The 46,004-nt window shown below is 37.3% G+C and carries 47 protein-coding genes, 1 tRNA gene, 1 pseudogene and 1 other annotated feature; of the genes and pseudogenes, 9 read left to right on the top strand and 40 right to left on the bottom strand.

What is annotated here, in order from left to right:
• The 5 genes from HMPREF2810_RS10165 to sfsA form a co-directional block, all read right to left on the bottom strand.
• On the bottom strand, nt 1-235 hold a 235-nt coding region (locus HMPREF2810_RS10165), incomplete at its 3' end, for a PTS sugar transporter subunit IIB (RefSeq protein ID WP_002417303.1).
• Between the two features lie 228 nt (nt 236-463).
• Nucleotides 464-3,169 carry a sigma-54-dependent transcriptional regulator gene (locus tag HMPREF2810_RS10160; protein WP_002355912.1) on the bottom strand — a complete coding sequence of 902 codons (2,706 nt, stop codon included), beginning with the start codon at nt 3,167-3,169 and terminating at the stop codon, nt 464-466.
• A gap of 44 nt (nt 3,170-3,213) precedes the next feature.
• Entirely contained in the window at nt 3,214-4,515 is a 1,302-nt protein-coding gene (locus HMPREF2810_RS10155) for a DEAD/DEAH box helicase (protein ID WP_002383417.1), read from the bottom strand.
• A 26-nt stretch (nt 4,516-4,541) separates the two neighbouring features.
• Nucleotides 4,542-5,540, bottom strand: coding sequence for a Gfo/Idh/MocA family protein (locus tag HMPREF2810_RS10150; RefSeq protein ID WP_002383416.1), 999 nt, complete (start codon nt 5,538-5,540; stop codon nt 4,542-4,544).
• Between the two features lie 105 nt (nt 5,541-5,645).
• Complete coding sequence (gene sfsA, locus HMPREF2810_RS10145) at nt 5,646-6,377, bottom strand: DNA/RNA nuclease SfsA (protein WP_002383415.1); 732 nt, start codon at nt 6,375-6,377, stop codon at nt 5,646-5,648.
• Between the two features lie 198 nt (nt 6,378-6,575).
• On the opposite strand from sfsA, the gene HMPREF2810_RS10140 reads away from it, so the two are divergent.
• From HMPREF2810_RS10140 to zwf, 3 genes are all read left to right on the top strand, one after another.
• Complete coding sequence (locus HMPREF2810_RS10140) at nt 6,576-6,944, top strand: DUF4828 domain-containing protein (RefSeq protein ID WP_002355908.1); 369 nt, start codon at nt 6,576-6,578, stop codon at nt 6,942-6,944.
• A gap of 171 nt (nt 6,945-7,115) precedes the next feature.
• A complete protein-coding gene (locus HMPREF2810_RS10135) occupies nt 7,116-7,784 on the top strand; it encodes a transcriptional regulator EfaR (RefSeq protein WP_002358896.1) in 669 nt (222 codons plus the stop codon).
• On the top strand, nt 7,784-9,307 hold the full coding sequence (gene zwf, locus HMPREF2810_RS10130; RefSeq protein WP_002383412.1) for a glucose-6-phosphate dehydrogenase: 1,524 nt from the start codon (nt 7,784-7,786) through the stop codon (nt 9,305-9,307). The genes HMPREF2810_RS10135 and zwf overlap by 1 nt, the downstream gene beginning before the upstream one ends.
• Before the next feature lie 51 nt (nt 9,308-9,358).
• On the opposite strand, the gene ileS is transcribed toward zwf, so the two are convergent.
• The 17 genes from ileS to HMPREF2810_RS10045 form a co-directional block, all read right to left on the bottom strand.
• Nucleotides 9,359-12,139 carry an isoleucine--tRNA ligase gene (gene ileS / locus HMPREF2810_RS10125; RefSeq protein WP_010715079.1) on the bottom strand — a complete coding sequence of 927 codons (2,781 nt, stop codon included), beginning with the start codon at nt 12,137-12,139 and terminating at the stop codon, nt 9,359-9,361.
• Nucleotides 12,140-12,449: 310 nt separating this feature from the next.
• Nucleotides 12,450-13,151, bottom strand: coding sequence for a cell division protein DivIVA (gene divIVA / locus HMPREF2810_RS10120; protein WP_002355904.1), 702 nt, complete (start codon nt 13,149-13,151; stop codon nt 12,450-12,452).
• Nucleotides 13,152-13,302: 151 nt separating this feature from the next.
• Complete coding sequence (locus tag HMPREF2810_RS10115) at nt 13,303-14,085, bottom strand: YlmH family RNA-binding protein (protein ID WP_002355903.1); 783 nt, start codon at nt 14,083-14,085, stop codon at nt 13,303-13,305.
• Nucleotides 14,086-14,111: 26 nt separating this feature from the next.
• Complete coding sequence (locus tag HMPREF2810_RS10110; protein WP_002355902.1) at nt 14,112-14,369, bottom strand: YggT family protein; 258 nt, start codon at nt 14,367-14,369, stop codon at nt 14,112-14,114.
• Between the two features lie 28 nt (nt 14,370-14,397).
• The gene (locus HMPREF2810_RS10105; protein ID WP_002355901.1) at nt 14,398-15,042 is read right to left on the bottom strand and encodes a cell division protein SepF; all 645 of its coding nucleotides are present in this window, start codon (nt 15,040-15,042) and stop codon (nt 14,398-14,400) included.
• 13 nt (nt 15,043-15,055) lie between these two features.
• Entirely contained in the window at nt 15,056-15,733 is a 678-nt protein-coding gene (locus tag HMPREF2810_RS10100) for a YggS family pyridoxal phosphate-dependent enzyme (protein ID WP_002358890.1), read from the bottom strand.
• A 16-nt stretch (nt 15,734-15,749) separates the two neighbouring features.
• Nucleotides 15,750-16,982, bottom strand: a complete 1,233-nt coding sequence (gene ftsZ, locus HMPREF2810_RS10095) for a cell division protein FtsZ (protein ID WP_002355899.1) — start codon at nt 16,980-16,982, stop codon at nt 15,750-15,752.
• A gap of 26 nt (nt 16,983-17,008) precedes the next feature.
• Complete coding sequence (gene ftsA, locus HMPREF2810_RS10090) at nt 17,009-18,331, bottom strand: cell division protein FtsA (protein WP_048942164.1); 1,323 nt, start codon at nt 18,329-18,331, stop codon at nt 17,009-17,011.
• 173 nt (nt 18,332-18,504) lie between these two features.
• Entirely contained in the window at nt 18,505-19,629 is a 1,125-nt protein-coding gene (locus HMPREF2810_RS10085) for a cell division protein FtsQ/DivIB (RefSeq protein WP_002383407.1), read from the bottom strand.
• 8 nt (nt 19,630-19,637) lie between these two features.
• Complete coding sequence (gene murG, locus HMPREF2810_RS10080) at nt 19,638-20,729, bottom strand: undecaprenyldiphospho-muramoylpentapeptide beta-N-acetylglucosaminyltransferase (RefSeq protein ID WP_002355896.1); 1,092 nt, start codon at nt 20,727-20,729, stop codon at nt 19,638-19,640.
• A gap of 4 nt (nt 20,730-20,733) precedes the next feature.
• Complete coding sequence (murD, locus tag HMPREF2810_RS10075; protein WP_010715078.1) at nt 20,734-22,104, bottom strand: UDP-N-acetylmuramoyl-L-alanine--D-glutamate ligase; 1,371 nt, start codon at nt 22,102-22,104, stop codon at nt 20,734-20,736.
• Nucleotides 22,105-22,126: 22 nt separating this feature from the next.
• A complete protein-coding gene (gene mraY, locus HMPREF2810_RS10070; RefSeq protein WP_002368238.1) occupies nt 22,127-23,092 on the bottom strand; it encodes a phospho-N-acetylmuramoyl-pentapeptide-transferase in 966 nt (321 codons plus the stop codon).
• A gap of 26 nt (nt 23,093-23,118) precedes the next feature.
• A complete protein-coding gene (locus tag HMPREF2810_RS10065; protein ID WP_002383404.1) occupies nt 23,119-25,347 on the bottom strand; it encodes a penicillin-binding protein in 2,229 nt (742 codons plus the stop codon).
• The gene (gene ftsL, locus HMPREF2810_RS10060) at nt 25,347-25,754 is read right to left on the bottom strand and encodes a cell division protein FtsL (protein WP_002358883.1); all 408 of its coding nucleotides are present in this window, start codon (nt 25,752-25,754) and stop codon (nt 25,347-25,349) included. Before ftsL ends, HMPREF2810_RS10065 begins: the two co-directional genes overlap by 1 nt.
• A gap of 16 nt (nt 25,755-25,770) precedes the next feature.
• Nucleotides 25,771-26,727, bottom strand: a complete 957-nt coding sequence (gene rsmH, locus HMPREF2810_RS10055; RefSeq protein ID WP_010710705.1) for a 16S rRNA (cytosine(1402)-N(4))-methyltransferase RsmH — start codon at nt 26,725-26,727, stop codon at nt 25,771-25,773.
• A gap of 14 nt (nt 26,728-26,741) precedes the next feature.
• On the bottom strand, nt 26,742-27,227 hold the full coding sequence (gene mraZ / locus HMPREF2810_RS10050) for a division/cell wall cluster transcriptional repressor MraZ (RefSeq protein WP_002383402.1): 486 nt from the start codon (nt 27,225-27,227) through the stop codon (nt 26,742-26,744).
• A gap of 233 nt (nt 27,228-27,460) precedes the next feature.
• Entirely contained in the window at nt 27,461-27,853 is a 393-nt protein-coding gene (locus HMPREF2810_RS10045) for a DUF3397 domain-containing protein (protein ID WP_002383401.1), read from the bottom strand.
• A gap of 244 nt (nt 27,854-28,097) precedes the next feature.
• Here HMPREF2810_RS10045 and HMPREF2810_RS10040 point away from each other — a divergent pair, with 244 nt between their 5' ends.
• Both HMPREF2810_RS10040 and HMPREF2810_RS15905 read left to right on the top strand, forming a co-directional pair.
• Nucleotides 28,098-29,063 (top strand): magnesium transporter CorA family protein, encoded by a 966-nt coding sequence (locus HMPREF2810_RS10040; protein ID WP_083307135.1) that lies wholly within the window; start codon nt 28,098-28,100, stop codon nt 29,061-29,063.
• Nucleotides 29,064-29,130: 67 nt separating this feature from the next.
• Nucleotides 29,131-29,241 carry a DUF4044 domain-containing protein gene (locus HMPREF2810_RS15905; protein WP_002383399.1) on the top strand — a complete coding sequence of 37 codons (111 nt, stop codon included), beginning with the start codon at nt 29,131-29,133 and terminating at the stop codon, nt 29,239-29,241.
• 90 nt (nt 29,242-29,331) lie between these two features.
• On the opposite strand, the gene recN is transcribed toward HMPREF2810_RS15905, so the two are convergent.
• From recN to HMPREF2810_RS09985, 11 genes are all read right to left on the bottom strand, one after another.
• Nucleotides 29,332-31,005: a DNA repair protein RecN gene (gene recN / locus HMPREF2810_RS10035; protein WP_002383398.1), complete on the bottom strand. Its 1,674-nt coding sequence runs from the start codon at nt 31,003-31,005 to the stop codon at nt 29,332-29,334.
• A 17-nt stretch (nt 31,006-31,022) separates the two neighbouring features.
• The gene (locus HMPREF2810_RS10030) at nt 31,023-31,472 is read right to left on the bottom strand and encodes an arginine repressor (protein WP_002358881.1); all 450 of its coding nucleotides are present in this window, start codon (nt 31,470-31,472) and stop codon (nt 31,023-31,025) included.
• A gap of 138 nt (nt 31,473-31,610) precedes the next feature.
• Nucleotides 31,611-32,426, bottom strand: coding sequence for a TlyA family RNA methyltransferase (locus HMPREF2810_RS10025; protein WP_002383397.1), 816 nt, complete (start codon nt 32,424-32,426; stop codon nt 31,611-31,613).
• 13 nt (nt 32,427-32,439) lie between these two features.
• Nucleotides 32,440-33,321 carry a polyprenyl synthetase family protein gene (locus HMPREF2810_RS10020; protein ID WP_002355879.1) on the bottom strand — a complete coding sequence of 294 codons (882 nt, stop codon included), beginning with the start codon at nt 33,319-33,321 and terminating at the stop codon, nt 32,440-32,442.
• On the bottom strand, nt 33,321-33,551 hold the full coding sequence (locus HMPREF2810_RS10015) for an exodeoxyribonuclease VII small subunit (RefSeq protein WP_002383396.1): 231 nt from the start codon (nt 33,549-33,551) through the stop codon (nt 33,321-33,323). Before HMPREF2810_RS10015 ends, HMPREF2810_RS10020 begins: the two co-directional genes overlap by 1 nt.
• A 1-nt stretch (nt 33,552) precedes the next feature.
• Complete coding sequence (gene xseA, locus HMPREF2810_RS10010; protein WP_002355877.1) at nt 33,553-34,899, bottom strand: exodeoxyribonuclease VII large subunit; 1,347 nt, start codon at nt 34,897-34,899, stop codon at nt 33,553-33,555.
• Nucleotides 34,900-34,908: 9 nt separating this feature from the next.
• Nucleotides 34,909-35,754, bottom strand: coding sequence for a bifunctional methylenetetrahydrofolate dehydrogenase/methenyltetrahydrofolate cyclohydrolase (locus tag HMPREF2810_RS10005; RefSeq protein ID WP_002355876.1), 846 nt, complete (start codon nt 35,752-35,754; stop codon nt 34,909-34,911).
• A 103-nt stretch (nt 35,755-35,857) separates the two neighbouring features.
• Nucleotides 35,858-36,310, bottom strand: coding sequence for a transcription antitermination factor NusB (gene nusB / locus HMPREF2810_RS10000; RefSeq protein ID WP_002355875.1), 453 nt, complete (start codon nt 36,308-36,310; stop codon nt 35,858-35,860).
• Nucleotides 36,303-36,734 (bottom strand): Asp23/Gls24 family envelope stress response protein, encoded by a 432-nt coding sequence (locus HMPREF2810_RS09995; RefSeq protein WP_002355874.1) that lies wholly within the window; start codon nt 36,732-36,734, stop codon nt 36,303-36,305. The genes nusB and HMPREF2810_RS09995 overlap by 8 nt, the downstream gene beginning before the upstream one ends.
• A 332-nt stretch (nt 36,735-37,066) precedes the next feature.
• Complete coding sequence (locus HMPREF2810_RS09990; RefSeq protein WP_002383393.1) at nt 37,067-37,387, bottom strand: MazG nucleotide pyrophosphohydrolase domain-containing protein; 321 nt, start codon at nt 37,385-37,387, stop codon at nt 37,067-37,069.
• Nucleotides 37,388-37,400: 13 nt separating this feature from the next.
• Nucleotides 37,401-38,465, bottom strand: a complete 1,065-nt coding sequence (locus HMPREF2810_RS09985) for a M24 family metallopeptidase (protein WP_002391500.1) — start codon at nt 38,463-38,465, stop codon at nt 37,401-37,403.
• 171 nt (nt 38,466-38,636) lie between these two features.
• Here HMPREF2810_RS09985 and HMPREF2810_RS09980 point away from each other — a divergent pair, with 171 nt between their 5' ends.
• Nucleotides 38,637-39,452 (top strand): metallophosphoesterase, encoded by an 816-nt coding sequence (locus tag HMPREF2810_RS09980; RefSeq protein WP_002355870.1) that lies wholly within the window; start codon nt 38,637-38,639, stop codon nt 39,450-39,452.
• A 70-nt stretch (nt 39,453-39,522) separates the two neighbouring features.
• On the opposite strand, the gene psiE is transcribed toward HMPREF2810_RS09980, so the two are convergent.
• The 4 genes from psiE to rplU all read right to left on the bottom strand — a co-directional run bounded on the left by psiE (nt 39,523) and on the right by rplU (nt 41,158).
• Nucleotides 39,523-39,975 carry a phosphate-starvation-inducible protein PsiE gene (psiE, locus tag HMPREF2810_RS09975; protein WP_002355869.1) on the bottom strand — a complete coding sequence of 151 codons (453 nt, stop codon included), beginning with the start codon at nt 39,973-39,975 and terminating at the stop codon, nt 39,523-39,525.
• Between the two features lie 197 nt (nt 39,976-40,172).
• Nucleotides 40,173-40,460, bottom strand: coding sequence for a 50S ribosomal protein L27 (gene rpmA, locus HMPREF2810_RS09970; RefSeq protein ID WP_002355868.1), 288 nt, complete (start codon nt 40,458-40,460; stop codon nt 40,173-40,175).
• 12 nt (nt 40,461-40,472) lie between these two features.
• Entirely contained in the window at nt 40,473-40,817 is a 345-nt protein-coding gene (locus tag HMPREF2810_RS09965) for a ribosomal-processing cysteine protease Prp (protein WP_002355867.1), read from the bottom strand.
• Nucleotides 40,818-40,849: 32 nt separating this feature from the next.
• Nucleotides 40,850-41,158, bottom strand: a complete 309-nt coding sequence (gene rplU, locus HMPREF2810_RS09960) for a 50S ribosomal protein L21 (RefSeq protein ID WP_002355866.1) — start codon at nt 41,156-41,158, stop codon at nt 40,850-40,852.
• Between the two features lie 19 nt (nt 41,159-41,177).
• Nucleotides 41,178-41,253, bottom strand: a sequence feature (ribosomal protein L21 leader region).
• Nucleotides 41,254-41,425: 172 nt separating this feature from the next.
• Here rplU and HMPREF2810_RS09955 point away from each other — a divergent pair.
• Nucleotides 41,426-41,499 (top strand) — tRNA-Arg (locus HMPREF2810_RS09955).
• Nucleotides 41,500-41,586: 87 nt separating this feature from the next.
• Here the strand turns inward: HMPREF2810_RS09955 and HMPREF2810_RS09950 are convergent.
• The 3 genes and pseudogenes from HMPREF2810_RS09950 to HMPREF2810_RS16085 all read right to left on the bottom strand — a co-directional run.
• Nucleotides 41,587-43,479 (bottom strand): TPM domain-containing protein, encoded by a 1,893-nt coding sequence (locus tag HMPREF2810_RS09950; protein ID WP_002383391.1) that lies wholly within the window; start codon nt 43,477-43,479, stop codon nt 41,587-41,589.
• A 241-nt stretch (nt 43,480-43,720) separates the two neighbouring features.
• Nucleotides 43,721-44,152 (bottom strand): VOC family protein, encoded by a 432-nt coding sequence (locus HMPREF2810_RS16090; RefSeq protein ID WP_025187508.1) that lies wholly within the window; start codon nt 44,150-44,152, stop codon nt 43,721-43,723.
• Between the two features lie 144 nt (nt 44,153-44,296).
• Nucleotides 44,297-44,497: pseudogene (locus HMPREF2810_RS16085) on the bottom strand (MerR family transcriptional regulator); the annotation flags it as partial.
• Between the two features lie 362 nt (nt 44,498-44,859).
• On the opposite strand from HMPREF2810_RS16085, the gene HMPREF2810_RS09940 reads away from it, so the two are divergent.
• Nucleotides 44,860-45,009: an epipeptide YydF family RiPP gene (locus tag HMPREF2810_RS09940; protein ID WP_048942166.1), complete on the top strand. Its 150-nt coding sequence runs from the start codon at nt 44,860-44,862 to the stop codon at nt 45,007-45,009.
• 86 nt (nt 45,010-45,095) lie between these two features.
• On the top strand, nt 45,096-45,995 hold the full coding sequence (locus tag HMPREF2810_RS09935; RefSeq protein ID WP_256279362.1) for a YydG family radical SAM peptide epimerase: 900 nt from the start codon (nt 45,096-45,098) through the stop codon (nt 45,993-45,995).
• The last annotated feature ends 9 nt before the right edge of the window (nt 45,996-46,004 follow it).

Below are 46,004 nucleotides of genomic sequence, written 5' to 3'. Positions count from 1 at the left end.
GAATCCCTTTTGGTTGTAATTTTTGTTCAAATTGCCCTTTCATGAAACGAACTTGTGGACCTAAAAGTAAAACATTCACCTCTTTATTTTCCAAATTTGTATCAGCTTCAGAAGCCGATACTGCAAAGATGTCTGCTTCCATGCCACGATCTTCTGCTGCTTTTTGCATTTTTGTTACTAATAAACTCGTGCTCATTCCTGCGGAACAAACTAACATAATTGTTTTTTTTGCCATTTTTTCTTCATCTCCTTAAAAGTTATGACGTTATACACTTTATTTATAGCAATAATTGTGCCAAGTTTTTTCCTCATTAAAATACTGATATAACAGCTTTCGCTATCAAAAAAAGCGTGCACACACTAAAAGAAAACGCTTACACACATAAAATTGTGTGTAACTTACAAAAAGAAAACATCAAGAAAAAAGAGAGCGTTTTCTCATTTCTTGATGTTTTTTTATTTATTATTGTTTACTTTTAATTTCATTTTCTAAAAACATTTGGGTAACATGCGCAACTTCCGCTTCTGGAATCGTCACACGATACGCCCGTTCAATTAACATAAAATTCGTGCGTACGACATCGATTTCTAAACGATGTGTTTTAACATATTCCGCTAAGTTTGGAAAAGTTCTTGCTTCTTCTCCTTTAATTAAAGCATCTACCAGAAAAGCCAAATGAATCATAATTCCGGCATCCACCCCTGGTTCAACAATAATATGCATGTCTGTTTGTATTTGATGAACTGTTTTTTGTAACATGAGAATTAATTTTTGTAAGGAGTCCACAGAAGTAATGACGCCACTTAGTGAATGAACAATTGTATCAATCGCCACTTCATCACTAGCAATCCGTTTCAGTACATTTAATTTTTCATCATCAAAAATATCATAGACGGAAAAGAAGGGAATATTTTGATATTCAACATCCACAGTTCCCGCAATGGCCTTAATTTCATATTCTTCCATCAAGTTGTCGATATGCTTTTTAAACGTTTCTCGTTCAATAAATTGCATTTGAATCAGTTCCACTTTTGTTTCATCAATAACTGGTAAGATTCGTTGGTATAGTTTTGCGGCAACCCCTTCTCCAGTAAAGCACGTCACGATTACTGCTTTTTTAACGTTTTGACGTTTTTGCAGACTAGAGCGAAATTGTTCTCTCACAACGCTTTCAAAAGAAAGTTGAATATTTTGGTAAATGTCCTCTAAGCTTCGTCCCACGCTTGCCATTCGAATAGCTTCTAAGACAATCATTGTGCTCGTCATTGTAATCGCCTTCGTTCGGATACCTGTTTCTTCAAACAACATATTTCCAAACGAATTTAATGAACCCATATCGGTCAGTAATAAAATCCCATTATTTAACGATTCTTTTTGCGTAATTACTTGGTTTCGTAATTGTTCATACATTGTTTGAACTTCCATCGTTAACGGCATATTCATCGCTGTTCCGATTGACGTTCCTAAAAGTTCTTGGGCGGTTTTCAACATACTTGAGGCAGTAGAATCCCCATGCATTAAGACGAACACACCAACATTATTTTCTGGAGTTCTTTCTTCTTTACCGACATTAATAGATAAAAACATACTAATAAAGCCAATTTCATCGAAAGGAATCTCTATGTTGTTCTCTTCTTCAATAATAGAAGATAAATCTAAGGCTACTTGAAATTCTTTTTTCATGTTTTTACGGACATTATTTAAATCAGGATGGACAATCACATGACCTTCTTTGACACGTTCAATCGTACTTTGTAAATGAAGCGCAAAGGCAAAGCGCGCTGTTTCATTGTACGTGTGTTCCAAACGCTCTTCTGCGATATCATAAAGACGATTCGTTAAGTCCCAAATAGCTTCTGGTAGTAACTCCTTATGTAAAGAATGTTGGGTTAATTCTTCGACATAATTTTTAAAATACGCATTCATATCTTTAGAAATCAATTCTTCTAAATCAACATTTTCTAAGTCAGCTTCGGACAAGTCAGCGACTTTTTCTTCGATTTCATTGTAAACTTGCATGTCTCTAGCTGGATCTTGCGACCAAACAATTTTGTTAGTACCTGGCTGGAAAGATAAATAATTACTTTTACTGTCGACAAATTGATCCAAGCGCTCAGGTACTTCTTTAATTTTTAATAATCCTTTTTGGACAGGTAACGACAAATCCCGTTTACGGATAACCAAGTGTTCTAAATTGTGCGTCCGGTAATAAAGAAATGACTTAGCACAAACTAATTTTAAGTCCCGCTTCACCTGACCAATATTTCCTTCTGCATCGTATAACATGAACGCCAAAACTGCTTCGCGTTCGATATCAATTTGTTGGCCCAAACGTGTTGCCTCTTGCTGAATAAATAACGAAATGATGGCATAACGCTCATCTAGCGTCCGTGCATCTAAAGATGGCAATGTAATCGACATCGGAATCCGCCGATTAAAAGTGGTTAAAAAGTTTTCTGAGGATTCCGTTGTCGCACCAATAATTTGAACAGAGGCTTCATAGGTTTGACCACTTTCTCCTAATGGACGGTACACGCCTTTATCAATAAACGTAAAGAGCATTTCTTGACCTTCTGGCGGTAAACGATGAATTTCATCTAAAAAGAGAATCCCGCCATCTGCTTTTGCCATTAAGCCTGGACTATCTTCATTCGCACCAGTATAGGCGCCTTTTTTTACGCCAAAGATATGACCAAATAATAATTGTGGGTTTTGTGCATAATCAGCACAATTAAAAGAGACAAAAGGGGCATCTTCATCTAAGGTTTTTGAATCAATTGCAAAACGGTACATACATTCAGCAAAAAGAGATTTACCTGTTCCTGTTTTCCCAAAAATAATCGTATGCAAACCTCTTGGTGGATATAAAATAGCCGCCTTGGCCTGCTGAATACTCACTTTTAAAGAATCATTGGCACCTACTAATGTGTCAAAACTAACAGAGGTGGACTCATCTACATGGACTTGTTCTCCTTCATTGATTGTTGGCACTGAATAGATAACAGGACGTCCAGTACTTCTAGTAATTTTCTTTTCTTTGAATAATTCATTTAAATAACGGCTGGCATTACTGCGATCAATCATTAACTGTTCTGCTACCGCTCCTGCCGTTAAGCCAGTTTCATTTTTTTGAAGTAACGCTAAGATTTCTTCCTTCCGAGATTTCATGGAATCCTCCTCGATACAACGTTCTGCTTGAAGCTCGTAAAGCGTTATTTCTTCGCTTTACGAGCTCCTTTATTTTTCGTGTTTTTCTTTTTGTTTTTCTTCTTTTTGCGTGTTTCTTGTGGTTCTTTGACAACAGAATTTACTGTTTCTGGTTTTCTTTCTTTCGTACTCTTTTTTTCTGAAGACGTATCTTTGACTACGTTCTTTTTTTCTAGTTCATCTTTGGCTTTTGGCTGCTCATGAAGTGCACCATCATATAAAAAGATTTCCTGATAAGGAATGGCCAATTGTTTCATCAAACGTTGATAATCCCTTTTGGTGCCATCGTTGATAAACGTAATCACTGCCCCTTGTGCACCCATCCGGCCAACGCGACCAGAACGATGAATATAGCTCTCTTCGGTTAAAGGAACATCTACGTTTACGACGTAAGGGACCCCAGTGAAATCTAAGCCCCGTGCCGCAATATCCGTGGTTAATAACAACTTCACTCGTTCTGCTTTAAATTGATCGATCGCCAATTTACGCAACTGTTTACTTTGATCTGAAGCCAGACCAATAGCCGGCACATTCTCATAAACTAATTTTTCTTCTGCTGCACCTAAATCAGCAACTTGATTGAAAAAGACCATGCTTCTGAATGCTTCTGTATGGGCCAAACGACGTAAGTAATCAGCTTTTTTTCTTGGTGCTAACCGAATAAAGTAGTGGGCGACTTGACCTGCTGAAGTATCTTCTTCCGTCACATCAATCACCTGTAATTTTTGACTTAAAGATTGCGCTTGATTCACGACACGATCAGCAGTCGCTGAATAAAAGACAAGTTGGTATTCGGTTGGTGTGTGTGTCAAAATTTGCTTGGTTAAACTTAGCTCTTCCTCTTGGAAAAGTTGATCAACTTCATCCATTACAATTGTTTTTAACAACTGAGCTTTGACTTTTTTGTTCTTCATTAACTCTAAAATCCGACCTGGCGTTCCGATTAACACTTCGGGACGTTTTTTTAACTTGTCAATCTGGCGTGAAACATTTGCCCCGCCGATTAACGTTTGAACCGTTAATTGAAGTGGCTTAGCCCAAGTCCGAGCAACTTCAGCAATTTGCATAGCTAATTCTTGAGACGGAGCAATAATCAACAATTGATTTCCCTGTCCTTTTTCAACAGTTAAGAGTAAAGGCAGCATATAAGCAAGTGTTTTTCCAGTTCCTGTCGGCGAAATTCCTAAAACATTTTCTCCTTCGCGAAGGGGCGTAAAACTTTTTTCTTGAATTGTTGATGGTTCGTTAAAGCCAGAAGCTTGCCACTGTTCTTGCCAAGCCTCTGGAAGTTGTTCTAAAAATCTCATATTGTTCCTTTCCTATCGCTTAATTCTTATTTATCAGCATCAAAAATAATGCCGGCACTATGACGTAAATCAGTGACTACTTTATTGACATTTCGAGCAAGCTCAACCCATTCTTCATACTTGGTGCCCCAATACTTATCTGTTGGGTTATTTAAAACTGCTGCAAAATCACGAGCTTCTTCAATCATTGGATTATCGGCTACTTGAATATCTAAGACATCACGTTCTTCATGTGCGCGATCATGGTACTCAGCCGAAGAAATAGCATTGACACTGTCTAAAATCAAGGTCCCGTTTTCAAAGTAAATTTCGGATGGCGCAAAAGAATCACTAATTTTCCCAGTATTTAACGTCACGTCAAACTGATCATAACGTAAAATAATTGTTCCTAAGCCATCGACACCTGTCGCAATTTTACTAGCAAAATAATGGCTTTCCTTTGGTACGCCAAACCAACCTAAGGCTGCATAAACTAAATAAACGCCTAAATCCGCTAAGGCTCCCCCAGAAAAATGAGGAGAAAAAATATTTGGCTCTTTGCCTTCTAATACTTGATCATAGCGAGAAGAATATTTCATATACGTAAAATTCGCACCTAAAATTTGGTTTTTTAATGGCAATAATTCAGCAATTTTTTGGAAACTTTGCTCATGAATATTACGGGCCGCTTCAAAGAAATACACACGATTTTTATTCGCTAATTCAATAATTTCTGCCATCTCATCAGGCGTTGAAAAAGCTGGTTTTTCAACAATTACATTTTTTTTCGCTAAAATTGCTTGTTTCGCTTGTTCAAAATGTAATGAATTTGGTGAGGCAATATAAACCGTATCCATATGTGCAATACCAAAAAACGTCTCTAAATCAATTGCATATTCCACATCCCCATAGCGAGAACCAAATTCTTGTGCCGTTGCTAGTTTCCGAGAATAAACAGCCGTTAAATCATACGCACCCGTTTCTAAAGCTGCTGCAACAAATTGATGACTAATCCAATTGGTACCAATTACGCCTAAATGTATCATAATCAAAAACCTCCATTTTTTGTTTATTTACTCTCTTTATAATAGTAATCTCTCGTACAAAAGTCACGTAATTACCCTGCCTTAAAGCGCTAGGAGTTCTTCAAGTTATTTATTAGGATCATCAAATGCCTGTAATAAATCAAAGGTTACCTGTGACTTAAGTTCAATCGTTGCTGGTGTTACGTGGCAATTGTAAGCAAGGACTTGCACACCTTGATCAATTGCAGCACCCACATTTTCAGCAAAGGCAGGTTGCATCTCTTGGTGAATCGTTGCTTGCTTAATTTCTTCAAATTGGACCACAAACAAAATGTAACAGCGGTAACCCGCTTTAGTTGCAGCCATTAGTTCAGTGACATGCTTCAAGCCACGAAGTGTTGGCGCGTCAGGAAAAGCACCGATGCCTTTATTTTCTAAAGTCATGCCTTTCACTTCGACAAAAGCTTGTTCGTCCGCATCCGTTTCCACTAGAAAATCAAATTTTGAATGTGCAAATAGTTGCTCACGTTTAACAGTTTGGATCGTACCAACTAAACCAGGAAGCACAATTTGACCATTTTTTAACGCTTCATTGACTAATGTATTCGGTACTTGGCTATCAATATTAATCCAAAAAGAACCTTTTTTTACTGCAATCAAATCGTAATCTGTTTTTCTTTTAGGCGATGGTTGATAACTAAGCGCCACAACAGCACCTGGTAAAAAAACTTCTTTCCCTCTGCCAGTATTTTTGACATGTGTGATTACTTCTTCATTCGTTTCCATTAAACGACAGTGTGCAATAAACCGATTGGGTCGTTCGATAAAATAAGCAAGTTGGACATTCGGGTACTTCATACACAGACTTCCTTTCTTACACACTATACCATAAAAAAACAAGGAAAAGTATAGACCAAAACCAACAATTTTACTATCTTGTGTCAATCATTAAATATTTGTCAATTCTCAGCGATTTAGTCGAATATTTTAGACAAGTTCTATATAATAAAGGTAACGAAGACGAATAAATGAAAATGAAGGTTAGGAGGAATTTCTTTGAAAAAACATTGGACTTTCTTGGTTGGTGCATCTTTACTTACTGGATTAGCAGGCTCTATCCTCTGGAAAAAAAATAAACAGCTCCCTTCCCCACAGGAGCTTCAACACAACTATACTGGGCATTGGTGGTTTGTGGACGTGAAGAAAGCCACGCAACACACCTTAGAAATCACCTCATCTTTCAATGTTTTCATTGATGGCAAACAAACGCATGCCTTGCTTGTTGAATTAACCCCTAAACGCTTAGTTATCTTAGACAAGTTAGGTTACCATTTAATCATTCAATGTGAAAATGGTGTCCCTGCGACGCTTTACGATGAAGCCGACGACGAAACCTACACACTAGAACGGGCCATTTACAATTAATAAATCACCCACGACACATAAAATGAAGTATGTGCGGTGGGTGATTTATTTTTTTACATCCCTTGCAAAAGCATTCAGAAAGTTTTCTTACAACTTGAATATTATTAAATAGTCAAATGCGCCTTTTTCTGATAAACTTAGGATGATGTTTTTTTGAAAGGATGAGCCCCTATGACACCAAATCGCGAAGACTATTTAAAATTAATTTTTGAATTAGGTGGCGACGAAGTTAAAGTGAATAATAAACAAATTGTTTCTGGACTCGATGTTTCGGCAGCTTCGGTTAGTGAGATGATTTCAAAGTTAGTAAAAGAAGATTTGGTTGAGCATTCTCCTTATCAAGGGGTACAATTAACTGAAAAAGGCTTAAAAAAAGCGAGTACGTTAATTCGCAAACACCGAATCTGGGAAGTCTTTTTAGTAGAGCACTTAAATTACACTTGGAATGATGTGCACGAAGAGGCAGAAGTTTTAGAACATGTTACTTCACAAACACTTGTGAACCGTTTAGCGGATTATTTAAATCATCCAGAATTTTGTCCACACGGTGGTGTTATTCCCGAAGATAATCAACCCATTCATGAGGAGAAACGCCAAACGTTAACAGACTACCCTGTTGGCACAAAAATTCGGATTGCACGTGTCTTAGACGAAAAAGAATTACTGGATTATTTAGTTTCCATTGATTTAAATATTCAAGAAGAATATACGATTAAAGAAATTGCTGCATATGAAGGACCGATCACCATTTATAATGAAAACAAAGAATTATCCGTCAGCTTTAAAGCAGCAAACACAATTTTTGTTGAGCCATTGATTAGAGAAAGTGAGGAAAACTAATGAATGAAAAAGTAGCATTATTTACTATTTTCGGGGGGACAGGTGATCTTGCCAAACGTAAATTGTATCCTTCCCTGTTCCGCTTATATAAAAAAGGATTATTAGCTGAGCGTTTTGCGGTGATTGGTACCGCACGTCGGGAATGGACAGACGAATACTATCGGGAAATCGTTCGTGAAACCATTCAAGACTTAAATCCCACGGCCGAAGAGGCGACTGAATTTTCTAGTCATTTCTATTACCAATCACATAATGTGAATGATACGGAACATTATAATACCTTAAAAGAATTATCTGATCGCCTAAATGGACAATACCACTTAGAAGGTAATCATGTTTACTATCTAGCTATGGCCCCTCAATTCTTTGGAACCATTGTTAATCACTTGAAATCACAACATATTATTTCGGAAGAAGGCTTTGATCGACTAATTATCGAAAAGCCATTTGGTTCTGATTATGAATCTGCCTACGAATTAAATGAAGAAATTCGTGCTGCATTTCCTGAACAAGATATTTTCCGAATTGACCATTACTTAGGCAAAGAAATGATCCAAAATATTTCAGCCATTCGTTTTGCCAATAATATTTTTGAATCACAATGGAACAATCGTTACATTGATAATGTCCAAATCACCTTCGCTGAAAGCTTAGGTGTCGAGGATCGTGGCGGCTATTATGACCACAGTGGTGCACTAAAAGATATGGTTCAAAATCATATTTTACAAGTCGTTGCTTTGCTTTCTATGGAGCCTCCTGTTGCCTTTTCTGAAAAAGAAATTCGGACTGAAAAAGTAAAAGCTTTACGTGCCATCCGCCTTTATTCTGAAGAAGAAGCCCTTCAAAATTTCGTGCGTGGACAATACGGCGAAGGTCAGCTAGCTGATCAAACATTTGCAGCCTATCGTGATGAACCGAATGTGGCAGAAACTTCATCCACTGAAACTTTTGTTGCTGGTAAATTTTTAATTGATAATTTCCGTTGGTCTGGCGTCCCTTTCTATGTTCGCACAGGTAAACGATTAACTGAAAAAGGTACACGCATTAACATCGTCTTTAAACAAGTACCTATTAATGTCTTCAAAGATGATACGTGTGAAGAATGCGATAAAACCGATTTACCACCGAATGTTTTAACTATCTATATCCAACCAACTGAAGGATTTTCATTAACCTTAAATGGAAAAGAAATCGGTCAAGGGTTTAATACAACTCCAGTGAAACTTGATTTCCGTCAAAGTGCTGAAATGACTGAAAATAGTCCAGAAGCATATGAAAAACTTCTATTAGACTGCCTAAATGGCGATAGTACAAACTTCTCTCATTGGGACGAAGTTGCCCAATCTTGGCGCATTGTTGACATTATTCGACATGCTTGGGATAAAACAGACGTTTCTTTCCCTAATTATGCCGCTGGCACAATGGGCCCGCAAGCTGCCTTCGACTTATTAGAAAAAGATGGCTTTACTTGGGAATGGCAACCAGATAACTGGTACCGTGACCGCGGTCAACTTGATCAATAAATAAGCCAAAAAAGATCCGCTAGTTAACGACTAGCGGATCTTTTTCCTTGTTTATTCGAATCCTTCAGCAACCGCTTCTGGATAATTTTCTTCAACAATGTGTGCACAACGGCCACAAAGTGTTGGTAATTTTTCATCTGAGCCGACATCTTGACGAACGGAACGACAACGGTCACACGTTTCGCCTTCTGCTTTTTCAACTAAAATAGCCATGTCTTCAAATTGAACAGCTTCACTAGGTGCTACTTCTTTTGATACTTCAAAGTCGGAAACAATTAGTAATTGAGAAATATCTGCATCAACAGCTGTCATTAATTGACGAATTTGTTCATTTGGATAAACGGTCACTTTAGCTTCTAACGATTTACCGATTAATTTAGAATGACGAGCTTCTTCCAACGCTTTTAAGACATTGTCACGGAAATCCATAAAGGCTGCCCATGTATCCATCAATTCTTCTTCATTAGTAAACGTTTCGTAACCTGGGAATTCAGCTAATTGCACATACTCTTCTTCTTCTTGTAAGAAACTCCAAATTTCTTCCGCTGTATGTGGAATAATTGGTGTCAATAATTTTGTTAATGAAACCAATGTTTGATAGAAAACAGTCTGCATACAACGACGTTGATAATCGTTTTCTGCTTCAATATAAACGACATCTTTCGCAAAGTCTAAATAGAAAGAAGATAAATCTACAGTTAAGAAGTTCATAACTGTCCGATAAATATGCATAAAATTATATTTTTCATAACCATTTTCACGGATTTCTTGAATGACTTGATTTAAACGAACCGTCATGTATTTATCTACAGAACGTAAATCAGCATAAGCTACAGTATGCTCAGCTGGATTAAAATCACTCGTATTCGCTAACAAGAAACGCATAGTATTACGGATTTTCCGGTACACTTCAGATACTTGGTTTAAGATATCCATTGAGACACGCACATCGGCTTCCGCGTCAACACTACTTACCCACAAACGTAAGATATCTGCCCCCATTTGGTTGATAACTTTTTCAGGTAAGATGGTATTGCCTAACGATTTGCTCATCTTACGGCCTTCGCCATCGAGAACCATTCCTTGAGAAATGATTGATTTATAAGGCGCTACCCCATTGATAGCGACACTTGTTGTAATACTTGAGTTAAACCAACCACGATATTGGTCAGAACCTTCTAAATACATATCTGCTGGGAAAGTTAACTCTTCTCTTTCTCGTAAAACTCCTTCATGTGAAGAACCTGAGTCAAACCAAACGTCCATGATATCTGTTTCTTTGGTAAACTCGCCATTTGGTGAACCTGGATGTGTAAAGCCTGCTGGTAGTAACTCTTTTGCTTCACGCATAAACCAGATATTTGATCCATGTTCTGCAAATAAATTCGCTACATGTTCAATTGTTTCTGGCGTAATGATGGCTTCCCCATTTTCAGCATAGAAGATTGGTAATGGCACACCCCACGCTCTTTGGCGAGAGATTACCCAATCACCACGGTCACGAATCATATTATATAAACGTGTTTTTCCCCAAGGAATTAGCCAGTCAACTTTCTCAACTTCATCTAAAATATCTTGACGGAATTTAGAAATTGAAGCAAACCATTGTGGCGTTGCACGGTAGATAACTGGTTTTTTGGTACGCCAATCATGTGGATAACTATGCGTAAAGAAATCTAATTTTAATAACGCGCCTTTTTCTTCTAATAACTCAGTAATCATTGGATTCGCTTTGTCATAGAAAATTCCTTCAAAACCAGGTGCTTCATCTGTAAAGACCCCACGGCTGTCAACAGGAGAAATAACAGGTAAATCATATTTACGGCTAACAATATAGTCATCTTCCCCATGTCCTGGTGCGGTATGAACTAAGCCAGTCCCGGCATCTAGCGTCACGTGGTCGCCTAGCATAACAAGTGATGTTCGATCATAGAATGGATGTTGAGCTGTCATACGATCTAATTTTTCACCAGAAAATTCTCGCAAGACTTCTACTTCTTCCCAACCAATCGCTTCTTTAACTGTTGATAATAAATCTTTAGCAATTACAAATTTACGACCGTCTGCCTTCACTTCAACATACGTAAAATCGGGATTAACTGAAATACCTAAGTTGGCTGGTAATGTCCAAGGGGTTGTCGTCCAGATGACGAAGGCTGTCTCGTTATCTAAAAGACCTTTACCATCGACCACATTAAAAGCTACGTAAATAGAAGGTGATTTTACATCTTTGTATTCAATTTCTGCTTCTGCTAAAGAAGATTCACTTGAAGGAGACCAATAAATTGGTTTTAAGCCTTTATAAATATAGCCTTTTTCTGCCATCTTACCAAAAACACGAATTTCTGCTGCTTCATACTCTGGATCTAACGTAATGTATGGATGTTCCCAATCGCCTGACACACCTAAACGTTTAAAATCGTTACGTTGTTTATCGACTTGTGATAAGGCATACTCTTTACATTTTTCGCGATACTCAGCGACAGTCATTTCTTTACGTTTAACTCCTTTATTGGTTAACACTTGCTCAATTGGTAAACCATGGGTATCCCAACCAGGCACATAAGGAGAACGGAAACCAGACATTGATTTTGAACGAATAATAATATCTTTACTGATTTTATTCAAAGAATGTCCTAAATGAATATTTCCGTTTGCATACGGAGGGCCATCATGTAAAACAAAGGTTGGTTTTCCTTCGTTTAATTTTTGACGTTGTTCATATAAGCCTTTTTCTTCCCAGTCTTTTTGCCATTCTGCTTCACGGTTTGGCAAGTTCCCACGCATTGGAAAAGCTGTTTTTCCTAATTGCAATGTTTCTTTCATTTTCATATGCATTTGCCTCGCTTTCATTTTATCGATTTAATTGTGTTAGTTCATACTAAAGATGAACGATAGCTGATAAAAGTAGATAAAAAAAGAGTACTCCATCCCAAGGGACGAAGTACTCGTGTTACCACCCAAATTCAAAGTAGAGTTGCCCCTACTTTCTCTGAAATTGATAACGGTAATTATCCGGCAGTTCCTACTCAAGTGTTCAGAACTGCATCTAGGATAGAGGATCTGTTTAATGCCAGTGTCTGTCAAACTTTCACTATCATTGACTCGCTGCTAAGAATAAACATTAAACGTTCTGTTCTATCTATTTTGATTCTTCTTCAATTGTTTCTTCAGTGACTTCAATTACAGGCTTTTTTTCTACTACAGCATCTGTGTTCTCTTCAGAGTTTACAACAGTTTCATTTTCGTTGTCAAGGTCTTGTTCATCAAGAATTTCCTTAACTGCTGTATGTTTGTCTCCGACATAACTAGAAAAAGGCTTTAAAATCTCTTCCCACTCTTCACTCTTTACTTGCTCTAATTGAGTTTCAAGCATTAAGCTTAAGCGTTGATGGAAGACACGTGTTTTCTTCTTCAAGTCTTCTGTTTCCCCAGCTAATTGACGGGCACGTTCAATTGCTTCTGCTAAGATTTGTGTTGATTTCGCTTCAGCATCTGCAATCATTGCATTTGATTTACGTTCAGCTTCTACCAAGGTTTCTTTGGCTTGGTTATCTGCCGAAGTGATAATCATTTCTGATTCTTTATTGGCACTTGATTTCACTTTATCAGCGGTATCTTGTGCAACAATAATTGATTGATTCAATGCATCTTTCAATTCATTGAAGTATTGTAATTTTTCTTCTGCGTGTTTTAATGATTTCTCAAGTTCACGATTTTTTTGTAATGCATCTTCATAATCACGTGTGACTTGATCTAAAAAGTCATCTACATCGTCTTGGTTATAGCCTCTCATTTTTGTTGAGAAGTCTTTGTTTTGAATATCTAATGGAGTTAATGCCATATTCCTTCACCTCTTTGGATTATTTTTGTAAAACCCCTTATGAACACATTCTCATACTAATCCTGAAATAGCAAATATCTTACTTTTTTTATTATACACAACTTCGTCTGAATGAACAGCCAAAATGGTTTTCTTAAACAAAAGTTCGAGATTATTTTCTCAATACCCCTAAGAGGACACGAAATTTTTCTTTCTTTGTTTTTCCTTCTAATTCTTGAATCTGAAGGCGCCCAAATCCCCGTATTGAAACAATATCTAATAAGTCTAAAGCAAAATCTGGTCGTGTCGTTTCTGTCCAATTGACTTTTACTTTACCAGATTCGATCAATTGTTTTGATCGCTGCCTTGAAATATTAAATACGGCGGAAATTACACTATCCAGCCGCAAAGAGCTCATAGTCGTTCGCTCTTCTTGCCAACCATCCTTCGGTATCAAAATTTGTGTATAATCCCGCTCTTCTAAGCGAACAGTAATTTTACCAATTTTGTCGACTTGGTTAACAACGAAGCCAGCTACTTCTTGTGCTATAAAAACCTGCCACTTATCACCATCGGAAATAATATCTCCAAAGGCTTCCCTACGAACCCCAACATTCATCAAGGTGCCTAAAATTTTCCCATGAGATAATGTCGCAAATTTAGATGGATAAATAATTTCAAATAATACAACACCAAAATCTGTCTCTTCTGGTATGTAATACGCTGGATAAATCAAGCAGCGTTTTCGTTCTGCTTGCTCATAACCACCATAAAAAGTAAACGATAAATCACTGTTTTGTCGAATCAACGTTTCCAAAATATACGCCTGTCTAGGATCAAGAAAGTCTGTCAAATAAGGCGCGTATTGCATCTCCACTTGCTCTAGCCAATCCCCGACAGTGTCAATAAAAGGATGTTCATCTTTGCGGAAATGTTGATACACATTTGCGTTCATAGATAAATCATCCTTTCTAAAAGTTATTAATAAACAATAGCTCGTAAAATGACTGCTAAGCCACCCGCTGCTAGGTTAAGGACAATAATCCCTACCATTACGTTAAATCCAACCATTCCAATCCTTAAATTCAAACGGTCAAACAAACTTAAGTATGGTTCACAAATTCTAGAGAGCAAACGCCCGAAAGCAGAATCATATGCTCCTGGAAACCATGAAAGTAGCGCGTAAATCACTAGTAATCCTGAATAGATTTGAACGCCTTTGTATAATAGAGTAATCAGTGTTGCGATAATAACACCTCCCTAAGGCTTAGAAATCAAAGAATTGTTTGTTGGCTAAAGATTGTGCTGTCGCACTATCAATTTCCATATTCGCTGGTGTGCATAAGAAGATTTCATTGCCAACGCGCTGAATATCTCCGTCTAAAGCATACACAGTACCAGTTAAGAAATCAACGATGCGTCGTGCTTGGTCTTCTTCTACTAATGTAAAATTAACTAGCACAGCTTCTTCAGCAAATAAATGTTTCGCAATGCTCATTGCTTCTGAATACACACGTGGTTCAATAATAGTAATTTTATGTGTTTTTGCATTGGCGGTGCTTTCTTGTGCTCGTCTTGTATTCGTAGTCGCTGATTGATTAGAACTACGCATAGAAACCACTTTTTTCTCTGTGTAAGCAGCTTGTTGTGTGTCTCTTTCTTGATGCGCTTCAGCAGAACGATAGCGTGCAGAAGGTTTTTCAACTACAGGCTCACTTTGTTGTGTATAAGCTGGCTGACTGTAACTTTCCTGTTGTTGAACAGGGCGTTGTGGTTTAGGCCGAGCCGCACGACGCGGTGGTTCATTAACTGCTTTGCGCTCTTCATATTCTTCGTAGTTATCATAATAATCATCTTCTTCGCCAGATAAGCCAAAAAAGCTCGATAACGCATCCTTGTTAAAAATTGACATAAATTCCTCTCCTTTACGCATCTCTGAATAACGCTGTTCCGATTCGTATAAAAGTTGCACCTTCTTCAACTGCGATTGGGAAATCGTTACTCATTCCCATGCTAAGTTCTGTACAAGGAGCAAAAGATAAATGTTTCTCATTTACGGTCATTTGCAGCTCTTTTAATTCTCTAAATGTTGCATGTAATACTTCTTCACTTGCCCCAAAAGGTGCCATAGTCATTAGACCGACGATTTGAATTTTGTCCAAATCAGCAAGTTCTTGAATGAAAGGTAAGACGTCTTCTTTACGAAAGCCGTGCTTGCTTTCTTCCCCAGTTATATTCACTTCAACAAAACAACGAATAACTTTCGTTGCTCTTTTTTGAATTTCTTTGGCTAGACTCAGACTATCTAATGCATGAAAATAATCTATCTCATTAATAATTAATTTTACCTTCCTACGTTGTAAATTACCAATTAAATGCCACTGAATATCATTAAATTTTTCCAATCCAGCTTTCTTTTCTAGTAACTTATCTACTCGGTTTTCAGCTAAATTCTGGACACCAAGCTGAACAAGCTCTGCTGCTTCCTCAATTCCTACTGATTTAGTGACGCCAATCATTGTCACATCAGCAACAGAGCGCTGTGAGCTTTTGCATGCTAGCTGAAGTTGATTATTAATATTTGTTAAGTTTTCAGCTATCATTTCTCATCGATGCTCCTTATCGTTTTCTGCGGAAAAATGGTGGCGTACTTAATTCGTCATCATTGTGATTTGGTTCTTCACGGTGGAATGTGTCAAATTCTTTTTTGTCTACTTGTTCTAATGAAGATTCGTCAACTTTTGGACGTGTATTTTGTTCTCTGCGAATATCCCAATCGCCAAAAGCACTTGCTTCTTCTTGTGATTTTGGTTGATCCATTTCCACAGATTGAGTTGTTTGTTGCATTGGTTGAACCGCTTGTCTTGTTTGACGGTGCGGTTTTCTATCCTTTTTTGATTCATCAATACCTGTAGCGATTACTGTTACACGAATTTCGTCGCCTAAATCTTCATTGATTGATGTACCTAGGATGATGTTCACATCACCTGAAGCAGCATTTGTAACGATATCTGAAGCATCTTGCGCTTCAAACAAGGTCATATCTAAGCCACCAGTAATGTTTAATAAGACTTGTTCCGCACCATCGATTGATGTTTCTAACAATGGTGAAGAAATAGCTTTTTTCGTTGCTTCAATTACGCGTTCTTCGCCGCTCGCTACACCAATTCCCATTAAAGCTGTTCCTTGGTTTTCCATCACTGTTTTCACGTCAGCAAAGTCCAAGTTTACGTAACCTGGTGCAGTGATTAAATCTGAAATCCCTTGAACACCTTGACGTAATACATTATCAGCTTCTCTAAATGCTTCAAGCATTGGCGTTTTCTTGTCAACGACTTCTAATAAGCGGTTGTTTGAGATAATTAATAGTGTATCAACGTTTTCTTTTAATAAGGCAATTCCTTCAGCGGCAAAACGACCACGTTTTGGACCTTCAAAACTAAATGGACGAGTTACTACACCAACTGTTAAAGCGCCTAATTCTTTAGCGATTTTTGCAACTACTGGCGCAGCACCTGTACCAGTTCCGCCACCCATACCAGCAGTAATGAAAATCATATCCGCGCCTTGTAATGATTCTGAAATCACTTGTTCACTTTCTTCTGCAGCTTTTTGGCCAACTTCAGGTTGTGAACCGGCACCTAAACCACGAGTGTATTTAGGGCCTAATTGAATCACTGTTTCTGCTTTTGAATGTTTTAATGCTTGAACGTCTGTATTGGCTGTGATAAATTCCACGCCTTTAACGTTTTCTTCGATCATACGGTTTACAGCGTTTCCGCCGCCGCCGCCTACACCGATAACTTTAATGACTGCACCGTTGTTAATGTTATTGTCTAATGAAAATTCCATGATATCGTATCCTCCTGTTTGTGTGATTAGTCGAAAATGTTCGAGAAGAAGTCTTTGATTTTGCCTGTCACTTTTTCACCAGACTCACGTTCGTTGAATTCTTCGTATTCTTCTTGAGGCTGTTCAGCATATGTGTCATAGCGAACTTCTTGTTGGACAGCGACTGATTGTGCTGGTTTCGATTTTTCACCAGGGATTGCATATTTGGCAATGTGATAAATATCGTTTAGTTGCGCTGAATATTCCACAATGCTAATGACATTAGCAAAGACTGGGTTACGTAAGCCCATGTGATTTGGTACGTATAGTTTTACGTTGGCTTCAAAAATCTCTTGCGCCAAATCGACAATACCTGGCATACTAGCGGCGCCACCAGTTAACACAACGCCTCCAGGTAATTCAAACGCATCAATTTCATCCAGAACTTCTTTTGATTTTCTCAAAATTTGTTCCACACGCGCTTCAATAATTTCTGAAAGGTAACGTTCGTCCACTCTTACAGGCTCTGACTTACCGATAACATCAACAGGAAACTCTTCGTTTGCTGAAGTTCTTTCTGGATAAGCATCCCCATAATTAATTTTTAAGGCTTCGGCGTTGTTAAAAGAAGTATTCAATACGATTGAGATATCTTTCGTGATGAACTCGCCGCCTTCTTGGTTAACATGAGTAAATTTCAATTGTTTGTCGTGGATAACAGATGTCGTTGTTTGACCGCCACCCATATCAATGACAATTGTTCCAAAGTCTTTTTCGCCATCTGTTAAAATTGTTTCTGTTAAAGCAAGCGGTATAATCACTAATTCGTTAATTCCTAAGCCAGCTTTTTCAACACATTTACGGATGTTATGGATGATTGTTTTTGGTCCAGTATAGACAACGCCAAACATCTCCATGCGAACGCCAAGCATTCCACGTGGGTCTTTGATGCCTTCAAAGCCGTCGACGGTAAAGTCTTGCGGTAAGATTGCAACAATTTGACGTTCAGGAGGAGTTGAACGAACCAAAGCTGCAGATGCGACGTTGCGCACATCCTCATCTGTAATTTCTTTTGATTCACTGCTAACAGCTATCATTCCTTGACAGCTTTCTACTTCTAATAAATTCGCTGGTAATCCAACATTTACGCTTTTAATTTGAATGCCGGCTTTTTCTTCGGCTTGTCGAACGGCCCGTTGGATTGCTTGAACTGTTTGATCAATATCGACGACAATCCCTCGATTCAAACCGTCTGATTTTGCATTTCCAACGCCGATGATGTTCATTTGACCTTCAATATATTCAGCGACAACTACTTTGACAGAAGTTGTACCAATATCGAGGCCTACATACATTCCTGTTTTTGCCATGAACGGAATTCCTCCTCCTATTAATTCCAATATCTAAGCGGACAAAGGCGTCCGTTTAACTATCTCTTTTTTAGTATTATTCACTTCTTCCAATTTTACCATAAAAATGGGGGTTTTAGAAAGCAGATTATACGAATTTGTTCGTTAATTTTTGAAACATTTTTGTAAAAAACTTATTCTGCTTGTTGCACTTCTTGATTTTCTCCATTTGTCGGCGTACCGTTATTCGCTTCATCCGTTGCTACGCCTGCATTTGGGTCCGCAACTTCTTGATTTTCAACCGCTGAATCTTCGGAAACTTCACTGCCCGTTTCTTCACTTTCTTTTTCATACGGATAAGAAAAAATGCCGACTTCCATATCAACGATTCCAGGTTTGTCCATTTGCTCGGCTACTTGTGAATAATAAGCCATTTTTTCACTTAAATCAGAAATATTAACAATCACTCGATTTCCATCATTCATATAGACATTAATCAAGTCTTTATTGGTTTTGGATGGTGCATATTTAATTTCTGAAATTCCTTGTTTAATTTCTTGAGGTAATTTGTTGTAAGAGGCCATTAATTCAGGGATTAATTTATCCTCTTTGAAATTCTCAAAAATTGGTTTGCCACTTTCAGCAGCTTTGGTGGTTTCCGCCAAAGTTTTACCATTCTCTAAAATCGGATGATAGCCGCCTTTAGTCGCAGCAAGAGCGACAATTTGATACTCTTGAATATCAATTTTAAATGAATTAATACCATTTAACTTAATGTTCGCCTTTTTTATAATTGGAAACTTTTTCTGAATATTTGCAGAAAAATAATTTCTATTTGAATACTGCTCCCATAAGCCACTGCCCGTTTCAAGTTTTGACTGCTGAATAATCGCTTGACTCTCCACACTTTTGTTACCTGAAACTGTTACTTCACTCAATCGACTAAGAGGCGAAACAAAATACAATGCCACTAAAATGGCTGTCCCTAAACAAGTTAAAATAAAGGCTAAACGCCTATATAAGCGCTTGTTCCGTGTTTTCTTAACGTTCGGTAAACGATCTGCAAAATGCTCCTCTTCTTCCACTGTTTCTTGTGGAAGATGTTGTTGAGGCTCTTCTTGACTTTGTTCTTGTAAAGTGATGATGACTTCTGCTTGTTCGTTTTCACCTTTTGAAGCAGCTTCTTCCGCTTGCTTCTTCAAATATTCTTGGTTTTGTTTTTGCCAAGGTGTCAGTTCAGGTTGAGACTCTTCCGATTTTTTTGGAGGTAATGGTTTTCTTTTTTTGAATATATCGTTCTCGTTACTAATCTTCCACACCTCCTATCTCAGACTAACGTTTTCACAACTTGATACAAACGATCACTTGCATCTGGGATGCCTTCCCCTTTGGACGCCGTTGCCATCTGTTGTCTTTTTTCATTGTTTAATAAAATATCATCAATTGCCGCAACTAAACGAGCGCCGGTCAATTCTGCATCTGGAATCATTTCAACAGCACCAACTTTTACTAAGCTTTGCGCATTTTTCGTTTGATGATCATTCGTGACGTAAGGACTCGGAATTAAAATTGCTGGTAATCCTAATGCGGTGAACTCCGCAATTGAGGTTGCTCCTGCACGTCCCACCATTAAATCGGTATTAGCCATCACTTCAACCATTTTATCAATATACGGTTGCACACTTATGTTTGTCAATTTCTTTTCAGAAAGCTTTAGACTTTCTTGAAGTTCCTGATAATATCTTTCTCCTGAAGCGTATAAAACTTGATACTCTCTCTCTTCAAACAAAGGAAAGGCCTGTTCAAACGCTTGATTGATTTTCAAGGCGCCACGACTTCCGCCAAATAAAACCACCGTTTTCTTTGCTGGATCCAAGCCAAACTCTGATAAAATAGCTGACTTTTCCACCGTTACGACTTCTTGTCCCCGCGGGTTCCCTGTCAAAATTGTTTTTTCTTTCGGGAAAAAACTAGCGACATCCGGAAAACAAATCGCAATTTTATCCACATAACGACTTAAAAATTTATTTGTCATTCCAGGGATACTATTTTGTTCATGAATAATTGTCGGTATTTTTAATTGGTGGGCCGCATAAACTACTGCACCAGAAACATAACCGCCTGTACCAATGACCACATCTGGTTGAAATTCACGAATAATTTTTTTTGCTTTATTAATACTTGTTAAAAATAAATAAATTGTTTTAAAATTTTGAGGACTCAGCGAACGCTTGAATCCTTGAATTTTAATCGTTTTAAATGGAATTTTCGCCTTTGGCACAATTTGACTTTCTAAACCATTTTCTGTTCCCACATACAAGAATTCTGTTGCAGGTGCTTCTTTTTTGACGTGTTCGACGAAGGATAACGCAGGATAGATATGCCCACCTGTGCCACCACCAGTTACTAGTATCTTCATTTTCTCACATTTCACTTTCTTTTAATTGTTGAACAGCTTGCATAAAGGCTTCCCCGCGTACTTCAAAATTCGGGTATTGGTCCCAACTTGCGCAAGCAGGTGATAGTAAAATAGTATCATCTTTTTCCGAATAATCAAAGGCAATGGTAACCGCCGTTTGAACATTTTCAGCAAATAAAATTGTTTCAATGTTCGCTTTTTTAGCAGCTTCCGCCAATTTTTCTTTAGTTTCTCCAAATAAAACAATTGCTTTGAGTCCCTGCAGAGCAGGAACCAATTCATCAAATGAGTTACCGCGATCCAAGCCGCCCGCAAGTAAAAGTAGCTTTTGGTTGTCAAACCCACTTAACGCCATCTCTGTAGCTAAAATATTGGTTGCTTTTGAATCGTTATAAAAACGTCTTTGCTGAACTTCGCCAACAAATTGCGTTCGATGGGGAACGCCTGAAAAGTTTGTCAAAGTTTGTCTAATCTGAGCATTCGATACATTTTTTAATTTAGCTACACAAATCGCTGCGAGTGCATTTTCAATATTGTGACTACCAGGAATCCCTAGCTCATCGGCGGGCATAATATATTCTTCATTGAAATATAATTTCCCATCTAAAAGATAAGCACCTTCTACTGCTTCTTTCGTTGAAAAAGGCAATACGTTGGCTGCTGTGGTTTTAGCTAACGTTTGAAGCTCTACTTGATTCCAATTTAAAATCAAGGTGTCCTCTGCGGTCATGTTTTTTTGAATGGCCCATTTTGCAGCAACATATTCTTTCCGCGAACCATGATAATCCAAGTGTGCCTCAAAAATATTTGTAATTACTGCAATTTGTGGGTGAAACGTCTCAATTCCCATTAACTGAAAACTAGAAAGTTCCATCACAAGATCATCCTTGGCTGTTGCTTCTTGAGCCACCGTACTCGCTGGAAAACCAATATTTCCCGCCAAACGTGCCTCACCAGCCGTTCTGTCAGCGTTTAGCAATAAACCAATCATCGTGGTCGTGGTTGTTTTGCCATTGGTGCCCGTAATGCCGACAATTGGACATTCCGCAATTTGACCTGCTAATTCCACCTCAGTTATGATAGGAATTTTCCGAGTTAGTGCTTCTGCCACAAGTGGGTTTGTATAAGGAATACCAGGATTTTTAACGATTAGTTCAAATTCTTCATCCAACAATTCAATTGGATGCCCTCCTGTAACAACACGAATACCCAAGGTTAATAAATCTTGGGCGTCAGGGTTTTGATCAAATTGTTTTGCGTCATTAACGGTAACGAGCGCACCTAACTCATGTAAGAGTTTCGCTGCGCTGACACCACTTTTAGCTAGTCCTAAAACCAACACTTTTTTGTTTTGATAGGTTGTTATTTTTTTCATTGTCAATTTCCCCTTTGATAGATTAGAAAAGAATCCATAATGTGATTCCTGAACAGATTAAACCGACAGACCAAAAGACAAAATCAATTTTCCATTCAGACCAACCACACATTTCAAAATGGTGATGAATTGGTGACATTTTAAAAATCCGTCGACCAAATAATTTAAATGAAGCAACTTGTAAAATAACACTTGCTGTTTCACAAACGTAGACAAGTCCAATTAAAAGTAGCGTCCATTCTTGATGCAAAATAATTGAAATTGCTGCTAACAATCCACCTAATGCTAATGAACCAACATCACCCATGAAGATTTTTGCTGGTTTTCTATTATAAGGGAAAAAGCCAATCAGCCCACCAATCACACTTAGGCAGATAATCACAACATCAAATTGTTGTTGTTTCCAGGCAATAATTGCATAAGTACCAAATGAAATTGTTCCTAAACCAGCAACTAAGCCGTCAATCCCATCTGTCAAATTCACGGCATTAGAAAAACCGACTAACCAAAAAATAATAAACACGCCATAAAAAATACCTAACGGAACTTCTGCTAATCCAAACAAATCTAAGGTGTCTGAAAAGCCTTCACTTCGATAAACAAAGTAGAAAACCAACCCACCAAAAATTTGACCAATTAATTTTTGACGAGAATTTAAGCCCATGTTCCGTTTTTTAAAGACTTTTATGAAATCATCTAAATAACCTAGCAAACCGTATAATACTAAAATAAATAGAATAATTAGTAGAGACGGCGTAAATTGGTGGAAAAACAACCCCATTGCTAATGAAGTAATCAAGCTGGCTACAAGGAAAACGACTCCCCCCATTGTAGGGGTACCTGTTTTCACGCTATGCCAAGTTGGGCCATCTTCACGAGTAACCTGCCCTTGTTTTTTCATTTGAAAATAGCCAATGAATAGTGGCATTACGCTCACTGTAATGGCAAAACTCACCACTATGGGAATAAAAATCTGTGTCCACTCCATGTTATCTCTCCTAATATTCTACGTTATTATTCTGTGCCTTCTAAAGTCACGGTTAATTTTTTCTCCGTAATTTCAGTTTCAGCAGCGATACTTTGTTTCGTCACATAGCCTTCACCTTTAAACTCGACAGTCAAACCTAATAGATCGCCAAACTTGGTAACATCGCTCTTCGACCAGCCGGTTAAATCAGGCATATAGTTTGTTCCATTTGTGATCAAAATCAATTTTTGATTAGGCATTAATGTTTGACCAGACGGCGTTGATTGTTTCTTGATTTTTTCACCATCGCCGATAATCACAGGATCAACCCCGTTCACTTTGGCATTGGCCAACGCTTCCGCTGGCGTCATGTTTTTATAATCAGCAACTGTGACTTTATCAGAAGCTACTTTCGTTGTTTCCGGATCTGTCTCTTTAATGTCTAACGCTAATTTCATTAATGGGTTTGCAATTGCCGCCATTGCTTCTGAAGGCGAACCTGATTTTGCTTGTCTAAGTGTAATATACAAAACATATTCAGGATTATCCGCTGGGACCATTTCCACTACAGAAGACAAGACTTGACTTGCTCCATCAACGTACCCTTTACCATCTGAAATCTGGGCAGTTCCTGTTTTGGCAGCAACATGATAGCCTGGTACTTTATAAATATCATACGCAATCCCGTAAGTCGGGTCTTCAACAGTATCAATCATGTACGTACGAATCTGTTGAGCTGTTTGCGCTTTGATTGGGGTTCCTACGATTTGTGGTTCCGTAATCGTTTCTTTTCCTGTATTTTTGTCAACAATTTTGCTGATGTAATGAGGTTGCAACATTGAACCGTCATTTGCAATAGCTGAGAAACCTTTCATCATTTGGAAATTAGTAACCGTAATTGCTTGACCAAATGCCGACATTGCTCTATCTACAAAGTTTGTTCCTGGCAATTTACCAGCAGATTCACCACTTAAACCTGAATGCGTGCTCGTACCAAAACCAAATTTTTTCAAATACTCCATCCATTTTTCATCACCCATTTTTTGTTCTAGTTTTACCATACCAATATTACTAGACCAAGAAATGGCTTGACGATAATTCAAATATTCTTTGCCGTTCAACCGAGTGTAGTCATGGTCATTCACAGTTACATCCCCAACTTGAATTCCACCAACACGATTGAATAATTCATTAGGATTAAACTGTCCTTGTTCCATAGAAGCAGCTGTTGTAAATAATTTGATTGTTGAGCCTGGTTCATAAGGACTTTCAACTAATAGGTTCTGCCACGTGCCATTATCATCTAACCCTTGTTTCGTTTCAGGATTAAATGTTGGCCGTTGAGACATGGCAACAATTTCGCCTGTTTTTGCTTCCATTAACATGGCAGTCATAGAAACTGGTTCATATTTTTCATTAACTTGCGTCATTAAATCTTCTAAGGTATTTTGCAAGCGACTATCCAGCGTTGTGTAAATATCTTGACCATCCACTGCTTTTTTCTCTTCCGCCACAGTTCCTGGTAAGGCATTGCCATAAATATCTTTTTCAAAATATACACGGCCATCGGTTCCGCTTAAAATATCATTATAGGTCTGTTCTAGTCCCATTGCGCCTACTAAGCCTTCTTTATCATCATCTGGATTGGCTGCTTTCGTATAGCCAATAAAGTGAGAAGCAAACTGCCCATTGGGATATAATCTGGCTGGATGTTCATTGAAATAAACACCTGAGATTTTTTTCTTTTTCAAATCTGCTTCAATTTTTTGGCGTGTTTCCAAGGTAATGTTTTGACCACCTGCACCAAACTCCACTTGATATTGTGTTGACCCATCTTCATGGATCCCATTATTCAAGTATTTCAATGCTGTTTTTTTGTCTAGTTTGGTATATTTCGCTAAAATTTCAGCAATATCATCGAAGTCTTTTTTCTCCGCATAAAGCTTTTCATTATTTTGTCCCGTATATTTTTTTGATAATACGACATATAACGAATAGGAGGTAGCATCTTCTGCGATTGGATTACCATATCGATCTAAAATTGATCCTCGCTTAGCTTTTACCACTTGGCTTCCTTCATATAAAGAAGCTGTTTTTTCCTTTAGTGATACACCGGCTACTTTGCCTGTTGCCACAATGTATGTCGTTCTAAAGGCAAATAAAAAGAACAATCCAATACTCGTAGCGAATAAAATGATGCCTACTTTTTTACGATTGTTCATCGGATTTAAGTTTTTCTTTTTCATGAATTGTTTAAATTTATGTCTTTTACTCATTATTTAACAGTCCTAACATTGTCGCCGTTATTTTCTAGCCCTTGTTTTTTAGCGACATCTTTGATTCGATCTGATTTAGAAAGTTCGCTTCTTTCTTGTTCCAATTTCAAAGCGTTATCTTCCTTTTCTTTAATGACTGCTTGTGTTTCTGTAATATCGTTCATGGTTTGGACAATTGTCGTTCTTACTTGAATTGTCGCAATTGCAATACCAATCGTTGCACAAACTAATACAACACCGATTAATTTTTCTAGTAAAGAGACATTTTTTAGTTTCTTTTTGGGTAATAGAGTGGGGACAGGTAGTGTTTCCTCTTGCATTTTTCTGTCTTGCTCTGTTGCCACAGTTGGCTGATCCATTTCTGGTGCTTCATAATGGAAATCATTTACTTTCTTCAATTCAGCCATGTGTCTACCCCTCTCTCTAACTAGATTTTATTTTTTCGGCAATGCGTAACTTCGCACTTCGTGAACGATTATTCTCAGATAACTCACTGTCACTTGGTAAAATTGGTTTTCTGGTAATTACTTTTAATTCTGGTTGAAATTCTTCTGGTACCACTGGAATGCCTGGTGGCAAATCTTGTACCGTACTGTATTCTTTAAACATTGTTTTAACGATACGATCTTCTAACGAATGGAACGTAATCACACTGATTCTGCCATTTTTCGCTAGCAAATCAATTGCTTGTTCTAGCGACTCTTCAACTGCCCCTAATTCATCATTAACGGCAATGCGAATTGCTTGGAAAATTCGTTTTGCGGGATGTCCACCTTTGCGTCTTGCTGGAGCTGGAATCGCCGTCTTAATAATCTCAACAAGTTCACCTGTTGTTTCAATTGGTTGCTTTTCGCGAACACGTTCAATTTCTCGAGCAATCTGTTTCGAAAATTTCTCTTCCCCATAACGAAAGAAAATTTTTACTAACTCACCATAGCTATACGTATTCACCACTTCGCGAGCCGTCAAGGGTGCGTCTTGATCCATGCGCATATCTAAGGGCGCGTCTTGATGATAGCTAAAACCACGTTCTGCTTCATCTAATTGTGGTGACGAAACACCTAAATCGTATAGAATTCCATCAACATGGAACACCCCGTGTTCTGCCAATTCTTCTTTAATATTTCTAAAATTTGATTTGATGAAGGTCACTTGACCTTTGTCTACATATTTCTGCAAACGAGTCTTAGCATGTGCCAACGCTTTTTGGTCTTGATCAAAGGCATATAAATGACCGTGCTCATTCAATTGTGTCAGTAAGTATTCACTATGTCCGGCACCACCGAGTGTGCAATCTACGTATACGCCATCCGGCTTCACTTGTAATCCATCCACTGTTTCTTTTAAAAGAACGGTGTAATGGCGAAATTCTTCAGTCATCATTTGCCTCATTCCTAAAATCCAAAATCAATCATTGTTTCTGCTAATTCATCAAAGTTTTCTTCAGCTTCATCAGAGAATGCATGCCAACGTTCGTCACTCCAAATTTCAATTCGGTTAGAGACGCCGATAACAACACAGCCTTTTTCTAAACTGGCATGTGTTCGTAAATTCGCCGGAATATTGATACGACCTTGCTTATCAATCTCACATTCAGTTGCAGCGGAATAAAAGAATCGCACAAAGGTACGTGCATCTTTCTTAGCTAAGGGCATTTCTTGAAGTTTTGCTTCAAGTTGTGACCATTCATTTAAAGGATAACCAAATAAACAGCCATCCATCCCTCTCGTTACCACAAATTTTTCACCAAGTTCCTCACGAAACTTTGATGGAACGATTAGGCGGCCTTTGGCATCGATATTATGTTGGTATTCACCCATAAGCATAGCCAATACACCCGCTTTTCCACTTGATAGAACAAGTCTACCACATCCCACCACTTTCTACCACTATAAATCTAAAAACTTCTATTTTTTAACTGTTATTTAAAATTTCTGTAATATTTACAGGGTTTTATGTAACAAGCATCATCCAACAAAAAATGTTATTATAACAAGGTTTTTACTATGTTTTTTATCAAATAACCCCCAAAATAACAAAAAAACCCCACGGAGTGGGGAGTTGTGGGGGACATTTTCCCACAGCGTATTTCCCCTATTGTCTCCACGCTTTATTACAGTAGATAATGACTGATATTTAGCAAGATAAGCAACACATACAACACAAACGTTAGTAAAAACGTCAACCGCCAAAACATCTTGAAATATCGTCTATATAAAATCTCTCCATAATAATAAGCTTGAAACAGGGCAACAGCGACTCCTAATAACAAAATAGAAATCACAAAATACGGCATAATCGATTCATCATAACTATCTTTGGATAACTCATGGATCCCTATGAATAAAAACGGAATGGCCAAATCCGGTGCTTTTATTTTCCAACGTTCCGTTAGGGAAAAAGTGGACACGAGAAAATTGCACGCAAAGAGCACAATTACCGGAAAAATATACCAAAATAACATTATTGCCGAAAACGACACCATTCTCTCAACAAATCCTTTCATTCCACCTGCTATAACTATACTTCATCAACGTTACACAGATGTTTCATTTCGTTTAAATATATGTGCTAAAAGCCCTTTTTGCTTGCTTTTTCATATAAAAAACGGATTACTTATCAAACCATTTTCAAAACGAGGCCTCACCTATCGCGGCCACTTATTTTTGAATGTTTTTTATAAGCTTTTCTTCTCGTATTGTGTCATACTTCTATTATAATGGATTTAGAACAAAAAATGTTGATTCGGGGTGAATCTTTTGATTAATTATTTATTATTGAAAAATGACTATTTTGAACCTTGTTCACCAGACGATGAAGCCCTAAGTTGGATTTCGGTAGAATCTCCTACGGAAGAAGAAATCGAGCGTCTCGTCAATCAATACCACTTACCAACAGATTATCTTACCGGCGTTTTAGATGATGAAGAAAATGCTCGAGTGGAAGGTTTCCGCCACGAAAAATTACAAACGCCTACGTTACTTTTATTTCGTTATCCCAAAGCTAGTATCAGTCCTAGTGGCTATCTGCAAGTAGAAACGGTGCCGATTGCTTTAATCGCAACCGTCGATAACAAACTAATTACTGTTAGCAATGGGCCTAACGACATCGTTCATGGGATTCAAAAAGAGGCGTTCACGCATCAAGATCTTTCTATTGAGAAGGCCTTAATTTTAGCCCTTTCATGGAAGATGGCCCTTTCCTTCAATAAAAACTTACAAGCACTTATCCAACAAACCAACAAACTTGAAGGAGAGCTCCAAGTAGCCACAGAAAATAGTCAATTGTATCAGATTATGGACATTCAAAAAAGTCTAGTTTATTTCGAAGCAGCTTTAACGGATAATTTAAAAGTATTAAAACGTTTATATAGCGCTGAAATTTTTAATCATCCAGAAAAACATTTGCCATTTTTAAAGGATATTTTGATTGAACTAGAACAAGGACTAAATACGACTAAAATACAACTAAAATTAGTTGATAACATTAGTAATACTTTTTCAGCAATCGTCTCAAATAACTTAAATAATGTCATGAAAATTTTAACATCCTTAACAATTGTCCTAACCATCCCGACCATCATCGGGGGAATCTACGGCATGAATGTGAAACTCCCTTTTGCAGAGCATGAATATTCTTTTTGGATTATTTTTGCTATCACTACCTTAATCTGCGTAATTAGTATTCGAATTTTAAAGAAAAAGAATCTCTTATAACTTTAGGTTGCTGTTTTCAGGAAAAGGTTGTACACTATTAGCAGAAATTAAAAAGGACGTGTCATTTATGAACGACAAAGAACAAAGTCGCTTTTCAAAAATCACGAAAGTCGTGGTTTGGCTAATGCTGATCGCAATTGTAGGTTCAACTGTTTTAACAGCAATTCTTAGTCTTTAAACTGGAGAACTTTTTCACACACTAAAAGTAAAAAAACAGCCCCTTCTATCAATTGAAGGGGCTGTTTTTTTACTTGCTCAAATAGAGCGGCTATTTTTTCGCCATCGCCAACAGCTCTTGTGCATGTTCAATGGTTAATTTCGTAATTTCACTTCCTGCGAGCATACGCGCAATTTCGTTTACTCGCTCTTTTTCAGATAAAATTCGGACGCTTGTTTCTGTCCGACCCGCCACGATTTCTTTTTCAATAAAATAATGTTCATCGGCAACGGCCGCCACTTGGGGCAAGTGCGTGATACACAACACCTGCGAATTTTCTGAAATCTGATAAATTTTATCGGCAATCGCCTGTGCTACTCGGCCACTGACTCCTGTATCCACTTCATCAAAAACAATACTAGTGATCCCTTGCGTTTGAGAAAAGATTGTTTTCATAGCCAGCATCACTCGCGAAAGTTCTCCGCCAGAAGCCACCCGAACTAACGGTTTTAATGGTTCCCCTGGGTTAGTAGTAATATAAAATTCTACTCCGTCTAAGCCATTTTCTTGTAAATGCTCAAGTTCTGTAAAGCGGACTTCAAATTCCGTTCGCTCCAAATATAGTTCTTTTAATTCGGTTAAAATTTGTTGTTCGAGCTCTTTGGCTAGGCGCTTTCGCTCTTTTCGTAAAACTAACGCTTGTTGATGAGCCGCTTGTTGTTTCTCTGCAAGCAACGCTTCTAAGTCACCTGTACCACCTTCCAAAAAATCAGCCTCTGCTAACTCTTTGGTGATTTCTTCATAGTAAGATAAAATCGTTTCGATTGAATCGCCATATTTACGTTTCATTTGACGGATTAATTCCAAACGATTTTCTACTTCATTCAAGCGACCTTCGTCTAGTTCTAAGCCATCAATCAACCTAGAAAGATCTCCACTAGCTTCTTGTAGTAAGTAGTAAGCATTTTGAACAGTATCTGACAATGTTTTGTATTCTGGATCAAGGGATTCAATCGAAGCGAGTTCATTCATACTTGTTCCGATTTTATCCAAGCTACTATCGTCTTCACCATTTAGCGCGGCATAACTAATCGTCAGTGCATCAGCAATCTTTTGAAAATTGTTCAGTTTATTGCGTTCTTCTAGCAATTGTTCTTCTTCGCCAGCGACTAACTGTGCACTAGCAATTTCATCACTTTGAAAATGAAGCATGTCCATTCTTTGGGCAAATTCTTTTTCATTTTTTTGTCGCTTTCTGACTTTGGCTTCGAGTGCGCGATACTCTTGATATGCCCGTGTATATTTTTCTTTGACTGTTAAAAGTTTTTTCCCACCAAATTCATCTAACATATCAATATGGCGTTCACTTTGCATCAATTCTTGATGTTCGTTTTGGCCATGAATATCTACTAAATATTCCCCAATTCTTTTTAAATTAGTAATGTTGACAATTCGTCCGTTGACACGGCAAACATTTTTACCAGAAGCGGAAATATCTCGTTGAATCACTAAAGAATCTTCTTCTGTTTCAATACCTAATTCTTCTAATAATTGCTTTAATTCTTGACTTTTCGGCATTGAAAAAAGTCCTTCTAAAGTGCATTTATTTGCTCCTTGACGAATATAGTCACTGGAGCCGCGTCCGCCTGTGAGTAATCCCATTGCATCAATAATGATGGATTTCCCCGCACCCGTTTCTCCCGTTAAAACGGTCATACCCATTTGAAACTCTAATTGTAACGAAGAGATAATCGCAAAATTTTTCACGGAAAGTTCTTGTAACATCTTGTTCACCTCATTCTTTATAGATAGCTTAACAGCTCTTTATGAAGTTTTTCTGCCGCCTCCTCAGTTCGTGCAATCATGAGGACACTATCGTCATCGTTGATGACGGCAAAAAGTTTCTCTTGGTAATTCTTTTCGATTAAACTACCACACGCCGCTGCATTGCCAGGAATGGTTCGTAATACGACATATTTTTCCATTTGTTCTGCAGCTACAAAGGCATCTTTTAAAAGCTTTGCAAGTTTAGCACTCGTATTAGCTTGTGTCTCTAATGGAAGGCTATATCGATAACCCCCTTCTGCAGAAGGAACTTTAATCAGTTTCATATCTTTAATGTCGCGAGAAATCGTTGCTTGTGTAACAGCTACGCCCTTTTCTTGTAAATAGTTGACAAAATCTTCTTGCTTTTGAATATTTTTTTCAGTCAATAAACGTGTAATTAAACGGTGTCTATCTTGCTTTCTCATGGCGCCGCTCTCCTTTTCAGTTTACTCTTGCCCTCATCATAGCTTATTTTTATGCATTTTAAAAGATGAATTACTAGATTTATACAAAAAAGAAGCTTTCACCCGTAGGCGTCCACTTCTTTCTTCTAACTTTTCTCATCATTCCACTAATTTTTGATGCGCATGCGCGACAACTTCTTCAATGGATTCTGTCGCTTGATAGGATCCTTCCCCATCAACAGAAACTAAATGTGCCAAAAATTCAATGTTTCCTTCGCCACCAGTGATTGGTGAAAAATCTAAGTTTTTCACATCATAACCGTTATTCATGGCAAAGCGTGTGATTTCTTCCACAACCATTTGATGGGTTTCTGGATCACGCACGATTCCTTTTTTCCCAACAAACTCTTTGCCAGCTTCGAATTGTGGCTTAATTAACGCCACCACACTACCACCTTTTTTCAAAATATCATGGAGAGGTGGCAAAATTAAGCGTAATGAAATAAAGGAAACATCAATCGTTGCAATATCCGGCACCCCTTCAGTGAAATCTTCAGGTTTACTATAGCGAAAATTGGTACGTTCCATTACCACCACGCGTTCATCTTGCCGAATTTTCCATGCTAGTTGGTTATAGCCAACATCTAAAGCGTAACTCAAACGAGCCCCATTTTGTAAAGCGACATCGGTAAAACCACCTGTGGAGGAACCAATATCTAGCATTGTTTTGCCTTGAACGTTGATTGCAAAAACATTTAGTGCCTTCTCTAGTTTTAAGCCCCCACGAGAAACATAAGGCATTACTTGGCCCTTAGTATGTAAGGGTGTCTCCACAGAAATTTTTTCCCCTGGTTTATCTAAACGTTCATTTTTATCATTGTAAACCAAACCAGCCATCACGCTGCGTTTTGCTTTTTCTCGTGTTTCAAATAGTCCTTGATTAAACGCTAAGACATCGACGCGTTCTTTTTTCATAAGTGCCTTCTTTCTATCTCAATTGTAACTGAGTTAACAAGTTTGCTAAATGTTCTTCTGAAAAGTTGGGAACATTTGCTTTGATTTTTTCTAAAACAGCGCTACCTTCTGCTAATTGATGCGTTAGCGCATCTTTCGCGCCAGCAATCCCTAGAAGAGCTGGATACGTACTTTTATTCAACGCTTCATCCCGGCCTACTTTTTTACCTAAATCTGCTTCTGTACTTGTGGCATCTAATAAGTCATCACGAATTTGAAAAGCCAAGCCATAGTGATGCGCAAACTGTGTCAGTAAACCAATGACTTCTTCTGTTTGATTGGCTAATACGCCCCCAGCAATTAAGGCGAATTCAATTAGCGCTCCGGTTTTCTTTTCATGAACAGCCGCTAACTCTTCTAAAGTCAAGCTGACTTTTTCTCCTTCAATATCACCCATTTGGCCGGCAACCATGCCTTGATTCCCCGCTGCCTTTGCTAGTTGTTGCATCAGTAAAACTTTTTCACTTAAGCCTAATTGGCTCAAAGAAAGTAACTGAAATGCGCCTGTTAATAAGCCATCCCCTGCTAAAATGGCAGTCGCTTCACCAAACACTTTGTGATTGGTTGGTTTGCCACGACGTAAATCATCATCATCCATTGCTGGTAAATCATCATGAATTAATGAATACGTATGAATCATCTCTAAAGAGGCAGCCACTTGATAGTCTTGTGTTTCCATCTCTTTTTGAAAAGCGGCCACTGTTGTTAGCACTAATAGCGGGCGTAATCGTTTGCCACCTGCGTGTATTGAGTAGAGCATTGCTTCTTTCAAACGCTCATTTTCAGTATATTCTGCGATAAAATCGACCATGACTTTTTCAACCAACGGTAAATGCTGTTGACTAAAATTCGTCATTACGCTTCCTCGCTCTCTTCAAAAACAATTTCTTCATTGTTTTCTGTCATCATTTTCGTTAAAGTTTTTTCCGCTTTTTCCAATGTATCTTGACATTGTTTACTTAATGCCATGCCCTCTTGAAAGGCAACTAAGGCTTCTTCCAAAGGAACATCTCCTCGTTCTAAGCGCTGAACGATTTCTTCTAAGGCATTTAATGATTCTTCAAACGTTTTTTCTTTTGCTGGCATGTTAAAACTCCTCTTTTTTCGCTGTTATTGTTTCGACGTTTGCTTGAACTGTACCGTCAGCATAATGAATCGTTAATTGATCTGCTGGCTGTAACTCGGTAACAGTTTTAACGACACGGTCCTCTTTTGTAGTATAACTATATCCTCGACCCATAATTTTGAGTGGGCTGAGTAAGTCTAATTGTTGAACAGCAGACGTGAATTGCTTTTGTTTGTTTAGGAACAATTGTGTCATTTGTGTTTGCAAGTTTCGTTGTAAAAACGCCAACTGTTGCTGACTTTCTCTTAATTGTCCCTTTGGTGTCTGTTGTTGCAATTGAGCGATAATTCCTTGGGCTTGACGTTGCTTTTGGTGATGAATCGTTGTCATTGCTTGGAAAAGACGTTGCGTCATTCGATCTAATTTAATCGTTTGACCTTCATAAAGTCGCTCAGGTTGCTTAAACACATAAGAGTTTTGTAGTCGTTGGAAACGTTCTGTTCGTTGTTGTAAGAGATATAAAAAGCTTTGTTCTAAACGACTACGCCGTTCACTAATTCTTAATAGTTCTTCATTTAAAACTGGTACCGCTAGTTCCGCTGCTGCCGTTGGCGTTGCTGCACGAACATCTGCTACCATATCGGCAATTGTCACATCTGTTTCGTGACCAACCGATGAAATAATCGGTGTGGTGGCAGCATGAATGGCTCGAGCCACTTTTTCTTCATTAAATGGCCATAAATCCTCGATTGAACCACCGCCACGGCCGATGATCATCGTATCAAAATCGCCTTGCGCATCGGCTCGCTGAATGTTCCGCACAATGTCATCCGCCGCCTGCTCGCCTTGGACCAAGGTTGGAAAAAGGACCAGTTGTGCAATCGGATACCGTCTTTTGACTGTCGTAATGATATCCCGAATGACAGCACCACTAGGACTTGTAACCACAGCGATTCGTTTGGGATAACGAGGCAACTGTTGTTTAGGCCCTTCAAAAAGTCCTTCTTTTCCTAGTTTTTCTCTTAATTCTGCCAATGCTTGATAAAGTGCACCGACACCATCTGGTTCCATATGTTCAATATAAATTTGATAGGAGCCGCTGTTTTCATAAAGCGAAATCCGCCCCACCACCATGACTTTCATGCCTTCTTTTGGTTGAAACTTCAATTTTTGAAAGGCTGATTTAAACATAATTGCAGAAATCTTCGCATGATCATCTTTTAAACTGAAGTACTGATGCGCGTTCGCTCGGAAGCGAAAGTTCGAAATTTCACCTGTTAAATAGACACGTCCTAAGTAAGGGTCTGCATCAAATTTACGTTTTAAATACTTCGTTAAGGCTGTTACTGTTAAATACTGTTGCGTCATTTTTTCACCTTACTTTTGTTTTTTTGCTGCCTCGACTGTTTGATACATTAACATGGTAATCGTCATTGGGCCAACACCTTTGGGAACCGGCGTGATATAGCTTGCAATTTCAGAAACTTCATCGAATGCTACATCACCAATCAGTTTTCCTTCTTGATTGCGATTCATACCCACATCAATCACTACCGCACCTGGTTTCACGAACTCTTTGGTGACAAAATGCCCGCGTCCAATTGCTACAACTAAAATATCCGCTTCTTTTGCAACTTCTGCTAAATGTTCAGTTTTAGAATGGGCAATCGTCACGGTCGCATTTTTCATTAACAATAATTGTGCCATTGGCTTGCCAACAATATTACTTCGACCAATAACCACCGCACGTTTACCTGTTAAATCAATATCATAGGCTTCAAACATCTTCATAATTCCATACGGCGTGCAAGGAATCATTTCAGGTTTGCCTACAAACAAACGGCCTAAATTCATTGGATGGAACCCATCTACATCTTTTTTGGGATCAATTGCTAATAAAATCTTTTCTTCATCAATATGTTTTGGCAAAGGTAGTTGTACAAGAATGCCATGAAAGCGTGAATCTTGATTATATTTGTCAATCTCAGCCAATAATTCTTCTTCTGAAATAGTTTCTGGCAGTTTTTCGACCTTTGACAGAATGCCAATTTTGGCTGCTGCACGTTCTTTATTTCTCACATACGTTTGGCTGGCAGGATTTTCCCCAACTAATAAAACAACTAATCCTGGTTGGATGCCTTGTTGTGTCATCTTTTCTACATCTTTTTGAATCTCTGCTTGCATTTGATCTGCTAATTCACGACCGTTAATTACTGTACTCATTCCTTCGCTCCCTCTATTGTTTCTTTACTTCTTTAATAGTATTTATTTTAGCATATAACCCAGTATCTTAACACCAGTTAGATAGTAAAAAAAGATTCAGAGCTTACGCCTCTGAATCAATTTCTTTCATTACATTTGATAACACACCATTAACAAATTTACGTGAACGGTCGTCGCTGTATTTTTTACTTAACTCAACGGCTTCATTTAATGCCACAATGTTTGGCACATCTGAAACGTATAGCATTTCAAAAATAGCTAAGCGTAAAATAACAATATCTATTTTTGCTAAGCGTTGCATAGACCAGTTATTACCTAAATGGTTCGTAATTACTTCATCTAATTCTGCTTTGCGGCTACACACACCACCGACAAGTAAATCTAAATACGTAGGAACTAGGTCTTCGCCATCTTCACTGACGATTTCCCGATTATCATAAGCCAATGCATAATCAATGGCATCTTGTTTGGTTAAATCAGCATTAAAATCTAAAGGAAAAAGGGCTTGGAGCGCTTTTTCACGAATCTCGTGACGGGTTAATTCTGTTTTACTCATTCTCTTCTCCATCTTCATCTTCTGGGAATAATTCATTTAAGTCTGGTTGAGGGATTTTTTCAGGTACTACCGCTACAACATGAATATTCACTTCAACTAAATCAATATCTGTCATAAATAAGACTTGTTGTTTCACACGGTCTTGCATTTCTAACGCAACTTTTGGCACAGAAACACCGTAGTTCAAGTAACAATAGATATCGACTTTTAAGCCTTCTTCTTCTGTTCGTAAATATACACCTTTGCCGTGTGCTGCACGGCCTAATAATTCATTCACATTATTGGCGAACGTGCCACGCATCCCATAAACGCCCTCTACTTTTGAAGCAGCGATTCCGATAATTACTTCAATGACTTCAGGAGCAATCACGATTTCTCCTAAAGAATCGTTTGCATTGATTACAAGATTTTTTTCTTCTGACATTTGGTTGTCCTCCTTATCTATTACGCACAAAATCGTTAAATAAACGATTTATTTGATGAATCACTAAGTCTCTTAAGGATTCTCTTTTAAGCAACGGATGATTCTTAAAAATTAAAACAACACTGGTTTCTTCAGTTAGTTGTGAAAGAACGTCCAAATTTTGCTTATCAATACTCGTTCTTAGTTTATCATTAATTAGCCTATTTCGCTACCAGAAAAGCTAAGTTCTGACTAAAAGAACAGATAATTTCTTGTCATAAATTTCTAATTCAAGCCTTTAGACGTAAAAATAAGAAAGACCAAGTAATTTTGGCTTTCTTATTTTTACATCTTTATTCTTCAGGATAACGTTCCATTAGTTTCGTCCGATGCTTTTGCATAATCATTTCTAAAGAGATGTCATATTTATCCGCTAAAATAAATAAATTATCCAACACATCGCCTAACTCTTCCGTTAAATTTTCCAGATTCTCTTCATCCGCCAAAACTGTTTCATCCGGTCGATCACGGCCAATTTCAATTGTCCGAATGGCCCGACAAACTTCGCCGACTTCTTCTGTTAAAAAGTTGGAACGAATAAACGGATCATATTGATACCAGTTACGTTTTTTATAAAACTCACTAATAAACCGCTGATACTCTTGGATATCCATGTTCTCCCAACCTTTATAAAATGATTAATTCTTTTGGCGCATGTGTTAATACACGATTACCTTCAGCAGTAATCAATAAATCGTCCTCAATACGCACGCCACCAATTCCTGGCAAATAAATTCCAGGTTCGTCCGTAATCACATTCCCTGGTACAAACTGTTTATCTGCTCGGAATGAAACATTTGGTCCTTCATGAATTTCTAACCCAATGCCATGACCAGTGCTGTGACCAAACGCATCGCCATAGCCATAGGAAGCAATATGATCCCGTGCAATCGCATCTAATTGAATGCCCGTCAACCCAGGTTTAGCTTCTGCTAACACTTTTAATTGTGCTTCTAAAACAATGTCATAAATTTCTTTTAGTTTTGGCTGAATACTACCAATGGCAAATGTACGTGTCATATCAGAAACATAGCCTTCATAATAACAACCGAAATCTAAAGTGATTAACTCACCTTTTTCGATGACTTTATGGCTAGCAACGCCATGTGGCATCGCCGAACGTAGACCGCTGGCCACAATTGTCTCAAAAGAAACACCACTGGCTCCTTTTGAACGCATGAAGAAATCTAATTGATTAGCCACTTCAATCTCTGTCATTCCAGGTTTAATCATCTCTAAGACAAAGGCAAATCCTTGATCCGCGATGGCACACGCTTTTTCAATAATCGCTACTTCTTCTTCATCTTTCACTTCTCTTAATTCTTCAATCAAACCCATTACAGGAACTAATTCACATGGTAAAATTTCTTCCAATAAGCTATAATCAGCGAAACTAACTTGCGTTTCTTCAAAAGCTAAATTATCTAATTGCAACCGTTCAGCTAAATCTGCTACTTCGTCAAAAATATGTCCTGTGTTTTTAACGATAGTAAAACCAGTTGCTTGTTCCGCAGCTTGTTCCGTATAACGAAAATCCGTTACAAAAAAAGCTTTATCTAATGTAATCATTGCCAAGCCTGTTGTCCCAGTAAAATTGGTTAAATAACGTAAATTATACGGACTTGTCACTAAAAATCCTTGTAAATTATTTTCTTTCATTAACTCCCGTAGCTTTTCGACTCTTGCCATCATTGGTTCGACCTTCTTTCTTTTTTCTCATTTTTCATTATAGCAAATTTACTTCAGAAAAGCATGAATCACCAAAAAACTTCATCGAGAAAGTTTACTGAAAATTTTACCTTTCCTTATTTTTTGCTTAACACTTTTGTAGTAAACTAATTTAGCGACTTCAAGGAGGAAATTATGAACGTTTATTTATTTCTGGCACTATTTTTCATTATTATCGGCATTTTAAGCTATAGTTTTTTTATTGAACCTAACTGCTTAGTCATACACAAAAATCAAATTAAAGTAACAGAATCAGGGAAAACCTTACGGATTGTTCAACTCTCTGATATTCATTTAAAAAAGAATTATTCTGTGAAAGCCTTAAAACAGATTGTTGAAAAAACAAATACATTACAACCAGACATAGTCGTTTTTACAGGAGACTTGTTCGACGATTATGCCCGTTTCGGTATCGAAATTCAGGATGAAGTGAGTCAACTTTTCCGTAAAATTAACGCCCCTTATGGCAAATTCGCTATTTATGGCAACCACGAGTATAGCGGGTTAGATACCAATTTTTACGAAACAATCTTAGAAGCTGCCGACTTTACCGTACTAAAAAACACGGGCAAATTACTGCCTGTCTCACACCGTATCTCCTTGTACGTCGCTGGTTTAGAAGATTCGTTATATGGACAAACCGACTTAGCTGCGGCTTTAGTCAACCGCCCTACTGGAACGCCCACTCTGCTACTAACCCATGAGCCAGATGTCGCAGACTCAGCAGTCAACAAAAACATTGACCTCATTTTAGCAGGACATAGTCACGGCGGACAGATTCGCTTGCCTTTTTTCACTTACAAAAATCAGCTTGCCAAAAAATATACACATGGGCTTTATCATTTAGAAGATGAAACGCCGCTAATTGTTCACCCAGGAATCGGAACCACTAAAATCAGCGCACGCTTTGGTGTCTTACCAACAATTGAACTGATTGAGTTAACTATTTAACTACGCATTAAAAAGACCGCCCCACGTTAGAGAAAACTTCTCACGTTGGACGGTCTTTGATTATGTTCGATTAATGATGAAAATCTTGCTCGTGATCTTCTTCTACTTTCGCTTTTCCTAGCGTATAAAATTTGCTGCCATTTAACCCGAGAATAAATAGCACAACCACTAGTAAAAGAATTGATAAAGATAACAATAAGGTCTGCAAGCCATCGCCATGCGCAACCATTAATTGACGTAAAATTGCGGTTAAACAAATTAAAATCAAATAACGAATCGGAATATGGTGTCCTTCTTGAATATAGCGAAGAATCATCATAATAAACTCAAATAACATAAAGAATGAAATAATTTCTTGCATGATAACTGAAAAATTATCCGGCGTCATTGGCTTCATGAGATATGTAGCGAGGTCAACTAAATAACTAGCCATAAATACTAATAAGAAAACTCCTAAAATCCCTAATACAATATCCAAAATCAAATTCACGTACTTCTTTACTACACTAAAATTCTTCTGCATAATACCCTTCTTTCTTTTGACTCAATTATTTTATAACATGCTTGTTATTACATTAAATATATCATCAATTAACCTTGTCAGACAAGCAGTTAAACCCAATGTGAGATTTTTTTTATTTTAAGATCTTCCTCTATTTCCGTCTAACCCTTTAACAAGACAAAAAAAGCTGAATCCGCAGATTCAGCTTTTTAATCGTATTAGTTAGCTACTGGATAAACTGATACTTGTTTTTTGTCGCGGCCTTTACGTTCGAAACGTACCACACCGTCAACTTTTGCAAATAACGTATCGTCGCCACCGATTCCAACGTTCACACCTGGATAAATTTTAGTTCCGCGTTGACGGTATAAAATTGAACCACCTGTAACTGTTTGGCCATCAGCACTTTTAGCGCCTAATCGTTTAGATTCAGAGTCACGGCCGTTTGATGTAGAACCGCCACCTTTTTTATGGGCAAATAATTGTAAATTCATAGTCAATAACATAGTCTGCACCTCCTATTTCTCAGTGATTGTTTTTATTTGAATAAATTCAGTATTTTCGTTCTCTATTGATTGTAAACCTAATAAAAGATTTTCTAATAGAATTTGGGCAATATTTTTTTGTTCCTGATTGACAGTTGTTAACATCTCGACATAAAGGTAGCCACCTTCTACATCGTCAACTTCCACAATCGGTTCAAAACCTGCTAAGGCATCAATCCCATTGACTGTGCTGATTGCTAAGGCAGAAACTGCCGCGCAAACCACATCGCTACCATAAGGACCCGCTTCAGCATGCCCGGTTAATTCGAATGAAACGATTCGGCCGGAGCCTGTTCGTTTAAAAGAACCTTTAATCATTGATAGGCCTTCTTTCCTGTCAACAAGAGAGATTAAGCGTTGATTGCTTCGATCATAACTTTTGTATATGGTTGACGGTGACCTTGTTTACGGTGAGAGTGTTTTTTAGGTTTGTATTGGAAAGTCACGACTTTCTTTTGTTTGCCGTGTTTTTCAACAGTTCCTTCAACAGTTGCGCCTGCAACAGTTGGCGCACCAACTTTTGTAGATTCGCCACCTACTAAGATAACTTCGTCAAAAACAACTTTCTCGCCAGCCTCAACGTTTAATTTTTCAACGTAGATTGCTTGACCTACTTCAACTTTCACTTGTTTACCACCAGTTTTGATAATTGCGTACATGCTATACAGCACCTCCTTCTTCTAGACTTAGACTCGCCATCCCAAGTGATGATTGCTCATGCTTAAAAACTTGTTCTGTGCGGTTGTAGCTGTGGAGACCACAATTACAACACTAACTATAATAACAGAACCAGAAAACCTCGTCAATATAAACTCTCTATTTTCTTCACTTTCTCTCTCCAAAAAAACTTCTTCTGTTATTTAAATTTCCGATTGACTTTCTAACACTACTTCCATTATAATTAGCTTTGTTGTGTTACAACTATTGTCATAGTAGCTCAGCAGGATAGAGCATCCGCCTTCTAAGCGGACGGTCGGGGGTTCGAATCCCTCCTGTGACGTAACGATAACAAAAGCGCCTCTTAGAAACCCTTGTTTCTAAGAGGCGCTTTTGTTATCCCAAGTTCATCCTAAACTAGTTTAACTTTCTACCAACTTGAAGTACCTCCACCTCCGCCAAAACTACCACCTCCGAAACTGTCACCGGAGCCATCATCAGAAGAACCCTCGTTGCTTGTAACCCACCAATCATGACGATTCACATACATACTGGTCTTTTTTAGTTGCCTGTCAGAACGTGAACTTGCTAGAAATTTAGCAATAGACACATTTCCATAAGCAAAACGCATATCATAGTATTCAGGATACGTAGTTTTAATAAATCTTATCGGATAGAAGGAGTTTGAAGCTTTTTTGTTGGTAATCTTTTTCTCTCTAATTTTTTTCCGCAATAATTTTTTTTCAATTTTATAGTGCTGGTTGTCTAAATCGTTTGCTAATTGTTTTAATGATTTTGATTTTTCTGAACTTACTTGCTGGATATCTTTTAAAAACCTACGGATCATAGAATCCAGGTGCAATCTATTTTGTAAGCCAACACCTATTGATTTTATATAACCAAATAAGAAAAAGACCGGAATCAAAAAATAGACCAGACTAACCATGGGTACTAAAGAGTCTTCGTCTTCTAAAAATGTCAGAATCTCTGTGATTAGTGTGAAAACTGTCGAAGGAAACGACTGCTCTGATAAACTAACTTGAACATAAATAATCAGAGTCACCGATACCAAAAAAGGATGTTTTAATAAAATCGAAAGAGGAAACAAAATAATTTTTAGGTAAGCAGGTATTAAGTTATCATTAATTCCACTAATCCGACACGCAGGCAGTTTCGTTTCTGGAACTTTTTCCCAATACACTTCACCTATCCAAAAACGCGGTAAGTAGATCCATGGTTGATTCACCTTCCAAAAACAAGCACACATAGAAGAGCTTCTTAAATCTTTCCACTGTGCAACATAATTATAAATAAATTTCTTTGGTGTCACCTCGCCAAATGCAAAATCCATATCATAGTATGCGGGAATTATTATCTCTTTTTTCGAATTTTCAGGATATAAAATATTTTTCTCCAAACGCGCCTTGGCAGCTTTAAATTCAACTGATTGTTCTCCTAAAACAATTGCCTTAGAGGAAATACCGCCATTATAAAACATAGCTACATCTTCCTTATAGCGATTTGCCATGTCAACTAGAGCCAAGCGGGCACTAAGTTCTTTCCCCGCATTACGTAATTCCCATAAAAAATACAACATAACAATAATAAAAACTATAATTAGCCAAGGCTTTAACGACCTTCCTATTCCTAATAAATATAACCAAATTTTCTGCAAAAAACTAATCTTAGGTAGCGAGGTCGTTTTAGACATAGTATCAGTAGTAAGTAGTTCCTTAATCCGAGTGGTGACAATATGTATTCCTGCATTAAAATCCTTTAATTTATAAAAATCTTTCACGGTACTATCTGTTATTTCATCGGTTAAACTATCTGGGATTATCTCTTCAAGCCCATAGCCTACTTCAAGTCTTGCTTGCCTGTCTTTGACAGATACTAAGTAAATCACTCCATTATTATAAAGTTTATTTCCGATACCTAATTTATTACCTATTTGATTAGTAAAGCTTTCAATCGTTTCGTTTTCAGGAACTTGCTCAACTGTGATAACCATTAGTTGTGGTTTCGTTTCCGTCTTACTAAGTTCTTGATTAATTTTTTGTACATTATTAATGACTTCTTCGTTCAAAATTTGTGCATTATCTGAAACAAAAAGATGATTTTGATTAATTTTTACTACGACATCGTCTGTTGGAGCTGAATAAGTCCTTTCAAATCGTTTTAAGAAACTCATTCCCAAATAGATCCCTATTAAAAGAATAGCTAGATAAACTAAATTCTTCATTATAATACTTTTTACTTTTGTTTTTCGATACTCCCCCACGCTCATTTGTAATTTTATCCCTACTTTATTTTTCCCATACACTGATTTTTTCTCCCTTCCACTCCTACCGAATATTCTAGCTCTGATTTTCCACAGAGCTAAATAAATTTTTTTGTATTAAAAATTTATTTTCTTAATAGTTAGTATACCGAATATAGACGTTCAAATCTTTATCTTTTTAACTAAACTTCTGTTAACACGCAAAAAAAGAACGTAACGCTTAGTTGATAAGCGTTACGTTCTTTTCAGATAACTAGTTAAACAAACACAAGAATAGTGATTTTTACAGCTCGTTTTCCAAAATCTCAATTCGCTCATCAAAACTCAACTCTTGATAGATTTGATGGAGCATCCACATGTACCCATACGGATCAACAAACAATGAATTTTTGAGCGCTCCTTCCATCATTTCAGTAATAGGCTGTACTTCTTGACAACCGTTTTCCATTGCCAGTTGATGTGTCTCTTCAATATTTTCTACTGTTATATTAAACCAGATAGTATTGGGATGTTCTTGGGTTGGTGCTTTTAACCCATATTCTTCATTGGCATCTAACATGTGAAACCTCGTGCCATAAAGTTGAAAAACCGCTTCATTCATTCCGATAGGGTATTCGGTTGCTTCCACTACCTCTATTTCAAACACCTTTTTATATAAGGCAAGCGCCTTAAGGCTATCACTAACAATAAAATCGATTTCTGTCCCTTTAATCATTTGTTTTTCCTCCTTCAAAGCTACTAACTGTTGATTAATTTTTTTAATCTTTTGCTCCTCCATTTGAATTAAATGTCGCGATTGATCTCGTTTTCTTAACAAAATAGTTTCCAAAAAAGAAGCATCCTTAAGTTTTCTCAAAGTTTCCGCCATCTCTTCAACTTTAAACCCTGAATCTCTTAACAGTAAAATTTGTTTCAATAAAGGAATTTGATGTGCACTATAATAGCGATATCCTGTTTTTTTATCAATTTCATTTGGAACAAAAATTCCTGCTTTTTCATAATGACGCAGCATCCGTGGGGAAATATCCATTAACTTGGCAAATTGCCCAATTTGATACATAGAGTCTCCTTTTCATTCAATTGATATTCTTATCATAAACCTTGACACCATGTGAAAGTCAATGAAAAAGTTTCTATACCATATATTCTATATATTTACACTAGCTATAACCGTAAATTAAACAAACTTATCATTTTGGAACTAAGATATTTGAAGTCTTCTTTTAAGCATTAATTTCTACTTCACCACTTATTATATTTTAATATCATTTTATATTTATGTTTTTTATATGAATTAATAAATATAAACTGAAAATATATAAATTAATAAATATATTTTTTAGAAAAACGGTTTAATCTCTATTTAAAAGTAAATTTACCTTTACATCTCAAAAAAAATTTGCTAACATTTAAATACCACTTATGTGGAATAATTATAAAGTAGATATTATTATGAAAGAATTGGAAATGAAAGAATTGGTTGAAAAATCTGAAAAATTAGCAAAAATCAATGACTTATGGTATTTTGTGAAATCCAAAGGTGGCGCTTGGATTGCTGGTTCAGGAAAGTAAATCCAGTGAGTGCTTTAACAAAATAAAACTGAACAGCTTTCTAAGTGAAAGCTGTTCAGTTTTATTAGATATTAATGAAAGAAGGTGTGAATCTTTTGTATGATAGTGTTGTTGTGAATTTAGGTGCAAGATGCAATGCTTCTTGCGAGCATTGCTGTTTCTCTTGTTCACCTACAAAAAAAGAAGCATTAGATAAAAACGAAGTGATCAACTTAGTAGAGAATTTTTCAAACAATCCAAAAATAAAAACTATCTCTTTTACTGGGGGAGAAATATTTTTAAATTATCCCTTTTTATATAACCTATTAAAAATAGTTAATTCCTCTGGAAAAATCAGTACTTTAATTTCTAACGGTTTTTGGGGAAGAGAAATTGAAACAGTAAAAAAATATTTTTTAGATATGAATAGAATGGGAGTTACGAACCTTTCAATAAGCCATGATGATTTTCACTCAAAATTTATTAAAACTGACTACATAAGAAATATTTTAATAGAAAGTAGAAAATATCCCGATATTCAAATTACTGTAAATATAGCTGTTAGTAAAAATAGTACAGGAGATAAAATAATCCACGATTTAGGAGAAGCTATTTTAGGAATACCTGTGACTAAATTCCCTTTAATTCCTGTAGGAGAAGCCAAAAATATAAATGATGATGAATTTCAAAATATTTATTCACTAAGTCATCCAAATCAACTAAAATGTCCAGGTTTTGAACCAGTCTATCATTTTAATGGTAATGTTTACCCTTGCTGTTCACCTGCTATTTTTGATACTGCACTAATTTTGAACGATGAATTATATCAGGAGTTTGATAAAACAATAACAAAAATGAACTCAAATTTGTTATTATATATCATGAGAAGAGAAGGTTTCAGTTGGTTCATCAATATAGTTTCAAATAATAATGAATTTTCTCATATAAAAATTAATAAAGAATTTTCATCTATCTGTAGTATTGAGAGTGTAAAATATTTTGTGTAAATGAAAAAA

Origin of the sequence: Enterococcus sp. HMSC078F03 (assembly GCF_001811595.1) — a bacterium.
Lineage (GTDB): Bacteria > Bacillota > Bacilli > Lactobacillales > Enterococcaceae > Enterococcus > Enterococcus faecalis.
This window is presented reverse-complemented; position numbering and strand designations above follow the sequence as displayed.

Bases quoted from the DNA above. Each gene is read 5' to 3' on its own strand.
- HMPREF2810_RS10160 (WP_002355912.1), bottom strand. From the start codon at position 3,169: ATGAAATCTCGGAAGGAAGAAATCTTAGCGTTACTTCAAAAAAATGAA.
- HMPREF2810_RS10155 (WP_002383417.1), bottom strand. From the start codon at position 4,515: ATGAGATTTTTAGAACAACTTCCAGAGGCTTGGCAAGAACAGTGGCAA.
- HMPREF2810_RS10150 (WP_002383416.1), bottom strand. From the start codon at position 5,540: ATGATACATTTAGGCGTAATTGGTACCAATTGGATTAGTCATCAATTT.
- sfsA (WP_002383415.1), bottom strand. From the start codon at position 6,377: ATGAAGTACCCGAATGTCCAACTTGCTTATTTTATCGAACGACCCAAT.
- HMPREF2810_RS10135 (WP_002358896.1), top strand. From the start codon at position 7,116: ATGACACCAAATCGCGAAGACTATTTAAAATTAATTTTTGAATTAGGT.
- zwf (WP_002383412.1), top strand. From the start codon at position 7,784: ATGAATGAAAAAGTAGCATTATTTACTATTTTCGGGGGGACAGGTGAT.
- ileS (WP_010715079.1), bottom strand. From the start codon at position 12,139: ATGAAAATGAAAGAAACATTGCAATTAGGAAAAACAGCTTTTCCAATG.
- divIVA (WP_002355904.1), bottom strand. From the start codon at position 13,151: ATGGCATTAACTCCATTAGATATTCAAAACAAAGACTTCTCAACAAAA.
- HMPREF2810_RS10115 (WP_002355903.1), bottom strand. From the start codon at position 14,085: ATGAACGCAAATGTGTATCAACATTTCCGCAAAGATGAACATCCTTTT.
- HMPREF2810_RS10105 (WP_002355901.1), bottom strand. From the start codon at position 15,042: ATGTCAATTTTTAACAAGGATGCGTTATCGAGCTTTTTTGGCTTATCT.
- HMPREF2810_RS10100 (WP_002358890.1), bottom strand. From the start codon at position 15,733: ATGATAGCTGAAAACTTAACAAATATTAATAATCAACTTCAGCTAGCA.
- ftsZ (WP_002355899.1), bottom strand. From the start codon at position 16,982: ATGGAATTTTCATTAGACAATAACATTAACAACGGTGCAGTCATTAAA.
- ftsA (WP_048942164.1), bottom strand. From the start codon at position 18,331: ATGGCAAAAACAGGAATGTATGTAGGCCTCGATATTGGTACAACTTCT.
- murG (WP_002355896.1), bottom strand. From the start codon at position 20,729: ATGAAGATACTAGTAACTGGTGGTGGCACAGGTGGGCATATCTATCCT.
- murD (WP_010715078.1), bottom strand. From the start codon at position 22,104: ATGAAAAAAATAACAACCTATCAAAACAAAAAAGTGTTGGTTTTAGGA.
- mraY (WP_002368238.1), bottom strand. From the start codon at position 23,092: ATGGAGTGGACACAGATTTTTATTCCCATAGTGGTGAGTTTTGCCATT.
- HMPREF2810_RS10065 (WP_002383404.1), bottom strand. From the start codon at position 25,347: ATGAGTAAAAGACATAAATTTAAACAATTCATGAAAAAGAAAAACTTA.
- ftsL (WP_002358883.1), bottom strand. From the start codon at position 25,754: ATGGCTGAATTGAAGAAAGTAAATGATTTCCATTATGAAGCACCAGAA.
- rsmH (WP_010710705.1), bottom strand. From the start codon at position 26,727: ATGACTGAAGAATTTCGCCATTACACCGTTCTTTTAAAAGAAACAGTG.
- HMPREF2810_RS10045 (WP_002383401.1), bottom strand. From the start codon at position 27,853: ATGAAAGGATTTGTTGAGAGAATGGTGTCGTTTTCGGCAATAATGTTA.
- HMPREF2810_RS15905 (WP_002383399.1), top strand. From the start codon at position 29,131: ATGAACGACAAAGAACAAAGTCGCTTTTCAAAAATCACGAAAGTCGTG.
- recN (WP_002383398.1), bottom strand. From the start codon at position 31,005: ATGTTACAAGAACTTTCCGTGAAAAATTTTGCGATTATCTCTTCGTTA.
- HMPREF2810_RS10030 (WP_002358881.1), bottom strand. From the start codon at position 31,472: ATGAGAAAGCAAGATAGACACCGTTTAATTACACGTTTATTGACTGAA.
- HMPREF2810_RS10025 (WP_002383397.1), bottom strand. From the start codon at position 32,426: ATGAAAAAAGAACGCGTCGATGTCTTAGCGTTTAATCAAGGACTATTT.
- HMPREF2810_RS10020 (WP_002355879.1), bottom strand. From the start codon at position 33,321: ATGACGAATTTTAGTCAACAGCATTTACCGTTGGTTGAAAAAGTCATG.
- HMPREF2810_RS10015 (WP_002383396.1), bottom strand. From the start codon at position 33,551: ATGCCAGCAAAAGAAAAAACGTTTGAAGAATCATTAAATGCCTTAGAA.
- xseA (WP_002355877.1), bottom strand. From the start codon at position 34,899: ATGACGCAACAGTATTTAACAGTAACAGCCTTAACGAAGTATTTAAAA.
- HMPREF2810_RS10005 (WP_002355876.1), bottom strand. From the start codon at position 35,754: ATGAGTACAGTAATTAACGGTCGTGAATTAGCAGATCAAATGCAAGCA.
- nusB (WP_002355875.1), bottom strand. From the start codon at position 36,310: ATGAGTAAAACAGAATTAACCCGTCACGAGATTCGTGAAAAAGCGCTC.
- HMPREF2810_RS09995 (WP_002355874.1), bottom strand. From the start codon at position 36,734: ATGTCAGAAGAAAAAAATCTTGTAATCAATGCAAACGATTCTTTAGGA.
- HMPREF2810_RS09990 (WP_002383393.1), bottom strand. From the start codon at position 37,387: ATGGATATCCAAGAGTATCAGCGGTTTATTAGTGAGTTTTATAAAAAA.
- HMPREF2810_RS09985 (WP_002391500.1), bottom strand. From the start codon at position 38,465: ATGATGGCAAGAGTCGAAAAGCTACGGGAGTTAATGAAAGAAAATAAT.
- HMPREF2810_RS09980 (WP_002355870.1), top strand. From the start codon at position 38,637: ATGAACGTTTATTTATTTCTGGCACTATTTTTCATTATTATCGGCATT.
- psiE (WP_002355869.1), bottom strand. From the start codon at position 39,975: ATGCAGAAGAATTTTAGTGTAGTAAAGAAGTACGTGAATTTGATTTTG.
- rpmA (WP_002355868.1), bottom strand. From the start codon at position 40,460: ATGTTATTGACTATGAATTTACAATTATTTGCCCATAAAAAAGGTGGC.
- HMPREF2810_RS09965 (WP_002355867.1), bottom strand. From the start codon at position 40,817: ATGATTAAAGGTTCTTTTAAACGAACAGGCTCCGGCCGAATCGTTTCA.
- rplU (WP_002355866.1), bottom strand. From the start codon at position 41,158: ATGTACGCAATTATCAAAACTGGTGGTAAACAAGTGAAAGTTGAAGTA.
- HMPREF2810_RS16090 (WP_025187508.1), bottom strand. From the start codon at position 44,152: ATGATTAAAGGGACAGAAATCGATTTTATTGTTAGTGATAGCCTTAAG.
- HMPREF2810_RS09940 (WP_048942166.1), top strand. From the start codon at position 44,860: ATGTGGAATAATTATAAAGTAGATATTATTATGAAAGAATTGGAAATG.